Here is a 57,671-nt window from a genome sequence, read left to right on the forward strand (position 1 = left end):
CCCGATCGAGCCGTCGCCGCTCGCGCCGGCGCTCGTCGAGGCCGCGGCCGTGTACCTCCCGAACGAGCCGCTGCCGGTCGCGCCGGCGCTCGTCGAGGCTGGAGCCGTGGACATCCCGGGCGACGTGATCGTCGGTGCGGCGGCGTTCACCGTTCAGCTGGCGCGGATCCACAGGGAGTGGGCAGAGCAGCAGGCCCAGGTCCACCGCCGGTTCCTGCAGATGCGGCAGCGCGCGCTGGACTCGCTCGTCCAGGCCTCGTCGGGCGCGGCCGCGGTGGTGCATGCGACGCCCTCGGCGCAGGTCTCCCGCGTCGCCCCGGTCGGCGCCGAGTCGCCGCGCCCCGTCGAGTCGCCGCGCCCGATCCGGGTCGAGTCGCCGCGGCCGATCGAGGCGCTGCGCCCCGTTGAATCGCCGCGCCCCACCGCTGCGCCGCAACCGCCGCCGCGGCCGGTGGAGACGCCGCGCCCGACCCGCGCCGAGCCGTCGCGCCCCGCCGCCGCGCCGCCGCCTTCGCCGCGCCCCGCCGCCGCGCCGCCGCCTTCGCCGCGCCCCGCCGCCGCGCCGCCGCCTTCGCCGCGCCCCGCCGCGGCTGCCCTCGCGCCGCGGGGCCCCCGGTTCAGCCGCGAGCAGCTCGAGCGCCTCGCCTCGGGCCGGATCTCCGACGTGTTCGGCCCGCTCTTCGCCCGGCAGGACGGCTATCGCCGCCAGGTGCGCATGCCGATGCCGCCGCTGCTCCTCGCCGACCGGGTCACCGGGATCGACGCCGAGCCCGGCTCGATGAAGCTCGGCACGATGTGGACCGAGACCGACGTCCGGTGGGACTCCTGGTACCTGCACGACGGCGCGATGCCGGCCGGCATCATGATCGAGAGCGGCCAGGCCGACCTGCTGCTCATCAGCTGGCTCGGCGCCGACTTCGAGAACAAGGGCGAGCGCGTCTACCGGCTGCTCGGCTGCGAGCTCACCTTCTACGGCGGCCTGCCGCGCCCGGGCGACACGCTCGTCTACGACATCCACGTCGACGGGCACGCGAAGCACGGCGACGTCCGCCTGTTCTTCTTCCACTACGACTGTCGCATCGGCGGCGAGCTGCGGCTGAAGACGCGCAAGGGCCAGGCCGGCTTCTTCACCGACGAGGAGCTCGCGAGCTCCGGCGGCGTCCTCTGGGACGCGGACACCGCCGAGCACGCGGCGACCGCCCGCCTCGATCCGCCGCGGATCGCCTGCCAGAAGTCCGCGTTCGACCGCGCCGACCTCGTCTCGTTCGCGGCCGGCGACGGCGCGGCGGCGTTCGGCCCCGGCTTCGAGCGCCTGCGCACCCACGTCAGGACGCCGCGGATCAGCGCGCCGCCCATGCTGTTCTTCGAGCGCATCGACGTGTTCGATCCCGCGGGCGGCCCGTGGAAGCGCGGTTATCTCAGGGCCACGCTGCCGATCACGAAGGACGGCTGGTACTTCGAGGGCCACTTCAAGGACGACCCGTGCATGCCGGGCACGCTCATGTTCGAGGGCTGCCTGCAGGCGCTCGCGTTCGCCATGGCGGCGATGGGCTTCACGGTAGACGCGGACGGCTTCCGCTTCGAGCCGGTGCCGGAGATCCCCTACCTGCTCCGCTGCCGCGGCCAGGTCGTCCCGACGAGCCGGCAGCTCACGTACGAGGTGTTCATCGAGGAGGTCCACGACGGCCCGCACCCGACGGTGTTCGCCGACTTCCTGTGCACGGTCGACGGCCTCAAGGCGTTCCATGCCCGCCGCGTGGGCCTGCGCCTGAGCCCGGACTGGCCGCTCTCGAGCTCCCCCGAGCTCCTCGACGGCCACGTCGAGCCGAAGCCGGTCGCGCGGGTCCCCGGGTCCAAGCTCGGCGCGCCGCCGCCCGACGGCGCCGGCTCTGACGACGCGCACGCCGGCGGCTTCCCGTTCGACTACCGGAGCCTGCTCTCGTGCGCCTGGGGCAGGCCGTCGGACGCCTTCGGCCCGCTCTACCGCAGGTTCGACGAGGGCCGGCACGTCGCCCGGCTCCCGGGGCCGCCGTACCACTTCATGAGCCGGGTCCTCTCGGTCTCGAGCCCCATGGCCGCGATGAAGGCCGGCGCGAAGGTCGAGGTCGAGTACGACGTCCCGGAGGACGCCTGGTACTTCGACGAGAACGCGAGCCTCACCATGCCGTTCGCGGTGGTGCTCGAGGCCGCGCTCCAGACGTGCGGCTGGCTCGCGAGCTACGCCGGCTGCGCGCTCTCGAGCGAGGGCGCGCTGTACTTCCGCAACCTCGACGGCAAGGGCACGCTGCGCGGCGAGGTCCTGCCGGCCGCGGCCGGCGGCGCGCTGCGCACGACGTCGCGGCTCACGAACCTCTCGCGGTCGGGCGGCATGATCATCCTGGCGTTCCGGGTCGAGTGCAGCCTCGGCGGCGCCCCGGTGTACGACCTCGACACGGTGTTCGGCTTCTTCCCGAAGGCCGCGCTCGCGACGCAGATCGGCATCCCGCCGAAGCCCGAGGAGCTCGCCGCGCTGGAGGCGCCGTCCGATTTCGAGGTCGATCTCCGCGAGCGCCCCGCGCGTTACTGCGGGGACAAGCTCGGGCTCGCGCGGCCGTCGCTGCTGATGATCGACCGCGTCGATGGCCTGTGGCAAACCGGCGGCCGGAAGGGGCTCGGCCGGCTGCGCGCGCAGCGGGACGTCCAGGCCTCGGAGTGGTTCTTCAAGGCCCATTTCCTGGGCGATCCGGTGCAACCCGGCTCGCTCGGCATCGAGGCGATGCTGCAGACGATCCAGTTCTGGATGCTGCACCACGACCTCCACGCGGGCCTCGCCGATCCGCGGTTCGAGCCGGTGATGACGGGGCACGAGCACTCCTGGCGCTACCGCGGCCAGGTGCTGCCGAGCAGCCGGCGGGTGACGGTCGAGACCGACATCCTCGAGGTCGGCCGCGACGACCGCGGGCCCTTCGTCATCGCCGAGTCCTACCTGTGGGTGGACGGCCTCCGCATCTACGGCGCGACGCTCGGCGTGCGGATCGTCGACGGCGCTCCGCCGCCCCGCGCGCGGCGCGACGTCGGCTTCGACGTCCGCGGGAACGCGCGCCACCTCGCCTCGCTCCCCGGCGCCGTGCTCCGGGGCCAGGGCCCTCGCCTCCAGCAGCAGCCCGCGGGGCGGGCCGCCCCGTCGCCGGAGGCCGAGGACGCCGAGGAGGTGCTGGATCCGGCCGGCTGGGTGGCGGACCACTGCCCCACCTGGACGCTCCCGGCGCTCCCCGGCATGAGCATGGTCGACCGGCTGGCCGGCGCCGCTTTGCGGGCGCGCCCGGGGAGCGTGGTCGTGGCCGTGGAGGACGTTGTTGTGCTCCGCTGGCTGCCCGTGCCGGGGCCGGTGCGCGTCAAGGCCGAGGCCACCGGCTCCGGCGATGTCCTCGACGTGCGGCTCCTCGCGTGGCGCGAGGCCTCGAACCCGGCGCTCTCGCGGTTCGAGCCGGTGTGCACCGGCCGCGTGCGGGTGGCCGGCGCGTACCCGCCCGCCCCCGCGCTGGAGCCGGCGCTCGACGCGCCGGAGGCCGACGATCCGTACGCGGTGGGCACGCTGTTCCACGGCCCGGCGTTCCGGTACCTGACCTCGCTGCGGCTCGGCGCGCGCGGCGCCTCGGCGGTGCTCGATCCCGGCAAGGGCTCGGTGCCTCCCGGGGCGCTGCACCAGGGCATGCTCGACGCGCTGACCCACGCCATCCCGCACGACCGGCTGTTCCTGTGGGATCCGGAGAGCCCTCCCGCCCACATCGCGTTCCCGTCGCGCATCCCGTCGCTCCGCCTGTTCGGGCCGTCGCCCGACGCGCCCGTGCGCATCGAGGTGCGCTACGAGGGCCGCGAGGATCGCTTCGTCTCGTTCCGGGTGCAGGCCATCGCGGGGGCCGGCACGGCCGCCGGGGAGCGCGTCTGGCTGGAGCTCCGCCTCGTCGAGGTGCTGATCCCGCAGGGGTCTGTCGGCGGCGCGCCGCCCGGGATCCGCCGGGCGTTCCTGCGCGACCGCGCCCCGGTCGACCTCGGCGTCTCGCGCGTCGACGCGGCGTCGGGCGAGGCGCGCTGCGGTCCGGCCGACGTGCGCACGATGGACTGGATGCCGGGCACGGTGGCGCACCTGTACGCCGCGTCGGGCGATCTCGTCGAGGCGGCGGCCGTGAAGGATCACGTCGCGCGGCGCGCCGGCGTGCACCCGTCGACGGTCTCCCTCGCCGGCGTCTCCTCGGCGCAGCCGCTGACGCGCTGGCCGTTCGATGTGGCGCGCGAGGGCTCCGAGGTCGTTGTCCGCGACGCCGGCCCGCCGGTGATCGACATCGAGCCTGTGCGCCGCTACTGGGGCGCGGCCATGGGCCTCGGCCGGTGGCCCGCGGAGGACCTGTACTTCGGCCTCATCGAGCGGTTCATCCGCCGGGTGCACATCGCCGACCCCGCGGCGTTCCGCGCCGTGAAGGGCCGGAGCCTGCTCTACGTCGGCAACCACCAGGTCGCCGTGGAGTCGCTGCTCTTCGGCATCGCCGTCTCGGGCCTCACGGGGGTCTCCACGGTCACGCTGGCCAAGGCCGAGCACCGGGCGACGTGGCTCGGCACGATGCTCGCGCACTGCTTTGCGTACCCGGGCGCGCGCGATCCGAAGGTGATCACGTACTTCGATCGCGAGGACAAGGCGTCGCTCGGGGGCATCATCGCGGAGCTCGGGGCCGAGATGCAGGGCTCCGGCAAGGGGGTGATGGTGCACGTCGAGGGCACGCGGTCGCTCGAGTGCCGCACGCCGGTGCGCAAGATGAGCGGCGCGTTCATCGACATGGCGCTCGCGGTCGGCGTCCCGGTGGTGCCGGTGCGCTTCTCGGGCGCGCTGCCGCCGGAGCCGCTCGAGACGCGGCTCGAGTTCCCGCTGGGCATGGGCGTGCAGGACATCTGGATCGGCCGCCCGCTGCTCCCCGAGGAGCTCGCGGGGCTGACCTACAAGGACCGCAAGGACCTCGTGATCAGCGGCATCAACGGGCTCGGCCCGAGCAACGAGGTCGAGCAGCCGTTCCCCGGCGACCCGGCGTTCGCGGCCTCGGTGGACGCCTGGGTGGCGGAGGCGGGCGTCGCGCACGAGGACGCGACCGTCTTCCGGGTGCTGGAGGCGTGCGCCGACCCGACGCCCGAGACGGCCGCGATCCTGGAGGCTGGGCGCACGGGGCGGCTCGTTCCCCCCGACGCGCGGCGGGCGGACTGGCTGCGGACGCTCGCGGCGCGGCTCCTCGGCAGGCGGCTCGCGGGGTGAGCCGGGGCGGCTCTCCCCGCGCCCACCCCCTCTCTTCTCCGAACGCCGCCGCGACGGTGGCCGGCGCTGCGCCGGCGGCCGGGATCCCGGCCGCTCCCGGCGTTTCCACGGCTCACGCCTGCTTCCGCAGCGACTCCACGGCTCCGCGGATATCCTTCGCGATCTCCGCTCGGGCCGGTGGGGGCGCCCCGGGAGGCGGCGGCCGCCGCGCGGTGGGCTGCCTTCCCGCTTGATCGCGCCGCGACGCGGGAGATACCCTCCGCGCATGCGCCGCCTGGTCTCGTGCGTCCTTCTCCTCTCGTCTTTCGCCCTCGCGCCGGGTTGCGCGACCTACACGCAGGATCTCGATCGCGCCCGCAGCCACTACGAGGCGAACCGGTTCGAGCAGGCGCTTTCGCTGTTCCGCGTGCTCGAGCACGACATGGATTCGTTCTCGCTCCCGGAGCGGGCGCAGTACGCCTACCTCCGGGGCATGACGGACTACCGCCTGGCCGAGCTTGCGCCGCAGGGCACCGGTGTCGCCGATCCGCGCAAGGGCTACCGCGACAACGCGCGCCACTGGCTCGGGCTCGCCGCGGCGATCGAGAAGCAGACCCCCGGAGGCGTCACGAGCGAGCAGAAGATCCGCCTCACCGAGACGCTCGCGGATCTCAACCGCGACGTGTACGGCGGCGCCGAGGGGCTGCCGGAGACCGGCGCCGCGCACGACGCTGCGCCGCCGCCCGACGCGGCTCCTGGATCGCCGGCCGACGCGCCGGAAGCCCCGGCGCCCACGCTCTGACCTCGGCGCGCCGGCGTCCGCGGTCGTCGTGCCGCGGCGCGCTGGCGGCGCTGCGCCGCGCGCTGGCATCGCGCCGCGTGCGGCCGTCCCACCGTGTGGGTGCGCCGGATCGACTGGACAGCAACAGTGAGGGGGAGATGCGGGGCGGGGCGCCGTTCGTGGCGCTGGAGATCGTCGGTCCGTCGGGCTCCGCTACGAGAGCCGCTGGCGCAGGGACTCGATCTCGTCCTTCGCGGCGAGCTTGTGTTTCTTGAGCTGGGCTGCCTCCATCCTCTCCCCCGGTGTCAAGAACGCCCGCCGACCCAGCTGCCTGAGGCGCGAGTCGAGCTCGCGATGACGCGCTTCCGCCATGCTGAGCCGCTGCTCCGGGCCGACCGACGTCACCGCGCGAGGAGAGATGATCTGATGCTTCATGTACCCACCTCCAAGGCCCCACCACAGGGCCGTGAACCCTTCGAGAGCCCACAACAGGAACCCTCGTTTTGATCGTCGCTGGAGAGGAGACCGCCGCCGACGAGCTACGAGCCCAAACAGCGGCCTGTGGAACGAATGCGAGATTACCGCAACATGGCGGATCAATGCAGGCTTTTTGTCGGGCGGTACCCTCTGCAACGCCACGGAGCAGCAGCCGAAACAGGGGATTGCCCTAGTGCGCACAGCAATCCACCTCCGTTGCGGACGGCCAGACTGAGAGCTCCGTCCATGCACGAAGCGGAACAACCTCGAGCGTGGGGCTATTCTTCCCGGGCCATGTCGAGAACCAGCATCGCCCCGCACGCTCTCCTCACCCTTGCGGCGGTCCTTGTTTTCACAATATTCCAAGTATTCCTCGGTGGATGCACTTCGGAGGCCACGGCGCCGGCCCGGGCGCGTTCGCCGCAAGCGGCCTCGGCGCGCGCGCCTGTCGAGCTCGCACCGGTCGTCATATCGCCCTATTCGGACGCCGAGCTCGCGGCGGAGTTCGAACGGGCGCGCGCGCTGCTCCTGGCCGACGAGGCGCGCGAGGCGGCGCCCCTGTTCGATCGGCTGGTCCGTCTCGCGCCCGACGGCGAGGTCGCGCCGCCGAGCCTGTTCAACGCCGGGCTCGCGCACGAGGCGCTCGGCGACCGCGCGCTCGCGGCCGAGCGCTACCGCGAGGTCGCGCGGCGCTTCCCGGACCACGCGGTCGCGCGCGGCGCCCTCTTCCGGCTCGCGCGCGCGGCGGCCGCCCTCGAGCGGTGGCCCGAGCTCGTCGAGGTCTCGCGCCGCCTGCTCCGCCTCGGCGATCTGAGCGTGCTCGAGGCGATCGAGGCGCGCGGCGCCCTCGCGCTCGGCCTCGTCGAGCAGGATCTCGTGGATGAAGCGGCGCGTCAGGTCGGGCTCGCGCGCGATCTCATCGAGGCGCACCGGCTGGGCGAGTCGGGCAAGCCGCCGATCGAGCTCGCGCAGGTGAGCTTTGCGCTCGGCGAGGTGCGGCGGCGCCGGAGCGAGGCCATCACCTTCGTGCCGGTGCCGGCGAGCTTCGCCGAGGCGCTGGAGCGGCGCTGCCAGGGGCTGCTCGATGCGCAGGGTGCCTACACCGAGGCCATGCGGAGCCTCGACGCCCACTGGTCGGCGATGGCGGGCTACCGCATCGGGCAGCTCTACAAGGAGCTCCACCGCGACGTGATGCGGGTCCCGCCGCCGCCGAGCGCCGACACCCCGCGGAAGAAGCAGCTCTTCGAGGGCGCGATGCGCCTGCGCTACCGCGTGCTCCTGGAGAAGGGGCAGAAGATGCTCGCCGGCACCGTCCACCTCGGCGACCGCACCGGGGAGTCGTCGGGGTGGGTCCTCCGGGCCCGCGACGCGCAGCGCGAGATCGAGCTCGCGCTCGCCGACGAGCAGGCGGCGCTCGCGCGGCTCCCGTTCACCGAGGCCGAGCTCCTGGCCGCGCTCGACGCCTTGAAGACGGCGGCGCCGCGGCGGCCGTGAGCCCCGCGCCGCGCCGATCGTGAGCCCCGCGCCGGCGGCCGGGCGCGAGGCGCTCAGTTCAGCGTCGGCTCGCACCCGAAGAGCACGTCGAGCTTCGCCTGCACCTCGCGCTGCACGACCCCGCAGGAGGCGGCGCAGAGGATGATCTTCTTCGGGAGCAGCTCGTCGTCGTAATACCACCCTGGCCCCCGACCGCAGTCGGCCTCGTCGTCCGCCTTCGGGATCTCCAGCGCGCTGGAGCTCCCCGCCGCGAACCTGACCGCGACCCGGCTCGTGTCGAGGGTCGCGCCCGCGGGCGGCTCGGGGAGGAGGAGCTCGCACGGGAGCGCCGACGCGCGGATCTCGGCCATCTTCGCCGAGAACGCGGCGACGTCCGCGGTGACGTCGAACGCGCGCGCCGTCCCGCCGGCGGCGGCGATCTGGTCCAGGTTGGCCAGGGTCGCGCCTTCCACGGCGATGACGAAGGTCTGAACACCGTTGTAGTTGAGCGCCCGCTGCGCGATCTCCGCGGTGCTCGCGACCGTGTTTCCGGCGCACCCGGAGGGGTCGCCGTCGGTCGCGAGCACGACGATGACCTTGTGGGACGGGTTCGCGTCCTTGTAGGCGGTCGCGTTCGAGAGCACCCCCTGGAGGGCCGGGCGCATGGGCGTCCCGCCGCCCGGCGAGGTGCCCCGGATGGAGCCGGTGATCTCGGGCGTGTGCAGCGGCAGCTCGCCGATGGTGACCGCGAGCTGGTCGTAGGCCGTGTGGTCGCAGTCGTTCATTCCGTTGTTGCCCCGCGGGAAGTAGGTCAGCCCCACGTTCATCCCGGCGGAGGCGGCGTCGTTCACGAAGGTCGAGAGCGCGCTCGTGACGCCGCTCCATTTCGAGCCGAGCATGCTGCCGGAGCGGTCGAGCAAGATGAGCATATCGAGCGGCATGAGCGCGGCCGCTGCGCTCGTCTGTGCGCAGGAGGTCCCCTCGTCGAAGCCGCCCGCGCCGGTCGCGTCGAACCCTCCCGCGCTGAGCGACGCGCCTCCGCCCGTGCCGCTCGCCCCGAAGGCGCCGCCTCCGCCGCTCTCGGCGTCTTCCGGCGGGTCGGCGCGCGGGGGCCTCCTGTCCTCGGTGGCCGCGCAGCCGCCCGATGGAGCGGCCAGCCCGGCGGCGACGAGGAAAGGGGCAAACACGAAATGACGTCGGAAGGACATCTCTGCGCTCCTCTGCAAATGGATGCGACGTGGCTCGCGGCCGCGCGGGCTCCACGCGCGAAGTAGTCTGTCTATCGAGGGGTGGCCGAGCTCCGAGACGATCTCGTCAGCATAGTGCATCTCTCGATCGCGGGGCGATAGGGGCTCTCCGGTTTGTTGGCCTTGCTGGTCTCGTGATGTCTTCGCTCTCGTCGCTGTCTTTGCTTTCGCGGCTTCTCACGGCTCCTTGCAGCTCTCTTGTCCTCGCCCGCGCCGCCGGCGCGGCGCTCCTCGCCGCCGTCGTTCGTCGCCGTTCGTCGCCGTTCGTCGCCGTTCGTCGCCCTTCGTCGTCGCTGACCGTTCCGGGTGCTCGCGCGCCGGAACATCATGTTTCCTTGCGCAGCCGCGAAGGACGCGTAATTCCCACGAGGTGCGTCACGATTGCTGGAAAGAGGCGAACATGACTAGGTGGATTCCCTGGGTAATTGCCGCTGTCGCCCTGACGGATCTTGGCTGTTCGGCCGCGACGTCCGCTGGCAGCTCGGGCGCGGCGGGGGGCGGCGGCGGCGCTGCCGGGCCGGATGTCTCGAGCGGTGGGAGCGGCGGCGGGGCCGGCGCTCCGTGCCAGATAGACTGCTCGCTCGTCCCGACATCGCAGTGCATGACGGCCGTGTGCAACGAGGCGACGCGCGCGTGCGAGCTCGTCCCCAGCGCGGGCGGGGAGCCCTGCGACGACAGGGACGCCTGCACGGTCGGCGAGACGTGCGAGGACGGCGTCTGTCAGGGCGGCGCGCAGGAGGACTGCGGCATCGCGCCGGACGGCTGTCACCTCGTCACGTGCGTCGACGCGGGCGGCGAGCCCCGCTGCGGGGTGGAGGCGAAGGAGAACGGGGCGTCGTGCGCGACGGAAGACCGCTGCGTGCTCAACGCGGCGTGCGTGGACGGCGCCTGCGTCGGGACCCAGCGGGATTGCTTCTTCTTCCAAGTACCGGACTCCTGTCATATCGGCGCGTGCAACCCGGCCACCGGTGCGTGCGAGGCGGTCCCGGGGAACGAGGGGACGCCGTGCGCGGACTCCGGCGACCTGTGCAGGGTCGGCAAGACCTGCCAGAGCGGCCGCTGCGAGGGGGGCGTCCCCAAGGACTGCAGCGCGCTGAGCGTCGGGTGCGACGGTGGCGCCTGTGATCCGGGCTCTGGCAATTGCTATGCTGAGCCGATCGCGCCGGGCGGCGCCTGTATCTCCGGGACCGACGAGTGCAACCGTGGCGTCTGCGACGAGCACGGCGCCTGTATTTCCATCCCTACCCCCGGGGAATCGTGCTCCTCACAGACCGTCGGCTGCACGCGCGGCGTCTGCAGCGACGCCGGGGTGTGCACGCCGCGCCCGGTCCCCGACGGGGGCGTCTGCGTCGACAGCGACTGGTGCACCGTGGGGGAGTCCTGTCTGGCCGGCGTCTGCCAGGGCGGCGGCGCCGCGGCGGCGCCGGTTGTCTACTTCCGGGATACGTTCGAGAGCAACGCGGCCGGGTGGGAGCTCGGTCCGACCTGGCAGATCGGCGCGGCGGCGGCCTCCACCGGGCAGACCTACGGGCACGCCGATCCGGCGCTCGATCACACGGCGACGCCGGACAACGGGCTGGCCGGCGTGGTCATCGGAGGGAACGCCCCCCCCGGCGTCCACCCGTATTTCCACCTGACGAGCCCTGTCATCAACGCCGATGTCACGGGCGGCGTGTACCTGACGTTCTGGCGCTTCCTGAACAGCGATGAGGCGCCCCACATGACGAACCGGGTCGAGGTCTACGACGGCGTCCGGTGGGAGGTGCTCTTCGAGTCGGGGCCCTACCCCGGCGTCCGCGACTCGGCCTGGACGAAGATGCGCTACGACCTGACCCCCCACAAGAACGCGAGCCTGCGGATCCGCTTCGGCTACGAGATCGGGCGGGACTCCTTCGTCGACACCGTGTCGAGCTGGAACATCGACGACGTGGAGATCGCGAACGCGGCCTGTCCGTAGCGCGCGACTCGAGAGCTCGGACGACCGAGGCGCAGAGAGCGCGGAGAGACACGGACGCTCCGCGTCCTCCGCGGCTCCTCTCGGAGGCTCGATGAGCCGCCGCCCCGGCTCACCGCTCCACGAACGGCCCGAGCGCGGCGGTGATCGCGCGGGAGACCTCCTCGACCGGGCCACCCCCGTCGATGTGGATGACGCGGTCGCCCGGCACGAGCTCCTCCGCCCGCCGGTACGCCTCCGCGAGCCGCGCCTGCAGCTCGGTCCTCTCGAACAGCTCCTCTGCCCCCCCGCGGCCGCGGCGCCGCTTCTCGGCGATCTCGGGCGCCACGTCGATCACCACCGTGGCGTCGGGGCGCCGCGCGTGACGGTTAAGTATTCGGATCCATTCCAAAATTTCCTCTGGATCCCCGCCGTCGGCCGCCGTCGTGGACTGGTAGGCCAGGCTCGACAGGTCGTAGCGATCCGAGATCACGACGTACCCGTCGCGGAGGAGCGGCTCGACCTCGGCGCCGAGGTGATCGAGGCGGTCGGCCGAGAAGAGGAGCGCCATCACCTCGGCCTGGCGGGCGCTGGGCAGCGAGATCCGGCGGGTCAGCACCTGCCGGAGCAGCGCGCCCACCGGCCCGGCGCTCGGCTCGCGGGTGACGTGGACGAGGCGCCGCGCGGCCCTGAGGTGCGCCGCGTAGCGCTCGGCCTGCGTGCTCGTGCCGGCGCCGTCGATGCCCTCGAAGACGATGAAGACGCCGCCGCCGGTCTCTCCCGCCGGGCGCGGGGAGGGCGCGGGGCCCTCCTGCTCGGAGCTCCTCTTCGCCATCTAGCTGACCTCCTCGCCCGCTTTCGCGACGGGCGGCGCGTCCTCCCCGAGGACGACGTTGTCGATGAGGCGCGCCGTCCCGAGGCGGATGGCGACCGCGAGCAGGGCCCGGTCGCCGATCGCCGCTTCCTCGCTCCAGATCGTCAGCGACTCCGGATCGGCGAGCTCCACGTAATCGATGCTCGTCGCGACGGCCGCGAGGCGCGCGCGCGCGGGTCCGAGGAGCGCGGCGGGGCGCCGCTCGCCGCGGGCGAAGGCGCGGCACGCCTCGGCGAGGGCGAGCGGGATGGCGCGCGCCGCGCTCCGCTGCTCGGGCGACAGGTAGGCGTTCCGCGACGACATGGCGAGGCCATCGGGCTCGCGCACCGTCGTCGCTCCGACGACCTCGACCGGCAAGAACAGATCGGCGACGACCCGCCGGATCACCTGGAGCTGCTGGTAGTCCTTCCGGCCGAAGACGGCGACGCACGGGCCGGCGAGCGCGAGCAGCTTCGTGACCACGGTGGCGACGCCCTCGAAGTGCACGGGCCGGTGGACGCCGCAGAGCGGGGCCGCGGTCGCGCCGACGCGCACGCGCGTCTCCTCGCCGGGCGGGTACATCGCCGCGGCCTCCGGCGCGAACAGGCCCGAGGCGCCGGCCTCGGCGCAGGCGGCGCGGTCGCGCTCGAGCGTCCGCGGGTAGCGCGCGAGATCCTCGCCGGCGCCGAACTGCGTCGGATTGACGAAGAGGGTCACCGCCACGAAGTCCGCTCTCCGCCGCGCCTCCGCGATCAACGCGAGGTGGCCTGCGTGGAGCGCGCCCATCGTCGGAACGAGACCGACGCGGCGTCCCGCCGCGCGCGCTCGCTCGCAGGCGTGCCTCAGCTCGCCCGGATGTCGCCAGAAATCCATGGGCGGACCCTATCAGACCTGGGCTAAAATCGGAGCTTCGACCATGGTTGACCTGCCCTCCTCCACGGATACAACCCTCGCCTCCGGCTCCGGCGGCGACACGGATGCCGACCAGGCCGACAGGCCCGGAGCGGGCTCCAGCGACCCGGCCGGAGCGATCTCTGGAGGGAGCGCCGCGCCGGCGAGCGGCCCGGTGTCGATCCCTGTCCCCTCGGGGCCGATCCCGATCGAGGGCGACCCGGCGCATTACCTGAACCGGGAGCTCTCGTGGCTCGAGTTCAACGCGCGGGTGCTGGCGGAGGCGAGATCGCACGAGGTGCCGCTGTTCGAGCGCCTCAAGTTCCTGAGCATCTTCTTCTCCAACCTCGACGAGTTCTTCATGGTGCGCGTCGCCGGCCTCCAGGCGCAGACGCAGCGCACGATCGCGGAGGTCCCGCCGGACGGGCTCACGGCCCACGCGCAGCTCGTGGCGATCGGCGCGCGGGTCCACGCGCTCGTCGACGACGCCTACCAGCTGTGGAACTCGGACCTGATCCCGGCGCTCCGGCGCGCCGGCATCGTGATCGTCCGGCCGGACGAGCTCGGCCCGGCCGAGCTCGGCGCGCTCGACGATCGGTTTCGCACGGACATCTTCCCGATCCTCACGCCCATCGCGATCGATCCGGGGCACCCGTTCCCGCACCTGCGCAACAAGATGATCAACCTCGGGATCATGTTCTCCCGGGAGCATGAGGCGCAGGAGCCCGGCTTCGCGGTCATCCAGGTGCCGCCGATGCTGAGCCGGCTGATGAAGGTCCGCCTGGAGGGCGCGACGCGCGCCTTCGTCCTGCTCGAGGACGTGATCGCCCGGCACGTGAAGGACTTCTTCCCCTCGGGCAGGCTGCGCGGGACGTACGCCTTCCGCGTCACCCGGAACTGGGACCTCGAGATCGACGAGGAGGAGGGCGAGGACCTCCTGGAGACGATCCAGGCCGAGCTCCGCCGGCGCGATCGCGGCAACGCCGTGCGCCTGGAGATCGGCATCGGCGAGGGCGCCGGCACCTCGGTCCAGCGGCTCTGCCGCGCCCTCAAGGTCGACGCGTCGCTCGCCGTCTACAGGGTGCGGGGGCCGCTCCACATCGCCGACCTCATGGGCATCGTCGCGGACGACGAGCGCCGCGAGTACCGCGACGAGCCGTTCTCGCCGCAGGTCCCGCCGGTCTTCCGGGACGTGGAGGACATCTTCGCCGTCATCCGGGAGCAGGACGTGCTCCTGCACCATCCGTACGAGTCGTTCGATCCGATCGCCGAGTTCGTCTCCCGCGCGGCGGACGACCCGAACGTCCTCGCGATCAAGCAGACGCTCTACCGGACCGGCGGCGACTCGCCGATCCTGAAGGCGCTCGCCCGCGCGGCCGAGAGCGGCAAGCAGGTGACGGCCATCGTCGAGCTGAAGGCGCGCTTCGACGAGGCGAGCAACATCCAGTGGGCGAGGATGCTCGAGCAGAGCGGCGTGCAGGTGATCTACGGGCTGCTCGGGCTGAAGACGCACGCGAAGGCGCTGCTCGTCGTGCGGCGCGAGAAGGACAGGCTGCGCCGCTACGTGCACCTCTCGACGGGCAACTACAACCCGCAGACGGCGCGGCTCTACACCGACATCGGCCTGTTCACGGCGAACCGGGAGATCGGCGAGGACATGACGTCGCTCTTCAACCTCCTGACGGGCTACAGCGCGCCGCCCAAGTGGAACCGCATCATCGTGGCGCCGCTCGGCCTGCACCAGGCGGTGCTGGGCCTCATCGCGCGCGAGACGGCGCACGCGCGGGCCGGGCGCAAGGCGGAGATCTTGGCGCAGATGAACGCGCTCGTGGACGTCGACGTCATCGACGCGCTCTACGCGGCGTCGCAGGCCGGGGTCGACATCAAGCTCGCGGTGCGCGGCATCTGCTGCCTCCGGCCTGGGATCCCTGGGCTCTCGGAGCGGATCCAGGTGCGCGCGATCATCGATCGCTTCCTCGAGCACAAGCGCCTGTTCCGGTTCGCGAACGGCGGCAACGAGGAGGTCTACATGTCGAGCGCCGACTGGATGCCGCGCAACTTCCATCGCCGCGTCGAGCTGATGGTCCCGATCATCGAGCCTTCCCTCCGCGCACGCGTGGAGGACATGCTGAGCACCTCGACCTCCGACACGGCGAAGACCTGGGAGCTCGCGAGCGACGGCAGCTACCACAAGCTCCAGGTGCCCTCCGGCGCCCCCACGCTGCGGTCGCAGCAGCGCTTCATCGAGGTCGCGCGCGAGCGGGTGAAGCTCAGCGATCCGCTGGCGCGCGGCGGCGGGCGTTTCCACATCCTCCGCATGCCTGCGAACGCGTCGGACGGAGAGTCGCGGCACCGCAAGGGCGGCAAGAAGAAGAAGGGCCTCTCCTGAGCGACGGGCGCCCCGGCGGCCTCGCGCGCGGGCAGCGCAGACGGTGAAGCGGGCAAGGCGAGCCGCTCGGGGCCGCCGCGCGCGCCGGGAGCGGGCGAGGGGGCGCTCTCAGAACCGCGTCTGCAGCGCGGCGGATCCGGGGCCGAGCGAGAGCGTCGTCTGGGCGGGTTTCTCGGGGGCATCGGCGGTGGCCGGCACCTTCTTGCCGCCGATGATCCAGAGCGGGATGCCCACGGCGAGCATGATGCCGCCTCCGATCGAGACGAGCGCGCCGGCGACCTGACGGGGGCCGTCGGTGCGCGTGTCGCAGATGCCGGTGTAGCCCCCGAAATCGCAGTAGATTTCGTAGCGCTCGCTCGCCGAGGCGAGCAGGCCGGTCCCGGCGAAGAACGCGATCGTGCCGCCGGCGGTGAGCGCGATGCCGCCCAGCATCAGGCTCGGGCTCTTTCGACGCAGCGGAGCCGGGGGCGGCGCAGGCGGGATCTCCGCCGCGCTCGACGGATAGCCCGGCGGCAGCGGCGGGTACGCACCGCCATAGGGAGCGTAGCCGCCCTGGTAGCCGGGGGGCGGGTATCCCGGCGGCGGGTAGCCCGGCGATGCTCCCGGCGCGGGCTGAGGGCCCCCCTGCGGCGTCGCGGCGCCCGGAGCCGCGGGGTAGGGCGGCCCGGGGTAGGGCGCCGCGGGGTAGGGCGCCGCGGGGTAGGGCGGCCCGGCGGGAGCTGGCGGAACGGGCTGTGGCGTCGCGGCGCCAGGCGGCCCGGGGGGAGCGCTGCCGGGCTGCGGCGCCGCGGCCGGTTGCGGCGTCGCGGCCGCGCCGGGCTGCCACGGAGTGGCCCCAGGCTGCGCCGGCGACGCCGCAGGGGGTTGTCGTTGCGGCGCCGGTTGCGCGACCGCCGTCGTCGCGGCGAGGAGGCCGGAGAGCGCGACGCCGAGCGGCAGGGCGAACGTCCGCCCGCAGGAGAGCGGCGAGCGGCGCGGCGCTCGGGCGGCGTCGGGCAAGGCATTCAAGCGAAGCATCTCGGGCGTCCTTTCATCGCGGCGTTTTTGATCCTTCGAGGGGAGCCTCGGCGGGCCGTGGTGCCGCGGCCGGCGGCGTCGCCCCCGCTGGCGTCGCCGCTGGCGTCGCGGCGGCTGTCGGCGTCGCGGCGGCTGTCGGCGTCGCGGCGGCTGTCGGCGTTGCCGCGGCTGTCGGCGTCGCGGCGGCTGTCGGCGTTGCCGCGGCTGTCGGCGTTGCCGCGGCTGTCGGCGTCGCATCCGCTGTCGGCGTCGCGGCGGCTGGCGGCGTCGCACCTGTCGGCGTCGCTCCGGACGGCACGGCGGCCGGCTTCGCCGCGCCTGCTCGCTTCTTCGGCGGTGCTGCAGCCGCGGACGCGGCGCCGGTCGCTGCTCCCTGCGGGCCGGCGCTGGCCGCAGCGTGCTGCGAGGCCGCGGCGCTCGCCGGCGCCCCAGCGGCCGCCTCGGCCGTGACGATGGTCGGCGGCGACGAATCGACGGGAGGTCGCGCCGGCAGCTCGCCCGCTTCCGTCGGCGCAGCGGGGGTCGCGCTGGAGGGTTCCGGCGCCTCGCGCTCCTGCGGCGTCCGCGCGGTGCTCGCGGGCTCCTCCCTGGCGCGCTCCGGCGCGCGGGGCGACTGCGCGGCGAACACGATCACCGCGGCGAGCCCGACGAGGCCCAGGAAGACCAGGAGCACGCGATCTCTCCCCGCCTTCGCGCGCGTGCCTCCGCCGCGCGCTCGCGCCGGTTGCTCGCCCTTCGCAGCGGCGGCGCCGCGCGCTGTCGCGCGGGGGGCGTCGTCTCCCTGGCGGCTCGTCGTGGGAGCGAGGCGCGCCGCGACCGGCCCTCTCTCCGTCGCGCTGTCGCCCGGGTCGCTTCGCGACGAGGGCCCCGCGACCCTCGTGTCCAAGCGGGACGCTGCCCCCGACGCGGCGCCGCTCTGAGGCGCCTTCCGCCGGCTTTCTCTACGCTGAGAGCGTGAAAGCTTCTTCGCCACGCAGCGACCGTACCGAACAGCCGCCGGGCCGCCAAGAGCCGCCGGCGCGTGTCGGCGTCCGCCTCGTGCCGCGCGCGGGCGCGACGCGCAGCCCCCCGAGCGCCCTGGAGCGCCGTCGGCGCGCGTCAGCCACCGCTCCCGCGATGCGCCCCGCGACGCGCCCGACCCCCGCGCGCCGCGCCGAAGACCCGGGCGCGGACGCATCCAGCACGAACGGGTCTCGTCCCGCTTGACATGGTTGTGCTCCTGGGTATCCTGCGCGTCCCCATCCCTCAGGTGGAAATCCGCGTCTCTATGCCGACCATCAGCCAGCTCATTCGCCAAGGCCGCGAGGCCGCCCGCTACAAGACGGCCTCTCCTGCGCTCAAGTCCTGCCCGCAGCGCCGAGGCGTGTGCGTACGTGTTTATACCACGACGCCGAAGAAGCCCAACTCGGCGCTCCGCAAGGTCTGCCGTGTCAGGCTGAGCAACCAGATGGAAGTGACGAGCTACATCCCGGGCGAAGGCCACAACCTGCAGGAACACTCGGTCGTCCTCATCCGAGGCGGCCGCGTGAAGGACCTGCCGGGCGTGCGCTACCACGTCGTCCGCGGCACGCTCGACGCGTCCGGTGCCGCCGGGCCCAGCTCCACCAACAAGGCAACCCGCAACCGCAAGCGCTCGAAGTACGGCGTGAAGCGCCCGAAGGCCTGATCTGGCGAAAGCCGAGCAGAGGAACGAAGAATGCCCCGTCGTCGCGAAGTCCCGAAGCGGAAGATCATTCCGGACCCGAAGTACAAGGACAAGCTCGTCGCCAAGTTCACGAACTCCCTGATGCAGTCGGGCAAGAAGGCGACAGCCGAGGGGATCCTCTACGGCGCGTTCGACATCGTGCGCGAGCGCTTCAAGGAGGAGCCGATCGACGTCTTCCGCAAGGCGCTCGACAACGTGAAGCCGAAGCTCGAGGTGAAGAGCCGGCGCGTCGGCGGCGCGACCTACCAGGTCCCCGTCGAGGTCCGCCCGGAGCGCCGCGTCGCGCTGGCGATGCGGTGGCTCGTGACCTACTCCCGCGGGCGTGGCGAGAAGACGATGCGCGAGCGGCTCGCCGCCGAGCTCGTCGACGCGGCGCAGAACCGCGGCAACGCGGTCAAGAAGCGCGACGACACGCACAAGATGGCGGAGGCCAACAAGGCGTTCGCCCACTACCGGTGGTAGGTTCGCGAGGCGGCCAGCGCAGATCCAGGGTCTGCGCTGGTTCGTCCATTTCACGTATGTCACGTCGCATTTCCAGGCGAGGAGACGCGTAGAGCGAGATGGCACAGTCGACATAAGGATCGGGTTACAGAGCCGGTCTTCTCGAGGGAGCGCGACAGCGCTCGCCTTGGCGAGACCTATAAAAGCTGCTGCTGTACCCCGACACCCTCTCCAGGTTCAAGTGCCCGCCACAATGGCGGCGGGCCGGGCTGGAGAGGGTGTTTTGCATCCTGAGTCCGAAACCCTCACCCCACGCATCACACGACGGAGAAGGAATAGTGGCACGCGAGTACAGCCTGGAACGGACGCGCAACATCGGGATCATGGCCCACATCGATGCGGGCAAGACCACGGTCACCGAGCGCATCCTTTATTACTCGGGTGTCAACTACAAGATCGGCGAGGTCCACGAGGGCGCCGCCACGATGGACTGGATGGTCCAGGAGCAGGAGCGCGGCATCACCATCACGTCCGCCGCGACGAACTGTTTCTGGACGCCGGAGCAGGGATCCCAGAAGGGCGTCTCTCACCGGATCAACATCATCGACACCCCCGGTCACGTCGACTTCACCATCGAGGTCGAGCGGAGCCTGCGGGTGCTCGACGGCGCGGTCGCGGTGTTCGACGGCGGCAACGGCGTCGAGCCGCAGAGCGAGACGGTGTGGCGGCAGGCGGACAAGTACGAGGTCCCGCGCATCGCGTTCATCAACAAGATGGACAAGGTCGGCGCCGACTTCGACATGTGCGTCGACTCCATCCGCGAGCGCCTCGGCGCGAATCCGGTGGCGATCCACTACCCGCTCGGCGCGGAGGACTCGTTCCGCGGCGTCATCGACCTCGTGACCCTCCGGGCCGCCGTCTTCGACGACGAGACGAAGGGCCAGCAGTACGAGTGGAAGGACATCCCGGGCGATCTCCTGCCGCGGTGCAAGGAGCTCCGGGAGCGGCTCCTCGAGGCGTGCGCCGACTCGAGCGACAAGGTGATGGAGAAGTTCATCGCCGGCGAGCTCGACAAGATCACCGAGGAGGAGATCCACGCGGCGATCCGCGCGGGCACCCTCGGCTTCAAGATCGTCCCGGTCCTGTGCGGCTCGGCCTTCAAGAACAAGGGGGTCCAGCTCCTGCTCGACAGCGTGGTGAACTACCTGCCTTCGCCGATCGACATCCCGGCCGTCGAGGGGACGCTGCCCGACAAGAAGGACAAGACCGTCCTGCGCAAGGCGAGCGACGACGAGCCGTTCGCGGCCCTGGCGTTCAAGGTCATGAACGACCAGTTCGGCAACCTCACCTTCTTCCGTGTCTACTCCGGCACGACCAAGAGCGGCGTCAGCGTGCTCAACTCGACCCGCGGCAAGCGGGAGCGGTTCGGGCGCATCCTCCGGATGCACGCGAACAAGCGCGAGGAGATCGACGTCTGCTACGCGGGCAACATCTACGCCGCCGTCGGGCTCCGCGACACCCGCACCGGGGACACGCTCTGCGACGAGAAGCAGCCGATCGTGCTGGAGCGGATGGAGTTCCCCGACCCCGTGATCTCGATCGCCATCGAGCCGAAGACCAAGGTCGATCTCGACAAGCTCGGGCTCAGCCTGCAGAAGCTCGCCTACGAGGATCCGTCGTTCCGCACCTTCACGAACGAGGACACCGGGCAGACGATCATCGCCGGGATGGGCGAGCTCCACCTCGAGATCATCGTCGACCGCCTGAAGCGCGAGTTCAAGGTCGACGCCAACGTCGGCAAGCCCGAGGTCGCCTACCGCGAGACGATCTCGAAGAAGGCGACGGACGTCGAGGGGCGCTTCGTCCGGCAGTCGGGCGGGCACGGCCAGTTCGGCCACGTCCGGATCGACATCGAGCCGGCCGAGCGCGGCGCGGGCTTCGTGTTCGAGAACGACATCGTCGGCGGCATCATCCCGAAGGAGTTCATCCCCTCGATCGAGAAGGGCATCCGGGACGCGATGGGCCGCGGCGTGCTCGCGGGCTACCCGGTCGTCGACATCAAGGTGCGGCTCCACTTCGGCAGCTACCACGAGGTCGACTCCTCGGGCCCCGCGTTCGAGGTCGCCGCGTCGATGGCCTTCCAGGAGGGCGCCAAGAGGGCGGGCCTCGTGCTCCTCGAGCCGATGATGTCCGTCGAGGTCGTGTCTCCCGAGAACTACCTCGGGGACGTCATCGGAGATCTCAACTCGCGGCGTGGCCGCATCCTCGATATGGGGCAACGCGCGAACACCCGTGTGATCCGCGCGGAGGTCCCGCTCGCCACCATGTTCGGTTACGCGACCGACGTCCGTTCAAAGACGCAGGGCCGCGCGACTCATTCGATGCAGTTTTCTCATTACGCACCGGTTCCAGCAGCGATCCAGGAAGAGATCGTCGCCAAGCAGCGAGGTTAAAAAGACGCCATGGCCAAGGAGAAATTCACTCGTACGAAGCCGCACGTGAACGTGGGCACCATCGGTCACATCGACCACGGCAAGACCACGCTCACGGCGGCGCTCGTGAAGGTGCAGTCGAAGCGCAACCTGGCGAAGGCGATCTCGTACGCCGACATCGCGAAGGGCGGGACGGTCCGTGACGAGACCAAGACGGTGACCATCGCGGCGGCGCACGTCGAGTACGAGTCGGTGAATCGTCACTACGCGCACGTCGACTGCCCCGGACACGCCGACTACATCAAGAACATGATCACCGGCGCGGCGCAGATGGACGGGGCGATCCTCGTCGTGTCGGCGCTCGACAGCGTGATGCCGCAGACGCGCGAGCACGTGCTGCTCGCCCGGCAGGTCGGCCTGAACCACATCGTCGTGTTCCTCAACAAGTGCGACGCCGTGGACGACCCGGAGATGCTGGACCTGGTCGAGATGGAGGTCCGCGAGCTGCTGTCGAAGTACAAGTTCGACGGCGACAACGCGCCGGTGGTCCGGGGCGCGTCGCTGCCCGCGCTGCAGGGCGACCCCAAGTGGGAGGAGACGATCCAGCAGCTGCTCGCCGCGCTCGACAGCTACATCCCCGAGCCGGTGCGCGACATCGACAAGCCGTTCCTGATGGCGATCGAGGACGTGTTCTCGATCAAGGGCCGCGGCACCGTGGCCACGGGCCGCATCGAGCGCGGCATCATCAAGGTCGGCGACGAGGTGCAGATCATCGGCTTCAAGGACACGAAGAAGTCGATCGTCACCGGCGTCGAGATGTTCCGCAAGCTGCTCGACCAGGGGCAGGCGGGCGACAACGTCGGATGTCTGCTCCGCGGCGTGGAGAAGGAAGAGATCGAGCGCGGCCAGGTGCTCGCGAAGCCCGGGTCGATCACGCCGCACACGAAGTTCACCGGTGAGGTGTACGTCCTCAAGAAGGAGGAGGGCGGGCGCCACACGCCGTTCTTCACCAACTACCGGCCGCAGTTCTACATCCGGACGACGGACGTGACCGGCACGGTGAACCTCCCCGAGGGGGTGAAGATGGTGATGCCGGGCGACAACATCACGATGACGATCGAGCTCATCGCCCCGGTCGCGCTGGAGGAGCAGATGCGCTTCGCCATCCGCGAGGGCGGCAAGACGGTGGGCGCCGGCGTCGTCACCAAGATCCTCGCGTAGGAAGAGCACCATGGCTGATACAACGAAGATCCGGATTCGCCTCAAGGCGTTCGACCACCAGCTGCTCGACAAGTCGACGAGCGATATCGTCGAGACGGCGAAGCGGACCGGCGCGCACGTCGCGGGACCCATCCCGCTGCCCACCGAGATCCGCCGCTACACGGTGCTCCGGGGGCCCCACGTCGACAAGAAGTCGCGCGAGCAGTTCGAGATCCGGACTCACAAGCGGCTTCTCGACATCATCGAGCCGACTCAACAGACCCTCGACGCGCTGATGAAGCTCGACCTTTCGGCCGGCGTCGACGTCGAGATTAAGAGCTAGGAGTCCAGGTACCATGAAGGTTACCGTCTACAACCTCAAGCGGGAGCAGGTCGGCGAGCTCGACCTCTCGGACGAGGTCTTCGGGACCGAGGTCAAAGAGCACCTCTTCTACGAGGTCGTGAAGGCGCAGCTCGCCTCCCGCCGCTCGGGCACCAAGGCCACCAAGGAGCGGAGCGCGGTCTCCGGCTCCTCGAAGAAGCTCTATCGCCAGAAGGGCACCGGTCGCGCTCGCCAGGGCTCGATCCGCGCGCCGCACCACGCGGGCGGCGGTATGGCGCACGCCCTGGAGCCGAAGGACTGGTCGTACCGTCCGCCCCGCAAGGTGCGCATCGGCGCCCTGAAGAGCGCGCTCTCCCTCTTCGCGAAGGAGGGCCGGCTCATCGTGCTCGACAGCCTGGAGGTCCCCGAGATCAAGACCAAGGCGATCGCCGCCACGCTCTTGACCCTGCAAGCGGATCGCAAGTCGCTGGTCGTCGACACGGCCGGGAACGAGAAGCTGGTGAAGAGCCTCCGCAACCTGGAGAATCACCAGTATCTGCCGCCGGAGGGGGTCAACGTCTACGACCTCCTCAGGCACGACCACCTCATCGTCTCGAGGGACGCCGCCAAGGCGCTCGAGGCGCGTTGCCTTCGCTAGTCAGGGGAGCCCGCCATGCAGCCCGAGCAGATCATCCGCCGGCCGATCATCCTCACGGAGAAGTCGAGCCGGCTCCGCGACCAAGGCAACAAGGTCATCTTTGAGGTCCGCCGCGAGGCGAACAAGATCCAGATCAAGGACGCTATCCAGACGCTCTTCAAGGTGGGCGTGGTGGACGTCAACACCATGATCATGCGCGGCAAGGAAAAGCGCATGGGGCGTGGCTATGCGAAGCTGCGCAATTGGAAGAAGGCGATCGTCACCCTCAAGCAGGGTGACGAGATCCAGTTCTTCGACGAGAAGGCGGAGTAGCCATGGGAATCAGATCCTTCAAGCCGACCTCGCCGGCGCGGCGTTACTACTCGGTCAGTGACTTCAAGGAGCTCACGAAGGTCGAGCCCGAGCGGTCGCTGCTCGAGCAGCAGACGTCCAGCGGCGGCCGGAACAACAACGGCCGGATCACGTCGCGGTTCCGCGGCGGCGGTCACAAGCAGCGCTACCGGATCGTCGATTTCCGGCGCGACAAGATCGGCGTCCCGGCGAAGGTCGCCTCGATCGAGTACGACCCGAACCGGACGGCGCGGATCGCGCTCCTGCACTACGTGGACGGCGAGAAGCGCTACATCCTGGCGCCCGACGGCCTCGCGGTCGGGGCGACGCTGCTCGCGAGCCGGAACGCGGACATCAAGCCTGGCAACAGCCTGACGCTCCGCTTCATCCCGCCCGGCACCTCGATCCACAACGTGGAGATCAAGAAGGGCAAGGGCGGCCAGCTCGTGCGCTCGGCCGGCGTCGCCGCGCAGCTCATGGCGAAGGACGGCGACTACGCGCAGGTCCGCCTCCCGAGCGGGGAGATCCGCAAGGTGCACCTCGACTGCCGCGCCACGATCGGGCAGGTGTCGAACTCCGACCACGCGAACATCAGCCTCGGCAAGGCGGGGCGCTCGCGCTGGCTCGGACGCCGACCGCACAACCGCGGTGTTACGATGAACCCCGTCGATCACCCGATGGGCGGCGGTGAGGGCCGGACGAGCGGCGGGCGCCACCCGTGCTCGCCCTGGGGTCAGCTCGCCAAGGGGCTCAAGACGCGGAACAACAAGCGCACCGACGGCATGATTGTCCGGCGGCGCGGGACCAAGGGTTAGTCATGCCGAGGAGCGTTAAGAAAGGGCCCTTCATTGACGGTCACCTGCTGGAGAAGATCCAGGCGGCCCAGGCGACCAATGCCAAGAAGGTGATCAAGACATGGTCGCGCCGCTCGACGATCCTGCCCGAGTCGGTCGGTCTGACCTTCGCCGTGCACAACGGGAGGAAGTTCGTTCCCGTGTTCGTGACGGAGAACATGGTCGGCCACAAGCTGGGTGAGTTCGCCCCGACGCGGACGTTCCACGGTCACTCCGGGGACAAGAAGTCCAAGGTCGGCAAGGGCCCTGGCGGTCGCTGATCGCTCCGCGGCAACGCGAGAGCATTGACGACAGGCGGGCGGGGTCGCAGAAGCGATCCCGCCCGTTCGTTTTTTCGGTTGAGCCCAGGCGGACGGCCCGCGCGACGGCACGGAACGAGCGATCGCCGTGGCTCCAATGGCGCGAAATGGCTCAGGAATTTGTGTTCCTGACGCGCCTCTCGCCCCGGCGGCCCGCCTCCTCCTCGACGGAGCAGCGGTCTAGAACGTGCCGCGCAGGCCGGCGAAGCCGGGACCGACGAGCAGCTGCGTCGAGGCGGTGGTGCGCTGGGGTTCGCCAGCGCTGCCGCCGGTGAAGCTCAGGACGAGCAGCGTCGTGCCGGCGACGAGCCCGATCGCGCCGACCACCACGCCGACGTTCGCGACCGTCTTCTCGGCCTTGCCCGCGTCGACGTCATCCCTGCGATCGACGGGGCAGGGGCCCCGGCAGCTCTCGGCGAGATCGCTGTAGGTGCTGTTTGCCATCAGCCCGGCGACGGTGAACACGGCGAGCCCTGCCACGCCGACGCCGCCGGCGGCATAGGCGTACGGGCGCAGGTGCGCCCTCGCCGAGGGCGCCTCCGACTCGGGCAGGCCCGCGCCCTCGTCGAGGAGCACCGGCTCGCCGACCGGGTCGCTCCGATCGGCGTCGAGCGCGACGGTCTTCGCTTCGCCCGCCGAGAGATCGAGGGTCTGCGGGATCGAGGTGGCCCTCGTGCGCAGGACGACCTCCGTCTTGCCGGGCTTGACCGGGAACGGCTTGCCCCACCGCTCGCGCGGGACGTCCTTGCCGGCGATCGCGAGCGAGGTCGCGGCCTCCGGGTGCGCCACCGTGACCGTCACGAGCGCGATCTTGCGCGCGAGGTCGTCTCGCTCCAGCTGCGCCGTCTGCTCCGTCTGGACGTAGCGCGGCTCGGCCTTGGCCCGGGACGCGGCCTCCGCCGCGACCTGATCGAACTCGAGGTACGCCTCGGTGTGCTCGCCGAGATCCGCGAGGCAGCGCGCGATGTAGAGATGGGAGTTCGGGCTCGCCACCGCGGCGTACGAGGCCCGGAACTGCTCCAGCGCGAGCGCGTAGCGCTTGCTCTCGTAGAGGGCAGCGCCCTTCTTGAAGAGGCTCTGCGCCTTCTCCACCGCGTCCGGCGCCGGCGTGGCCGCGGCGTCGTCCGCGCCCGCTGCGGGCCCGGGGAGCGTGCACAGGCAGAGGCAAGAGACCGCACCGAAGAGCAGCGCACGGAGCCAGGGTCGAGATCGCACGGTGGTCAGATACCCGAAGGGTTGTACTTCTTTTTGGTGGTCGATACCGGCTTGGGCGCGGGCTTCGTCGACGTGGACGTCGTCCGAGGGCGCGCGGTCGAGGCTGGGCGCGCCGTCGACGTCGGGCGCGCAGGCGGCTGCGTCGCAGCGGGAGCCTTGGCCGTCTGGGGAGGCGGCGGCGTCTGGGGAGGCGGCGGCGTCTGGGGAGGCGCCTCCTCGGGGAGCGGGGCCGAAGGCGTCGGCGCCTCCTCGGGAGGCGGCGGCGATGGCGGCTGCGCCGCCTGCGAAGGCTCCGCGGTCGCCGGGGGCACCGCGGGGAGGGCCTCCGCCGCGCCTGTGGCCGTGACCATGGGCGCGGCGGTGTCCGCCGTCGCGGGCGCGGGCAGCGCGTCGACGCGCGCCTTGCCGATCTCCGAGGGAGAGCGCTCGTCGCCGCTGCGCACGACCAGCGCGACGGCGCCGAGCGCCACGCAGAACATCGCCGCGCCGGCCACGATCAGCTGGAGCCGCTTGCGTCGTTCCCCGGTCTCGAACGACCTGTCGACGATGGTGACCTCGCCGGTGTCGTTGGCCATGCTGCGGGAGCCGCCCCTCGCGAAGCGCGCGGCGAGCGCCGCCGCCCTGGAGGCGGGCGGGTCCGCCGCGGCGAGCACCTTCGTGGCAGGGTTGCCGGCCGCGGGGAGGACCCGCGGCACGGACGAGCCGAGCAGCTTGCCGTCGCGGGAGGAGGGCCGCGGGCTCGCCGGCTCGGCCGGCTCGACGGGCGGGATGTTGGCATGCAGCGAGGGCGCGATGATGAGCCGCGGCGCTCCCTCGGGAGGCTTCGCCGGCACGGCGATCTCCTCGAACGAGATCGGCTCCAGGCTGACGGGGGGCTCCTCGTCGTGCGCCGCCGCCGGGGACGCCGCCGCGAGGGCCGCTGCGCCGGCAGCGAATGCGCTCCCGCGGGCGCCCGCGCCCGCGTCGGCCGGCGCGGTGTGGGGCTCCGGGGCGGCGCCGGAGCGCGGCTCCGAGTTCACGGCCGCGCCGGCGTCGACGGCTGCGATCGCATCGCGGAGCTCCTGCGCGCGCTTCGACTGGATCTCGCCGATCGCCTGCCGCACGAAGGCCGCCACGTCCTCGTCGGTCGTGGGCTCGCCGAGCGTCGACGCCACCTGATCGATGGCCCGCTGCATCTCGGCGCACGTCGAGAAGCGGTTCTCGCGATCCTTCTCGAGCGCCTTGAGGATGATCCTGTCGAGCTCGGGGTGGATCGCGCCGTTCAGCTCGCGCGGGGGGAGCGGGTTCTTGATCGTGATGTTCTCCACGGTCGAGAGCTCGGTCTCGGCGCGGAACGGGTGCAGCCCGGTGGTGAGCACGTACAGCAGCGCGCCGAGCGAGAAGATGTCGCTCCGGCGATCGATGGAGAGCCCGCCGAGCTGCTCGGGCGAGAGGTACGGCGTCTTCCCCTTGATGATGCCGCCGGCGCGCGTGACGTGCAGGCGCCCCTTCGACTTCGCCACGCCGAAGTCGACGATCTTCACGAAGCCGGCGGTCGAGATGAGCACGTTCGCCGGCGAGATGTCGCGGTGGACGAGGTCGAGCAGCGCGCCGCTGTCGTCGCAGAGCTCGTGCGCGTTGTGGAGGCCAGCGCAGATCTGGGAGGCGATGCGGAGCACGATCCGCTGCGGGATGCCGCCGAGCCGCTTCGCGGCCTTCTGCAGCGTGCCGGCCGTCTCGCCGTCGACCCACTCCATGACGATGTAGAGGACGTCGTCCTCCTCGCCGAGGTCGAGGATCTCGACCACGTTGGGGTGCCGGATGCGCGCGGCGACCCGCGCCTCGTCGAGGAACATCGACTCGAAGTCGGGGTCGTCGGAGACGTCGGGCAGCATCGTCTTGATGGCGACGATCTTCCTGAAGCCGCGGGTGCCCTGCAGACGCGCGGCCCAGACGGCCGCCATGCCTCCCTTGGCGACCGGCATGAGGATCTCGTACCGGCCGAGGGTGCTCCCCGGCCCGAGCCGGTCCACGGCCGACGCCGCGCGACCCCACAGCTTCATCGGGCCCTGGGCTCCGGTCGGCGTGAGGAGCGCCCTGCCGGAGGTCGATGCCGGACCGCTGCCGAGCGCGATCTCCTGCGTGGCAGCCGCCGCCCCACCGCTCGCGGAGGCGGCCGCCGACGGGAGCGGTGGACCCTTCAGCACGGCGGGGATCGCAGGCGCGGTGGCCGACGCCGGCGCAGGAGGGATCGGCGTCGGACGAGGGCCACGCGCCGCGGCGGGCACCACGGCGACGCGATGCGCGGCCGGGGCCAGCCGCGCCGCGGGCGACACAGGGACACGCGGCGTCACCGGGCTGGACGCGGTCGCAGGCCCCGTCGCCACGGACGCCGCGGCGCCGAGGGCCGTGGACGCCGCAGCGGAGGTCTTGCCGGGGACCTCGGGCGGCGACGGCTGCACCACCCGGGGCGGCGGCGGGCGCGGCGGCCTCGCGTGCGGCCCGGCCGGGATGGGCGTCGGCCGCTTCGGCACCGTGCCGTCGGCCGGCGTCGGCGTTACCCGCGCCGCCACGAGGCTGTCGCCCGGATCCCCCGGCCGCGGCACGGCTGGTCGCGCAGGAGGCTGCTCCTTCCGCAAGGCCGCCGCCGGCGTCGCCGACGCCGCGGGGACCTCGGGTCTCGCCACGGCGGCGCCGCGGCTCTCCCTCCTCTCGCTCGACGGCTCGATCTGCGGCAGCGTGTCCGCAGGAGGGCGCGGCGCGGGCAGGCCGCGCGCGGCGCCGTCATCCGCCGAGCCCCACTCGGCGTCGATGCCGGCGTGCGCCGCCGGCACGGCGCCGTTCGACGCGCCGGCCCCCGTCTTGGCCGCCAGGCCGTTCTTCAGCGCCGCGGCCTCCTTCGGCGCGGTCGCGCCGCTCGATGGGCGGAGCTGGCTCGCGGTGACCGCGGCCGGCGGCGGGCCCGGGGTCCCGCGCGGGCGCGGAGACGGCGCGGTGATCGCGTGACGCGGGCCGTCTCCGTGGGGCGAGAGCGCGCCGTCGGGGAGCGCCAAGCCCACCAGCGTCGCGCCGCGCGCGCGCGGCAGCGGCCGCGAGCTGGCCGCATCGGCCAGGCGCGCCATCGCCGCCGCGACCATGGTCCTGCGCGGCTCGATCGTCTTGCCGGCCAGCCTGCTGAGCGCCGCGGTCACGTCCTCCACGCCGGCGATCCGCCCCGCGCCCGCGGCCTCCAGCGCCGCGAGCATCGCCGACGCGCTCTCGAACCGGCGCGCGGGATCGCGCTCGAGCGCGGTCCGGACCACCTCGCCGACCTCGGCCGGGACGGCGTTGCCGGCGAGCGGCGGGATGGGCGCCGTCAGCACCTTCTGGATGACCGCGGACTCCAGCTTCGACGAGAACAGCCGCTGCCGCGCGAGCAGCTCCCAGAGGAGCACGCCGACCGAGAAGAGATCGGCGGGCGGATCGAGCGGGGCCGCCGTGTGCGTCGCCATCGCCTTGACCCGCTCCGGCGCGGCGTAGGCCAGACGATCGGGGTTCCTCGTCCCCATGGGCGCGAGCCCGGCGATGGCCCGCGCGACGCCGAGCCCGCTCACCCGCGTGACCCCGTCGATGCCGACGGTGACGTGGGTCGGGTTCAGCTCGCCGTGCACGAGCGGCGCCGGCTCCGCCGCGTGCGCGGACGCGAGCGCGCGCAGCACGTCGGCCCCGATCCGGAGGGCAACCGGCAGCGGCAGCCCCTCGGCGCCGGCGGCCGAGACGAGCGCGCCGAGCGGCTCACCCTCCACGTACTCCGAGACGATGAAGACCTCGCCGTCGGCGACGCGGGCATCGAGCACCGAGAGCACGCTGGGGAAGCGGACCTGCTGCGCCATCCCGGCCTCGCGCAGGATGCTGTCCGTGGTCTCCGCCCTCTTCGTGAGATGCCGGTAGATGCGCAGGATCGTGACAGGCGACGCGCTCGTCGCCGCGCCCTCGTCGGACGCCGTCCGCGCGAGCCACGTGGACCCGATCCCGCCGCCGGAGAGCTCTTTCAGCAGCTCATAATTGCCGAGTCGCGAAGCAGAGCCCGCAGCGGGCGGCCTGTCGAGCGCCATGGGACTTGCATGCTATCAGGACGTCAGAAGCTGGATCCAGCGTTCACGCCCGATAAAACGCGAGCTTGGCCGTGTCCGGAGCGCCCTGTCAGGCGAGCTTCCAGCGTGGTCCGGAGCGGACGCCTGGCGCCCTGGCCAGCGCCGCGCTTGCCTCGAAATACCGTCGTTTCGGCGCGATCTCGCCGGCGCGCCGCGGCCGCTCTCGCGGCTTGACACACGTCCGCGACGAGCTCCAGGCCCGAGCTCGCGCCCGAGGCGATCGTGGCCACAGCGCGCCCGCGCTCGCAGCGAGGGGTGTGAGCTCCTCCGCGCGCACACACGTGCTCGGGTGTGGGGGGGCCGACTCAGGGGCGCGGCGCGCCGATCGGGCGCGGCACGCCGATCGAGACGGGGTGAACGGTCAGCGTCACGAACCTCGTGCGGCGCTCGTGGCTCGAGAACGCGCTCGCGGCGACCGGGATCCCGTGCCGGAGCGCCACGGCCACGTGCGGACCCGGATCGACCCGGATCGCCCGCGATGGCTGCGCCACCTCGCCGTCGAGCAGCAGCGTCACGCCCTCGGTCGCGCCGGCGAGGTTCAGCACGATCCTGGGCATGCGCCCCTCGAGGTCCTGGAGGCGCGCGTCGATCTCGGCGAGCACCGCCGGCGCCGCGGCCCGCGCCGTCGCGCGCGCATCCTGGTACGTCCGCTCGGCCGTCCGCAGCCGGCCGAGCCGCTCGTGGCAGAGACCGATGTGGAACGCCACGTTCGCCGTCGGCCGCTGGCGGGCGATCGCCTCGAACCGATCGAGCGCGTCGGCCCAGCGTCCGGCGACCTCAAGGGTCAGCCCCTGCGCGAACTGGAGCCGCAGCGCGCGCGTCGCGCGGTCGTCCTGCGCATGTCCCCAGGACGGCGAGAGCAGCGCCCAGCCGGCGAGCGCGAGCGCGAGCGCAGCGGTGCGCCGGCGAGCGCGCCTGCGCAGGGCGGAGAGCGGTGCGGCGCTGCTCATCAGAACCCGGGGCTCGTGATGCGGGATCTCGAGGGACCGCGCGGCGCCGGCGCGCGCGGGGGCTTGTCCCCCGGGGCCGCGGTGATCTCGGGCGAGCCCGGGTCCGCCGAGGCGAGCTCGGGCGAGCCCGGCGTGCCGTCGCGGCTCGCCGACTTGCCGGCCGGCGCGTGCGGCGCGTGCGGCGCGTGCGGCGCGTCGAAACCCGCCGGATCGGGCGCGCCCGCGCCGCGCCGCCACGCGGCGCCGCTGTCGGCGAAGGCCGCGGCCAGCACGGGGCGGAGGCTCTCGCGCGCCGCGGCCCCGGCCCCGGCGTCCGTCTGCTCCCGCAGCGCGCCCGAGCCGAGCGCCGCCGCGAGCACCGCCGCGCCCGCGAGCTGGAGCGCCGTGATCGCCCGCGCGCGCCGCCGCGCCTCCGGCGGCGACCCGGCGCCCTGCATGCGCCCGAGCGTCGTCGCCTCGCGCCACCGAGGCGCCCGCGTCCCCGCGGTCCAGAGCCGCCCGAGGGCGCGAAGGGCGAGCCGCGGGGGCGCGGCGAGCGCGCCGCGGGGGCGCGTCGTCGCGAGCGACCGCGGGCCCGTGGCGGCCGGCGCGAGGATCACGATCGGCGCGGGCGCGCTCGCGCCGAGATCGCCGAGCGCGGCCTGGAGATCCGCGCGCAGCGAGGCCGCGTCCGGGTAGCGCCGCGCCGGTTCCTTCTCGAGGCAGCGGCCGACGATCTTCCGGAGGCGCTGCGGGATCGAGGGCGGGAGCGGCGCGGGCTCGGTCTCGAGGATGCGCCGGAGGATCGCGTGGTGGTTGCCCCCGCTGAACGGCTGCGCGCCGCTGAGCGCCTCGTAGAGCATCACGCCGACCGCCCAGAGGTCGGCGCGCGCGTCGATGGTGCGCTTGCCCAGGGCCTGCTCCGGGCTCATGTACGAGGGCGTCCCGAGCAGCTGTCCGTCGATGGTGATCGCGTCGCCCGCGTCCGTGACCTGGCTGATGCCGAAGTCGACGATCTTCGGCACGATCCCCTCGCCGGGGACCATGGCCATCACGATGTTCTCGGGCTTGATGTCGCGGTGCACGACGCCCTCGGCGTGGGCGGCGGAGAGCCCGCTGCAGACTTCGATGAGGACGGGCACGACCTCCTCGGGCGGCAGCGGCCGGTTCGGCAGGAGGCGATCCGCGAACGGCGCGCCCCGCAGGAGCTCCAGGGCCAGGAAGAGGTAGCCCTCCTCCGGGAGCTCGCCGGCGTCGACAACGCCGACGATGTTCCGGTGCTGGAACTTGCCGATGATCTTCGCTTCGCGGATGAACCGCCCGACGACCTGCTCGTCCCGGTGCGCCGGGGACAGCTTGAGCGCAACGTCCCGGCCGATGAGCTCGTGGCGCGCCCACCAGACGCTCGCCATCCCGCCCGAGCCGATCGGCTGAATCAGTCGGAAGCGACCTCCTGCGACGTCCCCGGCATGCAGCATGTGCCCCCTTCGCCCATCGCGCGTGAGAAGCCTTCACGCCGATCGAGCATCGAGAGCCGAAAAGCACGAGCAAGGCCACGGGCTCGGCGATCCGCCGTCGCCGTCGAACGGAGCCGCTGGGTCGATCCGCTCGTCAGGGGCGATAGCGCTCGAGGATGTCGCTCGAGAGCTTCACGCCGAGCTCCCGGTAGCCGCGGAACGTCAGGTGGACGCCGTCGCGCGACGCGCGCGGCGGGCGCTCGCGGTACCAGGTCTCGATGGAGCCCCTCCCGCCCATCGCCTCGTACGTGTCCCAGAACGCGCAGCCGCCCTCCCGGGCGGCGTCGCGCAGCACGTCTCGGACGAGGGGCGTGCGCTCCGCCGTGTCCTTCCGGTCCGTGGGCGCGAGGACCAGGCAGTCGGCGTCGGGCTCGACCCTGCGGGTGCGGGCGAGCAGCTCGGCCAGCTGCTTCGCGTAGAGGGATGGATCCGTGGTGACGTCGCCCGCCTCGTTCGTGCCGTACTCCAGCACGACGAGCTCGGGCGAGCGCCGCGCGAGCTCGGCAGCCCAGGCGAGCTCGTTCCACCGCAGCGCCGTCGCCAGGCGGGCGCCGTTGATGCCGAGCGTGTCGAGCACCACCCCGGGCTGGACCTCCGGATCGGTCTCGACGACGAGCCCGCAGAGCTCGGGCGCACCCGACGGCACGACGCCGAGCTTCGCCGCGCCCACGCTCGCGAGCTTCGCGTGCTCGAGCGCGCCGGGGGCGTCGCCCGCGGCCCCGCGGAGGACCTCGCTCGGGCCGCCCTCGATCGTCACCGCGAGCTCGTCGGTCGGCGCGCTCGATCGGAAGCACACGTCCCAGAGCAGCCGCGTGGAAGGCCCCGCCCCGGTGACCGTGATCTCCGCGCGCGCCGGGCCCTTGTGCGCGCTGAAGAGGATCCCCCCGAGCCCGAAGACGCCGTCGTCGATCGGCGTGGAGCCGCCCGGCGTCTTCGGGCGGGTCCGCCACTTGCCGTCGGCCGTGAGCCGCGCGCGCTCGTGGCGGTAGGCGGCATAGCCGAGGTGCACGAAGCCGACGCCGCCGTCGCCGAAGCGCCGCTGCAGCGCCGAGCGGACCGCGCCGCTCCAGAAGTCCGCCGCGGCGTGCGAGTCGCCGAGCCAGGCGATGCGCACGTGGTCCTTGCGGCGCCGCTGCTCGAGGGCGCGGAGCGCCGCGAAGAAGTGCGCGTAGGGCCCGTCCTCCGGGCGCAGCAGCGCGAGCTCCGGCGGGGGCTCAGGGAGGCGCGGCGCGGCCGCGCGCTCGCCGCCGGGCGCGGCGATCTCCGCCGGGCGCGGCGGGGGCGCCCCGGCCGGCGCGGCCGGCGCGGCCCCCACCTCGGGCGACGGGGGCGCGACGTGCTCGCGTGTCGAGCTGCAGCCGAGCGCCGCGGCCACGAGCAGCGCCGCGAGGAGGCGCCGAGGAGGCGCGGAGATGCCGCGCTCCGGGGCCTCCGCGCGAGGCGCGGAGCGGGCTGCGCCGCTCACGAGAGCGGATCCTCGATGTCGAGCTCGGCGTCCGCGCTGGCCTCGATCTCCTGGCGCTCGCGCCGCTCGCGGACACGCTCCTGCACGGCGCCGACGAGCACGTCGACGTACGACTCGAAGGGGGGGCAGGCGAGCCCGGCGCCGGTCAGCACGAGGTCCGCGTTCCGGGCGTCGTAGCGCACGGGGGTCATCAGCTGCTCGACGAACGCGCGCGGGCTGCGGAGGAAGCGCTCGATCCCGGGCGTGCGGAGCAGCGCCTTGGCGAGGTTCGACGGGATGTGACCGCGCGCGGCGCGGCGGCCGCTCGCCCGCGCGATGAGGTCGAAGACCCGCCGCGCCGACAGCGGGTGCGGGTCGGCGATGTGGAACGTGCGGCGCGGCGCGAGCCGGTGCAGGCCGATCGCATGCGTCGCGCGGACCACGAAGTCGATGGGGACGATGTTGAGCGGGACGTCGCCGCGGCCGGGCATCGGGATCGCCATGTCGGCCGGCGCCGCCATGATGAGCAGCACGAGGAGGTACAGGCCGTCGAGCCGGTCGATCTCCCCGGTCACCGAGTCGCCCACCACCGTGGTCGGCCGGACGACCGCCACCGGCACGTGGCGCATCGCCCGCCGCACGAGCACCTCCGCGCGCATCCGCGTCTCCTCCACAGGGTTGCGGAACGCCTGACCCGCCTCGAGATCCTCCTCGTACACCGTCCCTGTACGATCGCCGGCCACGAACGCGGTCGATTGATGCACCAGGCACTGGAGCGAGGTGCAGGCGCGGGCGAGCTCGAGCACCTCGGCGGTCCCGACGACGTTCAGGGCGTGGGCGGCGCTCCGGTCGGCGCCGGCTTTGCTCACGTACGCGAGGTGATGGATCCGGTCGACCTCGCCGGCGAGCTGCCGGAACTCGGCGCCGGACAGGCCGAGATCCATCGCCGCGACGTCCCCCTCAAGCAGCACGACGCGCTCGCGGTCCGCCGCCGGGAGCGCGTCGCGCTCCGCGGCCGCCTGCGCCGACGAATTCGCGACCACCACGGCATACACGAGCGTGCGCGGCTCCGACGCGAGGATGTGCTGCAGCATCCTCCGCGCGATGAACGAGGGGAAGCCGGTGATGAGCACCACGCTGTCGTGGCCGGGGCGAGGCATCGATCGAAGCTTACCGCAGCAGTGTGCCTGCTCCGCAGCTTTCCGTTGACGCCGCCTCGGACGAGCGCGGAGCGATGGGGGCATATGCGGCAGCGCGGGCCGCCCTCCGGCGGGGGCGCGCGGCCGAGGGCTGCCCCTATCCGCGACCGCGGCCCCACGTATAATCGCCCGGTTGATGCGCCCGGGAGTCACGGTCGCGGACCGGTTCAGGATCGAGGGCCTGGCGGGATCGGGCGGGATGGGCTCGGTGTACCGGGCCACCGACCTGACCGACGACAGCCCGGTCGCGCTGAAGATCCTGCACCGCGGGGCCGAGCATCAGGAGAGGCGGCTCGAGCGTGAGGCGCAGCTCCTCTCCGGGCTGCGCCACCCGGGGATCGTCCGCTACGTCGCGCACGGGGTCACCGCGGATCAGCAGCGGTACCTCGCGCTCGAGTGGCTCGACGGCGAGGACCTCGCCGCGCACGTGGCGCGCGCGCGGCTCAGCGTGGACGGCGCGGTGACGTTGCTGCAGCGCCTCGCGGGCGCGCTCGGCGCGGCGCACGAGCGGGGCATCGTCCACCGCGACGTCACGCCCGGGAACATCTTCCTGCCGGGCGGCGCGCTGGAGGGCGCCAAGATCGTCGATTTCGGGATCGCTCGCGCCGGCGCGGACGCCGGGGCTCCCGTGGGCCTGCCCGCGCGCGCGCACGACGCCGGCGTCCTCCGGGCGGGCGAGCTCGCGCGCGACGGGGTGACGCTCGGGACGCCGGGGTACATGGCGCCCGAGCAGGCGCGCGGCGACCCGCATGTCGACGCCCGCGCCGACGTGTTCTCGCTCGGGTGCGTGATCTGGAACTGCCTCACCGGACGGCCTCCCTTCGCCGGCGATCAGGTGATGGCGATCCTCGCGAAGGCCGCGCTCGTGGGCCCGCGCCGGCTCTCGGAGCTGCGACCCGACGTGCCCGCCGCGCTCGACGATCTGGTCGCGTGGATGCTCGAGAAGGATCCGGACGGCCGGCCGCGGGACGGGAACGAGGTCCTCGCGAGCGCGGCGCAGCTCCGCGTCGCCCGGGAACAGGCCAGGGACACCGGCGAGAGCGGGACGCCGAGCACGCGGCTCGCCCGGGCGCTGGCCGAGAGCGCCGCGGGCGAGCCGCGGCTCATCAGCGTGGTGCTCATCCACGGCGCGCTCCCGGGCGACGCCGCGGCGGCGGCGCCCGCCGCGAGCGCCGGGCCCGCCGCGCCGGGCGCCGCTCTGCCGCCGGCGCACCCCCAGGAGCCCGCGCCGAGGGCCGCGATGGAGGCGGCGGTCCGGGCCGCGGTCGCGCCCTTCGGCGGGCGCGTCGACCGGCTCGCTGCCAGGTGGCTCCTCGTCACGATCGCCGGCGGCGGCGAGGCCAACCTGCAGGCGGAGCCGCCGCGCCCCGCCGGAGCGCAGGCGAGGACGCCGACGGACCAGGCCGCCCACGCGGCGCGCTGCGCGCTCGCGCTGCGCTCGCTGCTGCCCGCGGACGTCTCCGTCGCGCTCGCGACCGGCCAGGACGTCGCCTCCGGCCGCTGGCCTGCGCGGCAGGTGATCGATCGCGCCGCGGCGCTGCTCGGCGCGCGGTCGCGCGCGGAGTCGCGCGCGGAGGAGGAGCGCCCCGCCGGCGCCGGGAGCGACGGCGCGCCGCCGCACGGCGGTGTCCTGATCGACGACGTGACGGCCGGCCTGCTCGCGCTCGGCCGTCACGAGATGGAGCGCCTCTTCCCCGAGCTCTGGGCCGCCGGCGCCCCCCTCGATCCTCGGCCCGGCGAGCGCGCTCCCCGTGCCCCGGGGCAGCTCGCCCGCGAGGTGATGGGGCAGGGCGCCGCCGCGGAGGCGCGCGCCGACGGCAGCGCGGCGGCGCGCGCGTTCTACCTCGAGGAGCTGATCCGGTCGGTCGCCCGCGGCGACGCCGAGGGCTCGCCCGAGACGGTGCTCGCGATGGCGCACGCCCGCCTCGACGACCTGCACCCGGCGGTGCGCCGCATCCTCCGCGCGGCGAGCATCTTCGGCGAGGCGTTCTGGCGCGGCGGCGTGGCCTCCCTGCTCGGCGGGGCGCAGGGCGCGCCGGACCTGGACAGGTGGCTCCTCGAGCTCGTCGCGCGCGCGCTCGTCGAGCGGCGCCCCGCGTGCAGGTTCGCCGGCGAGGAGGAGTACGCGTTCCGGCACGCGCGCCTCCGCGAGGCCGCGTACGCGACGCTCACCCGGGGCGACCGGCTCCTCGGCCACCGGCTCGCGGGCGCGTGGCTCGAGCAGTCCGGTGAGATCGACGCGATCGTGCTCGCGGAGCACTTCGACCACGGCGGAGAGCACGGCCGGGCGATGCAGTGGTTCCTGCGCGGCGCCGAGCAGGCGCTCGAGCGCGGCGATCTCGCCGCGGCGATCGCGCACGCGGAGCGGGGCGCGCGGCACGGAGACCTCTGCGATCGGCTCGCGGACGAGGACCTCGCCGGGGAGCGCGGCGCCTCGGCCGACCCGTACGGCCCGCGCGAGGGCGAGACGCTGAGCGCGCTGCGCCTGGTCCAGGCGGAGGCGCACCGCTGGCGCGGCGAGTTCGAGCAGGCCCAGCGCTGCGCCGCCCAGGCGGCGCGGCGCCTGCCTCGCGGCACGCCGCCCTGGTTCCGCGCCGCCGACGAGCTGATGAGCGCGAGCGGCCGGAGGGGCGACTACATGCTCACGACCGCCTGGGCGAAGGAGGTCGCCGCGTGCGGCGATGCCGGAGCCACGGCGGGCGGTCCAGGCGACGCGGGCGCGCCCCGGAGCGAGCCGTCCGGGGCCCGGGCCGCGGCCGACATCCGCTCGGCGCGCGTCATCGCCCTGTGCTCGGCGGCGCGCCAGCTCTTCCCCGCGGGGCGTTACGCCGAGGCGGACGCGCTGATCGCGCGGGTGCGCGCCCTCGCGGGGGATCTCGCGTCCCTCGCGCCGCGCGCCGCCGCCGAGGTGCACCGGCTGCGCGGCGCGCGGGCGCGGCACCTCGGCGATCCCGCGGGCGACATGGCGGGCTACGCCGCCGCGGTCGACGCGTTCGAGCGGGCCGGCGACGTCCGCGACGCGTGCAACGCCCGCGTCAGCCTCGGCTGCGCGCTCCTCGAGCTCGGCGATCCAGAGCGGGCCGGCGAGGAGCTCACCGCCGCGCTCGCGGCGGCCGAGCGCATGGGGTTGCGCACCGTCGCCACGCGCGCCCGGCAGAACCTCGGCCGCGTGCTCGCGGCCAGCGGTCGGCTCGACGACGCGCTCGCGCTCTCGCGGCAGGCCATCCTGGAGGCCCGCGCGCAGGGCAACCTGCGCCTCGAGGGCGGCACCCGCATTTACGCCGCCCTCATCGCCCACGCCGCCGGGGACTTCGCCGCGGCGGAGTCCGACGCCCGCGACGCCGCGGAGCTCCTCCAGGTGGTGCCGCCCTCCCGCGCCGGGGCGCTCGCCGCGCTCGCGCGCGCCCTGTCCGCCCAGGGGCGCGCCGACGACGCGCTCTCGGCGGCGCGCGAGGCCGAAGGCCTCCTCGCGCGCCACGGCGGCCTCGAGGCGTTCGAGTCGCTGGTCCTCGTCGCCGCCGTCGAGGCGGCGCGCGCCGCGGGGGACCTCGAGGGCGCCCGCGCCGCCGCTGCCCGAGGCCGCGATCGGCTCCTCGTCCGGGCCGCGGCGATCCCGGAGCCCGCCCTGCGCGAGAGCTTCCTGCACCGCGTCCGCGAGAACGCGATGCTGCTCTCGCTCGCGCGCATCTGCCTCGGCGAGTCCGCCGTGATCGTCGCCGCCCGCCGCTCCCCGAGGTCCTGACGCGCCGCTGCGCCGCGGCGCGGCGGCGCCTCGGGGACCCAGCGCGCGGCGGTTCTGCAGGTTCGTGGTCGATCGCGGCAGGAAGGCGCTACCGTGCGGTCGTGATCGTACGACCGACCTCCGCCGTGCGCCGCCGCGCCGCCGCGCTCCTGGCCCTCGTCCTCGGCCTGAGCGCGGGCGCCCTCGGCTGCAAATCGCCGGGCGCGCCGGCCGACGCCGGCGTCGCGGGCCTGAGCCCGGTGCCCGCGCCGGCGGGGCTCATCGCCGAGGCGTACCTCCCGACGCCCGACGCCACGTGGGCCAAGGCGCGCGCCCTCCTCGGCGGCCCGGCGGCGCTCCTCCCGGGCAGCGCCGGCGCCCTCGCCGCGTCGCTGCTCGGCCTGCCCATCGCCGTCGCCTCCGAGATCGACGGCAACGTGCCGTTGCTCGGCGCGGCCGTGGAGTCCCCCGACCTGCCGCGCCCCCGGGCCGCGCTCGGCATCCATGTGAAGGACGGCGGGCGTCTGATCGACCAGCTCACGCGGGGCGAGGGGGCGCGCTTCCGCGCGAAGCCCGACGCGGCGACCTCGATCGCGCTGCTCGAGCCGCTGCAGGGAGCGAGCCCGGTGGCCCTCGGCGTCCTCGGCAACTACCTGCTCGTCGCGGAGAGCCCGAGCGACCTGACCACCCTGGGCCCGTACGTCGCGCGGACGATGCCGCAGGCGCAGGTGCCGAAGGAGGATCTCGCGATCGAGATCCCGCGGCCCGCGATCGACGGCCCGGTGCTCAGGGCGGCGCGGAGCGCCTGGGACAAGGCGCGCGGGCCGGACGGCGCGCCGGCCGCCACCGCGGTCCCGCTCGCCCCGATGATCGAGGGCGGGCTCGCGGTGCTCGGCGATCTCGAGCGGGCGCGCCTCACGCTGGTGCTCGACGAGAGCGCGCACCTGCGCGTCTCCGGAACGCCGAAGGCCGGGGGTGGCCCGGCGTCGAAGGCGTCGACCGAGCTCGCGGTCGGCGACGTGAGGCCGCTGCTCGATCTGCCCGCCGACGCGCTCGCCGGGATCCTGGTCCGCGACCGGGCCGCGTCGCGCGCCGAGAACGTCCCCAAGCTCGTCGACGCCCTCGCGGGGCTCATCGAGGGCGGCCTCCCGCCCGCCGAGCGCGAGCGGCTCGGCGCCGCGATCCGCGCGGCGTCCGACGCGCGCGGCGACTGGTTCGCCGGCGGGCTCCGCTTCGACGGCCGGGGCCCCACGGCGTTCGTGCGCGCCGCCGTGGGCGACCGGGCCAAGCTCGAGGCCGCGATCCAGGACCTCCTCGGCGCCGCGGAGCTCCCGCCGATCAAGGCCGCGCTGCAGCGGGAGGGGATCCGGGCCTCCACGGGCAAGGCCGAGCTCCCGCAGCTCGAAGGCGAGGTGCGGCGCGTGCGCTTCGAGCAGACCGCCGCGGCGAGCCGGCCCGGCGGCGCGGGCGCGTCGCCGGCGGCGCCGGCGCGGAAGGGAGCGCCGGCGCCGCCGGCGCGGAAGGGAGCGCCGGCGGCGCCGGCGCCGGCCGCGATCGAGCTACTCTACCAGATCCGCGACGACGGCCTCTTCGCGTCGGTCGGCAACGATCCGGGCGCGGGGCTCCGCAGCGCCGTCGCCGCGGTCCAGGGGGAGAGCCTCGGCGACGTGCCGGCCATGAAGGCCGCGCTGGCCCCGCTCGGCGCGGACATCGCGTTCGCGCTGGTGGTCGAGCCGCTGCGGCTCGTCGCGAGCCGCCTCGGCCAGCCGGGCGCGGGCGATCCGGCGCCCGTGGTGATCGCCGCCGGCGCCGCGCCGGCCGGCGCCGGCGCCCCCGCCGCGATCTGGGCGCGCGCCGACATCGCCGCCGCGGCGATCCGGGAGCTCGCCCGCCTCGGAGGCGCCTTTTGACGAGCGTGGCGCGCGCGGGGGCGCCCGTCGTCCGCGGGCTCCGTGCGTTGCTGCTCGCGCTCGCCGCGGGGTGCGCGGCGAAGGGGGGCGCGGACTGGGTCGAGGACGGCTCGAGCGATCCGCGGCTCGCGCGCGGGGGCGCCGGCTGGCTCAATGCGCGACCGCCGGACAGCGGCGATCGCGACCCGACGGCCGGCGCCGCCAGCGGTCCCGGGGGCCGCGCCCTCGGCGGGCCCGACGCGGCGCCCGACGCGGCGCAGGCCGATCTGGGCGGCGCCGCGGGCGCGGCCTCTGCGCAGGACGAGCCCGCGATCCTCGTGCGCGAGCACGGCAGGCCCGCCCGCGCGGCGCCGGCGCCGCCCGTGGCGCCGGGGCTCGCGCCCGGGCTGTTCCGGAACACCTACTACGACTTCCCGAGCGAGGGCGGCGGGCCGAAGGACGCGGTCCTCTACGACGCTGCCTGCGCGCCGCTCGCGAGCGTCCCGCGCGCGTTCCACGACCAGGTCTGCGTCCAGGGGAGCGGCCGGCTCGCTTCGGGCGACACGGTGAGCTTCGCGCGGCGCGGCTGCGCGTGCGCCGACGCCTGCCCGCGCACCGGTCAGCAGATCTGCTTCGAGCGGCTCGACCCGCGGCGCTTCCCGTACGGCCGCGGCGCCACCGGGCGCGCCATCACGCCGCTGCGCACGGTCGCGGTCGACTCGAGCGTCATTCCGCTCGGCACGGCCCTTTACGTGCCCGAGCTCGTCGGGCTGCCGCTCCCGGACGGGGGCCGCCACGACGGCTGCTTCGTCGCCGAGGACCGCGGCATCAAGGTCGTCGGCCGCCAGATCGACGTCTTCACCGGCGATCCCGCGGTCACCGCGCGCCTCAACGCGCTCTTCCCGTCGAACCGCGGCGTGCGCCCCGTGCTCGATGACGCGCGCTGTCGCGCGCTCGGGGGCCCTGCCGGGCCGTCCTAGCTCCGCGCACCAGCGGTCCCGCCAGGGATCTCCGGAAGCGGATTCGAGCACGCCGTGGACCTCGCGCATCGAGCCGCCCTCCGCCCATCGGTGTTCTGAGCCCCAGCGGGGATGGCCATCACGTGCCGGGCATGCGGCTCGGCGGCTCTGGCGGCGGCGGTGCGCCGGCGGGCTTCCGCTGGAGCGTCAGCCCGTTCTCGATCTGGCCACCGGCGCCGAGCTGCACCGTCATCTGCGTCGTCTCGTGCTCCTCGTGCTCCACGGAGATCCTGTGCACCCCGGGCTCCACGAACAGCGGATCTGGAAGCGGCGTCAGCCCTCGCAGGGTGCCGTCCACGAACACCAGCGCCCCCTCCACGTCGGTGCGCACCACCAGGGTGCCCACCTTCGCCCGTGCCTCTTCGTACATCGCGGCGCCCCGCTCACGCTCCGCCGCCGTGCTCGTCGTGTCCTCCGCCATCTCTGGGGGACGGGACGAGCTCCCGTACCAGCGATCGTCCTGCACCCGCCGGGCGCCAGGAAACGGTAAGGAGCATTGCCTGCCCCTCGAAATCCGGAACCTGGCGAGGGCGCGGAGGTGATACGATTTCCCGCCTTCCGGTGGCCGAATGACCTCACGTGGCGTCATCCCCGAGTCCGTCCTCCCTCCTCCCTCGGAGGTCTCGGACGCCCCGGACGAGAAGCAGCGGGCGCGCGCCCGCGTCGGGATGACCCTCAACAACAAGTGGCGGATCGACGCCCTCCTCGGCGTGGGGGGCATGGCGTCCGTATACGCCGCCACTCACCGGAACGGCTCGCGCGCCGCGCTGAAGATCCTCCACGCCGAGTTCGCGCGGGACGTCGGCATCCGCGACCGGTTCCTGCGCGAGGGGTACGTCGCCAACAAGATCGATCACCCTGGCCGGGTCGCGATCCTCGACGACGACAGCACCGAGCAGGACGAGCCGTTCCTCGTGATGGAGCTGCTCGACGGCGAGACCGTGCAGCAGCTCTGGAAGCGCAAGAGCCGGAAGCTCCCCGTCGCCGAGGCGCTCTGGATCGCCGGGGACGTGCTCCAGACGCTGGAGAGCTTCCACGGGGAAGGCATCGTCCACCGCGACCTGAAGCCCGCGAACATCTTCGTCACGAAGGACAACGTGGTGAAGCTGCTCGACTTCGGCGTGGCGAGGCTGCGCGGCGCGCCCGGCGACAAGACCAAGGCGGGCACCGCGCTCGGCACCCCCTCGTTCATGGCGCCGGAGCAGGCGATGGGGCTGACCGAGGGGGTCGACGGGCGGGCGGATCTCTTCTCGATCGGCGCGACCCTGTACGCCGTGCTCAGCGGCCAGCGCCTCCACCAGGGGCGCTCGGACAACGAGGCGTTCATCCTCGCCGCGACGACGCCGGCGCCGTCGCTCGCGCGGATCGCGCCCGAGCTGCCCGCCTCGGTCATCGGCCTCGTCGACAAGGCGCTCGCCTGGGACCGGCGCAACCGCTACGACTCGGCCGCGCAGATGCGGCAGGAGGTGCTGCGCATCCTCGAGGAGACCGGCGCGACGGTCCCGCGCCGCCCGGAGCCGCAGAGCACGCGGCGCCCCCCGCCGGACGACTCGCCCACGGCCGTCGGGGGGCGGCCGCCGGAGGAGCCCGCGCCCCAGGAGGAGCCGGGGGACGCGGAGCCGGACGATCCCGCGGTCACGCGGCTCACCGAGGTGTTCCGCCGCGTGGAGCGGCTGCTCCCGGCGGTGCGCCACTACGGCTTTCGCCATCCGGACGCGGACAACAAGCTCCGCGCGACCTTCCAGGCCATCGTGGAGGCGCTGCGCGCGGACGGGAGCCTCGTCCACTGGGCGCTGACGCCGTACGCCTTCGAGCACCGCCGGCGGACGGTGTGGGAGCCGCCGCACCCGCTCGACCTGGTCCCGTACAACCTCTTCGCGGCCGGCGTGCGGCGCGTCCAGCTGCTGCCGGGCATCACGGAGGAAGAGCTGCGCTCGTTCTGCGAGGTGCTGCTGCTCGACCCGCTGCGCGACCTCGCCCCCGAGGACGACGTCGCGGCCGCGCTGTGGGAGCGCCGCCTCGAGCACGTGCGCTACGACGTGGTGAGCATCTTCGCCGAGGGCGACGCGGCCGATCGCGAGCAGTTCTGGCACGAGGCCGACGACCTCGAGGGCATGGCCCGGCGCGCCGCCGAGGAGAAGGCGAACCGCGCCGAGGCGGCCGCGATGGTGATCGACACCGACGCGGCCGCGCTGCGCGCGGCGCGCCGCGCCGCGAGCGCGCTCGCCCTCGACCCGGTCGCGCAGCGCGCGCTCGGCACGCAGCTCGTGCTCAGCCCGGACCGCTGGAGCGAGCGCTTCGTCGAGATCGTGGCGGACGCCTTCCTGAACGCGAAGCGCTACCAGGACGTCGCGCTCGTGACCGAGCCGATGGCCGCCTCGGCGCGCGATCTCATCCTCGCGCGCCGCTTCGACATGCTCTTCGGCATGCACGACGCGGTCGAGAAGGCGCTCGACGCGCTCGCGCCCAGGCAGCAGGGCGGCGCGCTCGCGACGGAGCTCGCCCGGGGCATGTTCCCGCCCGACACGATGCGCCTGCTCCTCCGCGAGGCGACGCGCGTCGTCATGCCGGGCACCCCCGGCGCCGCGGCGCAGCCCGCCCCCGTGGATCTCGATCTCGTCGCGCAGCGCCTCGCGCCCATCCTGCACAAGCTCGGCAGCGACACCCTGCCCGTCGCCATGGAGGTCGTCGGGCACATCGGCCACGAGCCCCTGCGCCGCGCGCTCTTCGGCTACTTCGAGCGGACGCTGCCCGGGCACGAGGAGGGGGTCGTCGACGCGCTCATGACGCTGGATCTCGACGTCGCCCGTCCGATCCTCAAGATGTTCGCCGCGTCGCGGACGCAGGGCGCCCTCGGCGCGCTGAAGCGGCTCGCCGGGTGCGCGAACGCGGCGCTCCGCTGCGAGGCGATCGCCCACCTCGCGGCGAGCCCCGAGCAGATCCGGGACGAGCTGCTCTCGCTCGCCGAGGCGGCGCCGCCCGAGGTGCGCGTCGCGGCGCTCCGCACGCTGGCGCACCACCAGGTCCGCGCGGCCGGCCCGCTGCTCGTCCGCCGCGTGCAGGACGGCTCGTTCCACCAGCTCGCCCTCGACGAGCGGCGCGAGTTCCTCGGCGCGCTCTACACGCTGAACCCGGCGCGCGGCGAGTCGGTCGCCGTCGAGCTGCTCCAGCGGCACGGCCTGCTCGCCGACGAGGCCACGGAGCAGACCCGCTGCCTCTCGGCGGAGCTGCTCGGCCGCGAGGCGCGCTCGCAGGAGGCGCTCGACGCCGCGCTCGCGGCCTCGAAGCGGCGGCCCTGGAACAGCCAGGCGCTGCGCGACGCCGCGAGCGCCGCCGCCGAGGCGATCGCCGCGCGCCTCGGCAAGGGGATCTCGACGGCCGGAGATCTCCCGTGACCGCTCCCCAGGTCGACGTCATCAGCCAGAACGTGTCCGAGAACATCCGGCGCGAGCAGGCGCGCGATCTCGCCGCCAGCGTCGTGCAGGCCCTCTTCCGGCTGGTGAAGCTCTCGACGCTGCACGCCATCGACAACCAGGCGATGGTGCGGCAGGTCGAGGAGACGGTCTCGCTGATCCAGGACTTCGGCCAGCGCTCCGGCCACAACGTCTCCATCCTGTTCACCCGCGGCTCGGTCTTCGTCTCCGGGCAGCTCCTCAAGGCGAACCGCGCCGTCTACGAGGGCGCGCTCGAGCTCGGCGACGTCCTGAGCCGCTGCGGCTACTCCGAGATCGGGGTCGCGAAGGACGTCCGCGCGAGCGATCTCTACGCGCTCGCCTCCGCGCTCGCCGAGGCCCTCCGGAGCAGCAAGCCGGCGCTCGCGGACCGCCCGGCGCCGCGCGTCCGCCTGCGCGCCGTGGACGAGGCGGTCCTCCGCCGCGAGGTGGCGGCCGATCGCGAGGGCGACGAGACCTCGGCGATCGTGCGGACCTACGCGACGGCGATCGTGATCCTCCGCCGGTTCTACGACGACCTCCGGCACGGCCGCTACACCCTGCGGCAGGGCGTCAAGCGCATCACGCAGCGCCTCGTCGACCTCTCCGCGAACGAGACGCCGGCCTTCCTGGGCGTCACCGCGCTCCGCAACCAGAACCACGACGACGCCGGGCGCGCGGTGAACACCGCGATCCTGAGCCTCGCGATGGCCCGGCAGATCACGGGCGACGTCGTCCTCCTGCAGCGGCTCTCGATGGCGGCGCTGCTCTTCGACATCGCGCGGCCGCGGCTCACCGGCGCCGCGGGGAGCGGCGCGGGCGGGCTCGTCCCGCAGCTGAGCGAGCAGCAGGAGGCGGACGTCCCGGCGGGTACGGCGGTCGTGCTGACCGCGCTCGGCCTCGTCAACGAGCCCAGCGTCATGCGCACCGTGGTGGCCTACGAGGCGCACTGGGTGCGCCGCCAGGCGGCGCTCGGCCCGGTGTACCGCGGCCTCCGCCAGCCGACGCTGCAGGCGCGCATCCTCGCGACCGCCCGCGCCTTCAACGATCTCCTGACGCCCGCGCCGGCCGAGGCGCCGCTCTCCGCCGACGAGGCGATCGCCAAGCTCGAGCAGGAGGTGACCGATCCGGCGGACCGCGCGGTGCTGCGGCTGCTCGTTGGCGCGCTCGGGATCTTCCCGACCGGCACGCTCGTGGAGCTCTCGACCGGCGAGGTCGCGCTGGTGGTGCAGACGCCGGCGCACCCGGCCCGCTACTCGCAGCCGCGCGTCCGCCTGATCCTCGACGCGTCGGGCGGTCCTATCGCCGCGCGCGCGCTCGAGGTCGATCTCGCCGAGCGGCCTCGCCAGGGCGAGCCGACGCGGCACATCCGCCGGATCGTCGCGACCAGCGACGACCCCGCCGCCGCGTCGATGCGCGCCCACGCGGCCGTCCAGGAGGCGCCGCAGGCGTCGCTCCGGTCGCCGGCGATCGCGGCGGAGCCGCCGCTCCGCGCCGCGCCGGCGTCGCCGCTCGCCAGCCTGCGCATGCCGCCGCAGCAGATCACGCGGCCCTCGTCGCCCACGCTGCCGATGACCAGCTCGCCGGGGAGCCGGAGGACGCAGCCGTGGTCCAGCGACGCCGGCCGCGGCGCAGCCTCGCCGGCCGAGGCTGCGCCGGCGGCGCTGGCCGACGACGGCGGCGAAGAGGCCAGGATGCTCGCGGACCTGCCGCCGGCGCCGTCCGGCAAGTGCTCGCCGACCTTGCGGCCCGGGCGCACCACGGCGCGCTGGCCGGATCGACCGCAGCAGCAGGAGCCCGCCGCGGCGGCGGACCGGTACTCGCCCCCGCCGGGCGCTCACGGAGAGGAGTCGTGGTCGGTGCAGACAGACAGCGATCCAGATGAGGTTCCCGAGGAGAGCGCGCGGCCGCTCGCGCTGCGCGCCCGCGGCTGGGGAGAGCAGTCCCCGCGGCGCGAGCGCACCCCGGTGTCGGACCCGCCTCCCCCGGCCATGCAGTCCCCGCGGCGCGAGCGCACCCCGGTGTCGGACCCGCCTCCCCCGGCCATGCAGTCACCGCGGCGCGAGCGCACCCCGGTGTCGGACCCGCCTCCCCCGGCCATGCAGTCACCGCGGCGCGAGCGCACCCCGGTGTCGGACCTGCCTCCCTCGGCCATGGCGGGCCCCATCGCGGTGCTGTCGCTGCCGGGCGAGGCGCCGACCGCGGAGGGCACGCTCGCGCGCACGCCGCTCGTCCACCTGCTCGTGTACATGCTCGATCGGCGCCTCACCGGCACCACGTGCTTCATCGACCCCGCGGGCGTGCGTCACGGCATCTTCTTCAGCGACGGCGTGCCGGCCAAGATCTGGACCGGGACGATCATCGCCCCGCTCGACCGGGTGATCCTCGATCTCGGCCTCCTCGACGAGCCGACGCTCCGGGAGACGCTCCGGGACATCACGAAGCGGAGGGTGCTGCACGGCCGGCTGCTCGTCTCCTGGGGCCTGCTCGACAGGGAGACGGTCTACGCCGTGCTGCGCGAGCAGCTCGTGCGCAAGCTGGTCGCGCTCTACGACCTCTCGCCCGAGACGCGGTACGCCTACTACGATGGCCAGAACCTGCTGTCGTCCTACGGCGGTCCGGAGCTCATCGGATGCGAGCCGCTCGCGGTGATCGTGGCGGGCGTCCGGCTCCACGCCGACGATCCGCTGATCGACGCGACCCTCGACCGGATCCAGAGCCGGCAGTTCGGCCTCCACGTCGAGGCCGAGATGAAGCGGTTCCAGCTCCACCGCGACGAGGCGGCCGTCGTCGACCTGCTGCGGACGCGGCGCATGACGCTCGCCGAGCTCCTCCGGGCCGGCGTCGCGCAGGAGCGCGTCGTGCGGCTGACGATCTACGCGCTCGCGATCACGCGGCACCTCGATCTCGGCGCGGTGGGCCGTCGCCCTGTGGGGCTCGGCGGGTCCGGTGGATCTGGGCGGGAGCGGGCCGCCGGCGCCGTCCCTGCCGACGCGGGCCAGGCCCTCCAGCGCGAGCCGGCCGGCGCGGCGGCGCGCTCGCCGCGCCCCACCTCGGGCTCGACGATGCCCGGGCCGCGCCCGGCGCGCGGCGAGGCCGACGGCCGCGCCTCGCCGCGGCAGACCGAGGCCCCCCCGGCGCCGTCCAGCAGGCGCTCGGGGTTCCCGTTCGCCGAGCCGCTCGCCCCGCGCCGCTCGACCATGCCGCCCCCGTCCGGGGCGCTGGACGGCCGCGGCGCGGATCCGAAGGGGCCGAAGCCGCCGCCTGTGCCGTCCTTCGTCGGCACCCGCGCGCAGCCGCCGCAGCCGCAGGCGCCCACCGTCAAGATGGCGGCCGTCGGCCAGGAGGGCAGGGCCGCGCGGGGGGCGGGGCGCGCCGGGTCCACGTCGCCTCCGCCGGCGCGCGCCACGGCGCCCGCGCCCGCTCTCCCGCCGTTGCCGCGCGCCGCACCGAGCCCCGAGCTCACCGCGCGCCGCGCCGAGATCGAGGCGCGCGCCGCCGCGATCGACGGCGAGAGCTTCTTCCAGATGCTCGGCGTCGCGGAGGACGTCCCTCCTGAGCGCGTGCAGGCCGTCTATTTCGCGCTCGCCAAGCAGTGGCACCCCGACCGGACGCCGGCGGAGCTCCAGGACGTCAAGCCGCTCGTCGCGCGCGTGTTCGCCCGCATCAGCGAGGCCTACCAGACGCTGAGCGATCCGAAGCGGCGCGCCGAGTACATGCAGGCGCCGAAGGAGGCCGCGGCCCCCGCGGAGGACGACGAGAAGATCGCCCGCGTCGTCGACGCCGCGCTCGATTTCCAGAAGGCCGAGATCCTGCTCAAGAAGAACGACCTCATGGGCGCCGAGATCCGCGCGCGGCGCGCGTTGAACGCCGACCCGGAGCAGCCCGAGTACATGACGCTGCTCGTCTGGATCCAGGCGCAGCGGCGCGGCGAGCCGCCCGCGTTCGCGGAGGGGGCCACGAGCGCGCACTACGACGACCTGATCGAGACGCTGGACGTCGTCCTGGGGAAGGAGCCCCGCTACGAGCGGGCGCTCTTCTTCCGCGGCATGCTCCTCAAGCGCACGGGGCGGGTCGACCGGGCGAGCCGCGATTTCCGCCTGGCGGCCGAGATCAACCCGAAGAACCTCGACGCCATCCGCGAGGTGCGCGTGCAGGAGATGCGCAGCCGCACGAACAACGACCCGACGCCCGCGGGCGGCCTCCTCGGCAAATTCTGGAAGCGCTGACGCGCGTCAGCGCGCCGCCGCCCGGACCGCGCCGAGCGACCGCAGCGCGCGGCAGACCGTCTCGTCGCGGCAGGGCCCCACCCGCCCCGCGTGCGCCGACCACGGCACCTCGCGCACGCGGTGCAGATCGCGCACGTCGGGGCCGCGCCACGGGCCGAGCGCCCGGTCCACGCGCGCCTCCCGCTCGTTCGTCGCTGGCAGCGCGAGCTGCACCTGCGGCACGATGCCGACCTTCTGCACCGGCGCGCCGTCGGGGAGCGCGTAGAGCAGCGTGGTGAGGCGCAGGACGCCGACGTGGGCGTCGTCGTCGAGGTACTCCTGGGCGCACCCCTTGCCGTAGGTGCGATCGCCGATGACCACGCCGCGCCGGTAGCTGCCGATCGCGCCGGCGATCATCTCCGCCGCGCTCGCGGAGTCGCCGTCGACGAGCACCGCGAGCGGCCCGCTCCACCCGCGCCCCTCGGGCACGTCGGGCGAGCGCTCCACCTCGACGCCGCCGTCGCGGCGCCGCATCGGGAACAGCGGCACGCCCGGCAGGAACAGCCCCAGCGCGGCGATCGCCCCGTCGGTCGAGCCGCCGCCGTTCGCGCGCACGTCGAGCATCACGCCCCGCGTGTCGCTCTCCGCGCGTGCGCGGAGGAGCGCCGCCGCGACCCGATCGCCGAGGTCATCGGGGACGTCGGGGACGGTGATCACCGCGACCTTGCCGTCGCCGAACCGCACCAGATCGAGCTGCAGCGAGGCCGGCGCGGGCTCCGCCGGCTGCGGTCCGATCGGGTGCGGCGCCACGGCCAGCTCGACGGGCGCCGCGGCGCCGCGCCGGAGCAGCGCGACGCGCGCGGTCGTCCCGGGGCGCACGTCGGCCAGCACGGCGAGCTGCTCGGCTTGCTCGACGCTCATGCCCGAGATCGGCAGATCCTGGATCCGGATCACCACGTCGCCGTCCGCGAGCGGCGCGAGCGCGCCGCGGTCGATGCGCACCCCGATCGCGGTGCGCGTCATCTCCTGCCAGAGCCGGGCCGGCGGGCGCGCCTCGAGGTCGAGGTCGTAGATGGAGACCTCCTCCTCGAGCGGCGCCCAGGCGCCGTGGGCGTCCAGCTGGGGCACGTAGGCGCGCACCGCGGCCGCGATCACCGTGCGCGCCCAGCCGTCCCCGCTCAGCGAGGGCGCCGCGCGCTCGCGCACGGCGTCGGCGTAGCGGGCGAGCGGCTCTCCGAAGCGCGCGTGCAGCCCGCCGACCTCCCGACCGAGCTCGCGCGCGAGATCCCGGGCGCTCCGCGTCACCTCGCCGTCCTCGAACGGCGCCGCGGAGATCAGCTCCCACGCCTGGGCCAGGGTCGCGGGCGGGCTGGCCAGCCCGCGCCGGTAGCCCTCGTCGAAGAGCCCATCGAGCTCGCGCGACCACCGGGAGAGCTCCTCGCCCACGCGCAGCGCCGCCGAGCACGGCCCGCTGCCCACGGGCGCCTGCAGCTCGGCGAGGAGCGCAGCAGCTTCCCGCCCCAGCGATGCCCCCACGGGCGCGTCGGGCGCGACCGACCAGAGCCCGTGCGGATCGAGCCAGTCGGAGGTCGCCTCGGCAAACTTTGCGGGATCGACGCGGAGCGGCGGAGCGGCCAGCGTGGTGCGGGCCTGGGCGACGATGGCGCGCGCCTGCTCGCAGCCGAGCGAGGTCGGCGCCCCGGTCGGCACCGCGATGCCGCGGTCGAGGGCGTTCGGATCGCAGCCGGCGCCGTCGATCTCCTCGTCGTCGGGCGCGATGGCGTGGAGGAGGGGCCGAGCCAGCCCGCGCCGCGCCTTCGCGAGGGGCGTCTCCGCCTCGCGCGACAGCAAGGCGAGCGCCGCAAGGCATGCGGCGATGCACGCGACGGAGCTCGCGACGCGTGTCCTCACGGCTCTCCGAATATCACGACGCGGGTGGCGGGGGCAGAGGCGACGGCGGAGACCGGGGCGCGCGCTCGCGGGGCGCGGAGGGCGCCGCGGGCGCTGCCGACGCCCGAAACCTGGAAGACACGCCCTGTTCTCATTCGCCGCTCGCGCGCTATGGATCTGGGCTCAGCGCCGCGCATCCGTGCTCCTCCGCTCCCCGCAAAGCTTTCGCGTCCCTCGGGAGATCCGAACACGTTGCGCATTCCAGCGCAAAAAAAGGCGATTTTGTAGGGTTTGTCCCGGCATCGCGCCTGCATCTGGCCCGGTGCCGCCCACCGGCTTGCAGGGGTCTCCCAACCCAAGGCCTCCTTGAACAGTGCGCGCGGCGGAGAGCGAAGAGACCATGAGCATCACCTGGGATCGTGCGGCATTCTCGGCTTATCGTACAGAGCTCGCGAACTACGCCACCCTGAGCCCAGAGGCCGAGCGGGAGCTCGCGTTCCGCTGGCGAGCTGGTGACCGGGATGCTGGCCGGCGCCTCATCGAGGCGTGCCTGCCCTTCGTCATGACGATCGCGCTCGAGTACCGCCGGTGGGGGCTCCCGATGGAGGACATCGTGCAGGAGGGGAACATCGGCCTCCTGAAGGCCGCGGAGCGCTTCGATCCGGACCGCGGCTGCCGCCTGGCGACCTACGCGGCCTACTGGATCCGGGCGGAGATCCGCGAGCACGTGGCGCGGGGGTACCGGATCGTGCGCCTCGGCTCGTCGAAGAGCGAGCGCCGCGCGCTGCGCATCTACCGCAAGACGCACGAGAAGGATCCGGCGGTGCTGGCGGAGCTGAGCGGCCTGTCGGAGGAGCGGGCGACCGAGCTGCTGCCGCTGCTCATGGCGCGCGACGTCAGCCTGGAGCGCTCGCCGAGCGAGGACGGCGTGGCTCCGGTGGAGCGGCTCGCGTCGAGCTCGCACACGCCGGAGGAGGAGGCCTGCGCCGCCGACGAGCGCGAGCAGCTCTCGCGCGCGCTGCTCCAGGTCGTGAACGAGCTGTCGCCCCGCGAGCGCCGCATCATGAACCAGCGCTGGCTGACCGACAGCCCCGTGACGCTCGAGCAGCTCGGCGCCGACTTCGGCGTCAGCAAGGAGCGGGTGCGTCAGATCGAGGAGCGCGCGAAGAAGCGGATGCGCGCGCGCATCGAGGAGATCACCCGGGAGCCCGTTTCGCCGCTGGCGAGGAGCGCCTGAGGCGGCGCAGCGCCCCGCCGCTCGGACGGCGCGCCCCCGGGTAGGCGAGCCGTCGCCGACCGCGGCGTGCCGATGGGTGCGCGCCTCGAGCCCGGCGGGGCGGGGCGCTAGATCTCGATGACCGTGCCTTCGCGGGCGGCGATGGTGTTCGGGAAGAGCTCGCGGGCGCGCATCTCTTTCTCGCGCACCATGGCGTCGGTCTGGTTGGGGTCGTGGTGGTGCAGGACGAGCTGCTTGGCGCCCGCCTCCTTCGCGAGCTGGCAGCCCGCGACGAACGTGGCGTGGCCCCAGCCCGTCTTCGGACCGCCGCCGACCTCGCCCGCGTACTCCTCGGGCGTGTACATGGCGTCGAAGATCAGCACGTCGGCGCCCATCGCGAGCTTCTTCAGCTTCGGATCCACGATGGCGTAGTGCTCGGAGTCGGTGATGTACACGACGACCTTCCCCTCGTGCTCGACGCGGTACGCGTACACGCCGTTCGGATGGTTGCCGCGCGCGTTGGTCACGCGCACGTCGTCGTTCGGGCCGATCGTGACGACCTCGCCCTCGTAGAGATCGCGGAAGGTCATCGCCGCGCCCATCTCGGTGAGGTGCACCGGGAAGCTCGGGTAGTCCATCTGCCCGGCGAGCGTCTCCTCGAGCGTCCGAGAGACGTTGAGGCCGCCGTACAGATGGATCTTGTTCCCGCGCACGAACGCGGGGGTGAAGAAGGGGAAGCCCTGGATGTGATCCCAGTGCACGTGACTGAAGAACATCCAGGCTTCGAAGGGCATCTCCTTGACCAGATCCTGGCCGAGGAGACGGAGCCCCGTCCCGCCATCGAGGATGACCAGCGTCTCGCCGGCACGAATCTCATAGCAGCTCGTGTTGCCGCCTACTTCGACCGTGCCTGCACCGGGCGTGGGGATGCTTCCGCGAACCCCCCACATCTTGATCCGCATCCTGCCTCGCTCGCTGAACCCCGCCCGTTTCAAGGTAGAGCTATTAGATTCCGCGCGCGGGCAGCGTCAAGCTGCCTGGTGCACCGGGAGCAAGGAAGGTCGCAGACGTGGAGACCTGGCCGGGGGAGCAGGGCCACGGCGCCGATGTAGTTGCGGGGTAGGTTGCAGGCCAGCGGCAGGCTGCGGCAGCGGCGGGAAGGGCGGCGGGGGCGCCGGGGGGCGCCGGGGGGCGCCGGCGGGGCGCGGGCTGCGCTGGCCGCGGCAGCCCCTGGGGCAGACGGCCACGGCTCGGCCCGGAGACGGCGGCGCGGAGGGGTCGCGGAGGCGCGGCGGCGGCGCGGGGGGGGCGCGGAGGCGCGGCGGTGGCGGCGCGGCGGCGGCGGCGCGGCGTGGCGGCGACCTGGCGTCCGGCGGGAAGGACGCCACCGCGCAGCAGATGCGCGACGCCCACGGCCGATGGGCTATGGTCGGGCGCATGCCGCTCCACGCGGACGCCATCGTCGTCCTCGGCTGCAGGATGCTCCCGTCCGGGCGCCCGGCGGCCCCCGGCGCGCGCCGCGCGGCGCGCGCGGCGCAGGCCTACCGCGACGGGGTCGCGCCGTGGGTGATCGCCAGCGGCGGGCGCCGCTGGGGCGCGCAGATCGAGGCGCGCGTGCTCTCCGCCGAGCTGCGGCGCGCCGGCGTCCCGGCGCGCGCGATCCTGCAGGACCTCTGGTCGCTGACGACGCACGAGAACGCGATCTTCAGCGCGGCCCTCCTGCGCCGCATGGGCGCGCGGCGGGCCGCGATCGTCACCTGCCCCTGGCACATGACGAGGGCTCTCCAGAACTTCCGCGAGGTCGGGATCGACGCCTGCGCGCTGCCGGCGCCGCACGTGCGCGCGTCGGTGGTTGCGCGCGCGTGGCAGCGCGGTCACGAGGTGGTCTCGATGTGGCTCGACGCGCGCGCGATGCGCCGCCGGCGGATCCTCTGCGAGAGCGCCGCCTGGCTGCTCGACGGCGCGCGCCGGGGTGAAACGTGATCATGCCGGGAAGGCGCTCCTCCTTTCTCCTCGCTCTGCCCCTGTCTCTCGCGGCCTGCACCGAGCAACCGGCGCCCGGCCCCGCGCCGGACGCGGGGAGCTCCGCGGCGGCTCCGGCCACGAGCGCCGGAGCGCAGGCGCGGTTCGACGCCCTCCTCGCCGCCGAGCAGCGCCGCGCCGCCCTGGAGGTGAGCCCCGCAGGCCAGCAGAGCCGCGACGTCGACGTGCGGCGCGCCGCCGCGCGGGCGCTCGCGCGCATCGGCGGCGACGCGGCGCGGCCCGGGCTCGTGCGCGCGCTCGCCGACGAGGACGACGAGGTGGTCGCGTGGGCCGCCTACGGGCTCGGGTTCTCGTGCAAGGGCCACGAGGGCGAGACGGCCTCGGCGCTCGTCGCGCGCGCCCTCGCCCGCGACGCCCGCCCGGGCACGACGGCCGCGTCGAGCGCCGCCGCGGGAGCGCCGCGGCTCGACGCGGGCGGCGCGCTCGCCCGCGCCATCGGGCGGTGCGGCGCCGAGGCGTCGGAGCCGACGATGGTCGCGTGGCTCGATGGGCCGCGCGAGCGCGCGATCCACGCGGCGTACGCGCTCGGCGACCTCGCCGCGATCAAGCTCAAGCTGCGCGAGGAGACGCTCGTCGCGCTGCTCAACCTCGCCTCGGGCAGCGCGGCCAGCCCGCCGGTCCCGGAGGCGCTCTACCCGGTCGGGCGGCTCGAGCACGTCCCGCTCACGGTCATCCCCCGCATCCGCGACGTCGCGACCGCGCGGCTCGCGGAGGCGGGCGACGCGCGGCTCTTCGCGGTGCGCGCGCTCGGCCGGGCAGGGGACGCGGCCGCCTCCGAGCTCGCGCGCGTGCTCGGCACGAAGGGCGTGTTCACCGCGAGCGAGCGCGCCGAGGCCGCGCGCGCGCTCAAGCGGCTCGGCGCGCCCGGCCAGCGCGCGCTCGCCGACGCGCTCACCGCGCTCGTCCCGAGCGCGGATCCGATCGCGCTCACGGGCCTCGTGAGCGAGGACTTCGGCGTCCTGCTCACCGCCCTCGACGCGCTCGGATCTGCAGGCGCCGCGCGCAAGCCGCTCCGCGAGCTCGCCGCCCTGCCGCCGCCGCCGGGCGCGCCCGCGGCGATCCTCCGTCGCGTCGCGTGGCTCCGCTGCGGAGCGGCCAGGCTCCTCGCGGGCGCGAACCATCGCGAACCGTTGCTCCTCGGCTGCGACGTCACGGCGCCGGCGGATCCGGGGAGCAAGCCGGACGCCGCCGCGCCGGTGCGCGGCTCGATCGGCGCCCGGGCGGTCGTCGAGGTGATCGGCCGCGGAGCGATCACGGGCGCGCGGCTCGCCGCGCTCCGCGCCTACGCCGAGTCCGGCGATCTGCGCGCGCGGGAGGCGGCGATCGAGCTCATCGCCTCGCACGAGGAGATCGCCGGTGCGCCCGACCTGCTCGCGAAGGCGCTCGCCGCGGAGGAGCCGGGCCTCGTCGCCGCCGCGGCGGGGGTCATCGCGCGGCAGCCCCAGCGCGCGTCGGAGGCGCCGGGGCAGGGGAAGCGGAAGCGCAAGCGGCGGCGCGACGATAAGGACGCGCTCGCCGCGGTCACGTCGCCGGCGATCGAGGGCGCGCTGCTCTCGCTCCTCGATCGCCCTGGCGTGCGCGACGATCCGGAGCTCATCGGCGCGGTCATCGACGCGGTGGGGGCGCTCGCGCTCAAGCCGGCCGAGGCGCGCCTGGAGGAGCTCTGCCGCTCGAGCTACCCCACGACCCGGGCGCGCGCGGGGACGGCGCTCGGCGTGCTCCGGGGCCGCAAGATCGGGTGCGACGCCGGGCTGCCGGGCGACGCGGGGCGGCCGGCCATCGCGCCGCCGGCCGGCGAGCTGCCGGCCGAGGCCTCCGCGCTCGTGCGCGCGCCGGCGGTGCTGACCTTCGACACGGACGCCGGCGAGCTCACGATGACGCTCGACCCCGCGCTCGCGCCGGTCGCGGTGACCCGCTTCGTCGATCTCGCGCGCTCCGGCTACTACGACGGCAAGATCGTCCACCGTGTGGTGCCCGGCTTCGTCACCCAGCTCGGCGCTCCGTTCGGCGACGGCGCCGGAGGTCCGCCCGGCAGGCCGGCGCTCCGCTGCGAGACGTCGCCCGTCCCGTTCGAGCCGCTGCGCGTCGGCGTGGCCCTCGCCGGCCGCGACACCGGATCGAGTCAGCTCTTCGTCATGCACGCTCGCGCGCCGCACCTCGACGGCCAGTATGCGGCGGTCGGCGTCGCCGCCGGGCCGTGGGCTGCGCTCGTGGATGGGGACGTCGTCCGGAGCGTGAAGGTGCGGGACTGATCGCGGCGTGCGCCGCGCGACGCTCGTGCGCCGCGCGCGAGACGCGAACCGCTGGGTCGCGGCGGCGCTCAGCCATGTCGATTGACAACCGCCCCCGACCGGCGCTTTACAGTTTAGCGTGGTCATTGCCTCCTTTCTGGCCGTCGCGGTGCTCGTGTACACGTACTTCGGGTACCCGATCGTTATCGGCATCCTGGCGCGCCTCTGGCCTGCGCAGCGGATGGAGGATCCGAGCTACGTCCCCACCGTGACGGCGTGTATCCCCGTCTACAATGCGGCGTCGTATCTCCAGGCGAAGGTCGAGAGCCTCTTCGCGCTCGACTATCCCAGGGACAAGCTGGAGGTCCTGCTCTACTCCGACGGCTCGACCGACGACACGGTGCTCGTGGCCCGGCAGCTGGCGGAGCGCGACCCCCGGGTGAAGGTGATCGTCAACGAGGCGCGGCGCGGCAAGCCGATCGGCGTGAACACGATGCTCGGGGTCGCGACGGGCGAGGTGCTGCTGATGACGGACATCCGCCAGCCGCTCGTGCCCGGGGCGCTGCGCGCGCTCATGCGGCTCCTGGCCGATCCGAACGCGGGCTGCGTCTCCGGCAACCTGGTCCTGAAGGGCTCGGCGGGCTCGGGGGCGTACTGGCGTTACGAGAACTGGATCCGCCTCCAGGAGGGGAGGTTCAGGAGCATGGTGGGGGTGACCGGTCCCATCTACGCCATCCGGCGCGCCGACATGAGCCAGCTCCCGGAGGGCGTCATCCTCGACGACATGTGGGTGCCGATGCGGCTCCGGCTCGAGGGCCGCTCGATCCTCTTTGCGCAGGACGCGATCGCGTACGACGACGCCTTCGGCGACGAGCGCGAGTTCGGCCGCAAGGTGCGCACGCTGGCGGGCAACTACCAGCTCTTCTCGCTGCTCCCGGCGCTGCTCGTCCCGTTCAAGAACCCGTCGTGGTTCGAGATCTTCTCTCACAAGCTGCTTCGCCTCGTGTGCCCCTGGGCGCTCGTCGCGCTGCTGATCGCGTCGACCGCC

37 protein-coding genes (2 of these 37 only partly in view) are annotated in these 57,671 nt (G+C 73.9%); 23 read left to right on the plus strand and 14 right to left on the minus strand.

The window, feature by feature from the left end:
* Both WMF17_RS05040 and WMF17_RS05045 read left to right on the plus strand, forming a co-directional pair.
* Nucleotides 1–5,278 carry the 3' portion of a beta-ketoacyl synthase N-terminal-like domain-containing protein gene (locus tag WMF17_RS05040; protein WP_437648435.1) on the plus strand. It extends 2,615 nt beyond the left edge of the window, so only the last 5,278 of its 7,893 coding nucleotides appear in the window; the start codon falls outside the window, past its left edge; the stop codon is at nt 5,276–5,278.
* Nucleotides 5,279–5,543: 265 nt separating this feature from the next.
* The gene (locus tag WMF17_RS05045; protein WP_437600801.1) at nt 5,544–6,059 is read left to right on the plus strand and encodes a hypothetical protein; all 516 of its coding nucleotides are present in this window, start codon (nt 5,544–5,546) and stop codon (nt 6,057–6,059) included.
* Between the two features lie 192 nt (nt 6,060–6,251).
* Here the strand turns inward: WMF17_RS05045 and WMF17_RS05050 are convergent, their stop codons facing one another.
* Nucleotides 6,252–6,473 carry a YdcH family protein gene (locus WMF17_RS05050; RefSeq protein WP_437600802.1) on the minus strand — a complete coding sequence of 74 codons (222 nt, stop codon included), beginning with the start codon at nt 6,471–6,473 and terminating at the stop codon, nt 6,252–6,254.
* A gap of 336 nt (nt 6,474–6,809) precedes the next feature.
* On the opposite strand from WMF17_RS05050, the gene WMF17_RS05055 reads away from it, so the two are divergent.
* Nucleotides 6,810–8,009: a tetratricopeptide repeat protein gene (locus WMF17_RS05055; RefSeq protein WP_437648437.1), complete on the plus strand. Its 1,200-nt coding sequence runs from the start codon at nt 6,810–6,812 to the stop codon at nt 8,007–8,009.
* Nucleotides 8,010–8,062: 53 nt separating this feature from the next.
* Here WMF17_RS05055 and WMF17_RS05060 read toward each other — a convergent pair whose 3' ends face one another.
* Nucleotides 8,063–9,196: a vWA domain-containing protein gene (locus tag WMF17_RS05060; RefSeq protein ID WP_437648439.1), complete on the minus strand. Its 1,134-nt coding sequence runs from the start codon at nt 9,194–9,196 to the stop codon at nt 8,063–8,065.
* 439 nt (nt 9,197–9,635) lie between these two features.
* On the opposite strand from WMF17_RS05060, the gene WMF17_RS05065 reads away from it, so the two are divergent.
* The gene (locus WMF17_RS05065) at nt 9,636–11,192 is read left to right on the plus strand and encodes a hypothetical protein (protein ID WP_437648441.1); all 1,557 of its coding nucleotides are present in this window, start codon (nt 9,636–9,638) and stop codon (nt 11,190–11,192) included.
* A 109-nt stretch (nt 11,193–11,301) separates the two neighbouring features.
* On the opposite strand, the gene tmk is transcribed toward WMF17_RS05065, so the two are convergent.
* Nucleotides 11,302–12,003 (minus strand): dTMP kinase, encoded by a 702-nt coding sequence (gene tmk, locus WMF17_RS05070; RefSeq protein WP_437600806.1) that lies wholly within the window; start codon nt 12,001–12,003, stop codon nt 11,302–11,304.
* On the minus strand, nt 12,004–12,894 hold the full coding sequence (panC, locus tag WMF17_RS05075) for a pantoate--beta-alanine ligase (RefSeq protein WP_437648443.1): 891 nt from the start codon (nt 12,892–12,894) through the stop codon (nt 12,004–12,006).
* Between the two features lie 43 nt (nt 12,895–12,937).
* Between panC and ppk1 the strand changes: the two genes are divergently transcribed.
* Complete coding sequence (gene ppk1, locus WMF17_RS05080) at nt 12,938–15,301, plus strand: polyphosphate kinase 1 (protein WP_437600808.1); 2,364 nt, start codon at nt 12,938–12,940, stop codon at nt 15,299–15,301.
* A gap of 108 nt (nt 15,302–15,409) precedes the next feature.
* Here ppk1 and WMF17_RS05085 read toward each other — a convergent pair whose 3' ends face one another.
* Nucleotides 15,410–16,318: a hypothetical protein gene (locus tag WMF17_RS05085; RefSeq protein ID WP_437648445.1), complete on the minus strand. Its 909-nt coding sequence runs from the start codon at nt 16,316–16,318 to the stop codon at nt 15,410–15,412.
* A 1,267-nt stretch (nt 16,319–17,585) separates the two neighbouring features.
* Here WMF17_RS05085 and rpsL point away from each other — a divergent pair.
* The 9 genes from rpsL (at nt 17,586) to rpsS (ending at nt 24,520) form a co-directional block, all read left to right on the plus strand.
* Nucleotides 17,586–17,984, plus strand: coding sequence for a 30S ribosomal protein S12 (gene rpsL, locus WMF17_RS05090; protein WP_012233473.1), 399 nt, complete (start codon nt 17,586–17,588; stop codon nt 17,982–17,984).
* Between the two features lie 30 nt (nt 17,985–18,014).
* Nucleotides 18,015–18,485 (plus strand): 30S ribosomal protein S7, encoded by a 471-nt coding sequence (gene rpsG, locus WMF17_RS05095; RefSeq protein WP_437486970.1) that lies wholly within the window; start codon nt 18,015–18,017, stop codon nt 18,483–18,485.
* A 317-nt stretch (nt 18,486–18,802) separates the two neighbouring features.
* The gene (gene fusA / locus WMF17_RS05100) at nt 18,803–20,917 is read left to right on the plus strand and encodes an elongation factor G (protein ID WP_437600810.1); all 2,115 of its coding nucleotides are present in this window, start codon (nt 18,803–18,805) and stop codon (nt 20,915–20,917) included.
* Between the two features lie 9 nt (nt 20,918–20,926).
* Entirely contained in the window at nt 20,927–22,117 is a 1,191-nt protein-coding gene (gene tuf / locus WMF17_RS05105; protein ID WP_437600811.1) for an elongation factor Tu, read from the plus strand.
* A 10-nt stretch (nt 22,118–22,127) separates the two neighbouring features.
* Nucleotides 22,128–22,439 (plus strand): 30S ribosomal protein S10, encoded by a 312-nt coding sequence (gene rpsJ / locus WMF17_RS05110; protein WP_012233476.1) that lies wholly within the window; start codon nt 22,128–22,130, stop codon nt 22,437–22,439.
* Nucleotides 22,440–22,452: 13 nt separating this feature from the next.
* The gene (gene rplD, locus WMF17_RS05115) at nt 22,453–23,076 is read left to right on the plus strand and encodes a 50S ribosomal protein L4 (protein WP_437600812.1); all 624 of its coding nucleotides are present in this window, start codon (nt 22,453–22,455) and stop codon (nt 23,074–23,076) included.
* A 15-nt stretch (nt 23,077–23,091) separates the two neighbouring features.
* A complete protein-coding gene (locus WMF17_RS05120; RefSeq protein ID WP_436612695.1) occupies nt 23,092–23,388 on the plus strand; it encodes a 50S ribosomal protein L23 in 297 nt (98 codons plus the stop codon).
* A 2-nt stretch (nt 23,389–23,390) separates the two neighbouring features.
* Entirely contained in the window at nt 23,391–24,221 is an 831-nt protein-coding gene (gene rplB, locus WMF17_RS05125) for a 50S ribosomal protein L2 (RefSeq protein ID WP_437600813.1), read from the plus strand.
* Between the two features lie 2 nt (nt 24,222–24,223).
* Entirely contained in the window at nt 24,224–24,520 is a 297-nt protein-coding gene (rpsS, locus tag WMF17_RS05130) for a 30S ribosomal protein S19 (RefSeq protein ID WP_437486975.1), read from the plus strand.
* A gap of 219 nt (nt 24,521–24,739) precedes the next feature.
* On the opposite strand, the gene WMF17_RS05135 is transcribed toward rpsS, so the two are convergent.
* From WMF17_RS05135 to WMF17_RS05160, 6 genes are all read right to left on the minus strand, one after another.
* Nucleotides 24,740–25,774, minus strand: a complete 1,035-nt coding sequence (locus WMF17_RS05135) for a tetratricopeptide repeat protein (protein ID WP_437600814.1) — start codon at nt 25,772–25,774, stop codon at nt 24,740–24,742.
* A gap of 5 nt (nt 25,775–25,779) precedes the next feature.
* Entirely contained in the window at nt 25,780–29,847 is a 4,068-nt protein-coding gene (locus WMF17_RS05140) for a protein kinase domain-containing protein (RefSeq protein ID WP_437648447.1), read from the minus strand.
* A 344-nt stretch (nt 29,848–30,191) separates the two neighbouring features.
* On the minus strand, nt 30,192–30,836 hold the full coding sequence (locus WMF17_RS05145; protein WP_437648448.1) for a tetratricopeptide repeat protein: 645 nt from the start codon (nt 30,834–30,836) through the stop codon (nt 30,192–30,194).
* A complete protein-coding gene (locus WMF17_RS05150) occupies nt 30,836–32,293 on the minus strand; it encodes a protein kinase domain-containing protein (RefSeq protein ID WP_437600817.1) in 1,458 nt (485 codons plus the stop codon). The genes WMF17_RS05145 and WMF17_RS05150 overlap by 1 nt, the downstream gene beginning before the upstream one ends.
* A gap of 133 nt (nt 32,294–32,426) precedes the next feature.
* The gene (locus tag WMF17_RS05155; protein ID WP_437648450.1) at nt 32,427–33,797 is read right to left on the minus strand and encodes a GDSL-type esterase/lipase family protein; all 1,371 of its coding nucleotides are present in this window, start codon (nt 33,795–33,797) and stop codon (nt 32,427–32,429) included.
* Complete coding sequence (locus WMF17_RS05160; RefSeq protein ID WP_437600819.1) at nt 33,794–34,936, minus strand: SDR family oxidoreductase; 1,143 nt, start codon at nt 34,934–34,936, stop codon at nt 33,794–33,796. The genes WMF17_RS05155 and WMF17_RS05160 overlap by 4 nt, the downstream gene beginning before the upstream one ends.
* A gap of 175 nt (nt 34,937–35,111) precedes the next feature.
* Between WMF17_RS05160 and WMF17_RS05165 the strand changes: the two genes are divergently transcribed.
* The 3 genes from WMF17_RS05165 (at nt 35,112) to WMF17_RS05175 (ending at nt 41,565) form a co-directional block, all read left to right on the plus strand.
* Nucleotides 35,112–38,717 carry a protein kinase domain-containing protein gene (locus WMF17_RS05165; RefSeq protein ID WP_437651291.1) on the plus strand — a complete coding sequence of 1,202 codons (3,606 nt, stop codon included), beginning with the start codon at nt 35,112–35,114 and terminating at the stop codon, nt 38,715–38,717.
* A gap of 101 nt (nt 38,718–38,818) precedes the next feature.
* Nucleotides 38,819–40,606: a hypothetical protein gene (locus WMF17_RS05170; protein ID WP_437648451.1), complete on the plus strand. Its 1,788-nt coding sequence runs from the start codon at nt 38,819–38,821 to the stop codon at nt 40,604–40,606.
* 5 nt (nt 40,607–40,611) lie between these two features.
* A complete protein-coding gene (locus WMF17_RS05175) occupies nt 40,612–41,565 on the plus strand; it encodes a 3D domain-containing protein (RefSeq protein WP_437604214.1) in 954 nt (317 codons plus the stop codon).
* A 118-nt stretch (nt 41,566–41,683) separates the two neighbouring features.
* Here the strand turns inward: WMF17_RS05175 and WMF17_RS05180 are convergent, their stop codons facing one another.
* Nucleotides 41,684–41,974 carry a PEGA domain-containing protein gene (locus WMF17_RS05180; protein WP_437600822.1) on the minus strand — a complete coding sequence of 97 codons (291 nt, stop codon included), beginning with the start codon at nt 41,972–41,974 and terminating at the stop codon, nt 41,684–41,686.
* 199 nt (nt 41,975–42,173) lie between these two features.
* Here WMF17_RS05180 and WMF17_RS05185 point away from each other — a divergent pair, with 199 nt between their 5' ends.
* Both WMF17_RS05185 and WMF17_RS05190 read left to right on the plus strand, forming a co-directional pair.
* Nucleotides 42,174–44,999 (plus strand): protein kinase domain-containing protein, encoded by a 2,826-nt coding sequence (locus tag WMF17_RS05185; protein ID WP_437648453.1) that lies wholly within the window; start codon nt 42,174–42,176, stop codon nt 44,997–44,999.
* Nucleotides 44,996–49,264, plus strand: coding sequence for a DnaJ domain-containing protein (locus tag WMF17_RS05190; protein WP_437648455.1), 4,269 nt, complete (start codon nt 44,996–44,998; stop codon nt 49,262–49,264). The genes WMF17_RS05185 and WMF17_RS05190 overlap by 4 nt, the downstream gene beginning before the upstream one ends.
* Before the next feature lie 6 nt (nt 49,265–49,270).
* Here the strand turns inward: WMF17_RS05190 and WMF17_RS05195 are convergent, their stop codons facing one another.
* Complete coding sequence (locus tag WMF17_RS05195) at nt 49,271–51,154, minus strand: S41 family peptidase (RefSeq protein ID WP_437600825.1); 1,884 nt, start codon at nt 51,152–51,154, stop codon at nt 49,271–49,273.
* 379 nt (nt 51,155–51,533) lie between these two features.
* Here WMF17_RS05195 and WMF17_RS05200 point away from each other — a divergent pair, with 379 nt between their 5' ends.
* A complete protein-coding gene (locus WMF17_RS05200; protein ID WP_437600826.1) occupies nt 51,534–52,370 on the plus strand; it encodes a sigma-70 family RNA polymerase sigma factor in 837 nt (278 codons plus the stop codon).
* Nucleotides 52,371–52,477: 107 nt separating this feature from the next.
* Here WMF17_RS05200 and WMF17_RS05205 read toward each other — a convergent pair whose 3' ends face one another.
* Nucleotides 52,478–53,311, minus strand: coding sequence for an MBL fold metallo-hydrolase (locus WMF17_RS05205; RefSeq protein ID WP_437486994.1), 834 nt, complete (start codon nt 53,309–53,311; stop codon nt 52,478–52,480).
* Between the two features lie 475 nt (nt 53,312–53,786).
* Between WMF17_RS05205 and WMF17_RS05210 the strand changes: the two genes are divergently transcribed.
* From WMF17_RS05210 to WMF17_RS05220, 3 genes are all read left to right on the plus strand, one after another.
* Entirely contained in the window at nt 53,787–54,332 is a 546-nt protein-coding gene (locus WMF17_RS05210) for a YdcF family protein (RefSeq protein ID WP_437648457.1), read from the plus strand.
* Nucleotides 54,333–54,334: 2 nt separating this feature from the next.
* Entirely contained in the window at nt 54,335–56,644 is a 2,310-nt protein-coding gene (locus tag WMF17_RS05215) for a peptidylprolyl isomerase (protein WP_437648459.1), read from the plus strand.
* A 118-nt stretch (nt 56,645–56,762) separates the two neighbouring features.
* Nucleotides 56,763–57,671, plus strand: partial view of a glycosyltransferase family 2 protein gene (locus WMF17_RS05220; RefSeq protein ID WP_437600830.1) — the 5' portion only. 216 nt of this gene lie beyond the right edge of the window; only the first 909 of its 1,125 coding nucleotides appear in the window; the start codon lies at nt 56,763–56,765; its stop codon lies off the right edge, out of view.

The sequence above is a fragment of the Sorangium sp. So ce362 genome (assembly GCF_051519845.1).
GTDB lineage: Bacteria > Myxococcota_A > Polyangia > Polyangiales > Polyangiaceae > Sorangium.

Bases quoted from the DNA above. Each gene is read 5' to 3' on its own strand.
- rpsS (WP_437486975.1), top strand. From the start codon at position 24,224: ATGCCGAGGAGCGTTAAGAAAGGGCCCTTCATTGACGGTCACCTGCTG.
- tmk (WP_437600806.1), bottom strand. From the start codon at position 12,003: ATGGCGAAGAGGAGCTCCGAGCAGGAGGGCCCCGCGCCCTCCCCGCGC.
- ppk1 (WP_437600808.1), top strand. From the start codon at position 12,938: ATGGTTGACCTGCCCTCCTCCACGGATACAACCCTCGCCTCCGGCTCC.
- WMF17_RS05085 (WP_437648445.1), bottom strand. From the start codon at position 16,318: ATGCTTCGCTTGAATGCCTTGCCCGACGCCGCCCGAGCGCCGCGCCGC.
- WMF17_RS05145 (WP_437648448.1), bottom strand. From the start codon at position 30,836: ATGAGCAGCGCCGCACCGCTCTCCGCCCTGCGCAGGCGCGCTCGCCGG.
- WMF17_RS05050 (WP_437600802.1), bottom strand. From the start codon at position 6,473: ATGAAGCATCAGATCATCTCTCCTCGCGCGGTGACGTCGGTCGGCCCG.
- WMF17_RS05160 (WP_437600819.1), bottom strand. From the start codon at position 34,936: ATGCCTCGCCCCGGCCACGACAGCGTGGTGCTCATCACCGGCTTCCCC.
- WMF17_RS05065 (WP_437648441.1), top strand. From the start codon at position 9,636: ATGACTAGGTGGATTCCCTGGGTAATTGCCGCTGTCGCCCTGACGGAT.
- tuf (WP_437600811.1), top strand. From the start codon at position 20,927: ATGGCCAAGGAGAAATTCACTCGTACGAAGCCGCACGTGAACGTGGGC.
- WMF17_RS05165 (WP_437651291.1), top strand. From the start codon at position 35,112: ATGCGCCCGGGAGTCACGGTCGCGGACCGGTTCAGGATCGAGGGCCTG.
- WMF17_RS05210 (WP_437648457.1), top strand. From the start codon at position 53,787: ATGCCGCTCCACGCGGACGCCATCGTCGTCCTCGGCTGCAGGATGCTC.
- panC (WP_437648443.1), bottom strand. From the start codon at position 12,894: ATGGATTTCTGGCGACATCCGGGCGAGCTGAGGCACGCCTGCGAGCGA.
- rplB (WP_437600813.1), top strand. From the start codon at position 23,391: ATGGGAATCAGATCCTTCAAGCCGACCTCGCCGGCGCGGCGTTACTAC.
- WMF17_RS05060 (WP_437648439.1), bottom strand. From the start codon at position 9,196: ATGTCCTTCCGACGTCATTTCGTGTTTGCCCCTTTCCTCGTCGCCGCC.
- WMF17_RS05200 (WP_437600826.1), top strand. From the start codon at position 51,534: ATGAGCATCACCTGGGATCGTGCGGCATTCTCGGCTTATCGTACAGAG.
- rpsJ (WP_012233476.1), top strand. From the start codon at position 22,128: ATGGCTGATACAACGAAGATCCGGATTCGCCTCAAGGCGTTCGACCAC.
- WMF17_RS05185 (WP_437648453.1), top strand. From the start codon at position 42,174: ATGACCTCACGTGGCGTCATCCCCGAGTCCGTCCTCCCTCCTCCCTCG.
- WMF17_RS05205 (WP_437486994.1), bottom strand. From the start codon at position 53,311: ATGCGGATCAAGATGTGGGGGGTTCGCGGAAGCATCCCCACGCCCGGT.
- WMF17_RS05215 (WP_437648459.1), top strand. From the start codon at position 54,335: ATGCCGGGAAGGCGCTCCTCCTTTCTCCTCGCTCTGCCCCTGTCTCTC.
- rpsG (WP_437486970.1), top strand. From the start codon at position 18,015: ATGCCCCGTCGTCGCGAAGTCCCGAAGCGGAAGATCATTCCGGACCCG.
- rplD (WP_437600812.1), top strand. From the start codon at position 22,453: ATGAAGGTTACCGTCTACAACCTCAAGCGGGAGCAGGTCGGCGAGCTC.
- WMF17_RS05150 (WP_437600817.1), bottom strand. From the start codon at position 32,293: ATGCTGCATGCCGGGGACGTCGCAGGAGGTCGCTTCCGACTGATTCAG.
- WMF17_RS05180 (WP_437600822.1), bottom strand. From the start codon at position 41,974: ATGTACGAAGAGGCACGGGCGAAGGTGGGCACCCTGGTGGTGCGCACC.
- rpsL (WP_012233473.1), top strand. From the start codon at position 17,586: ATGCCGACCATCAGCCAGCTCATTCGCCAAGGCCGCGAGGCCGCCCGC.
- WMF17_RS05140 (WP_437648447.1), bottom strand. From the start codon at position 29,847: ATGGCGCTCGACAGGCCGCCCGCTGCGGGCTCTGCTTCGCGACTCGGC.
- WMF17_RS05055 (WP_437648437.1), top strand. From the start codon at position 6,810: ATGTCGAGAACCAGCATCGCCCCGCACGCTCTCCTCACCCTTGCGGCG.
- WMF17_RS05045 (WP_437600801.1), top strand. From the start codon at position 5,544: ATGCGCCGCCTGGTCTCGTGCGTCCTTCTCCTCTCGTCTTTCGCCCTC.
- WMF17_RS05120 (WP_436612695.1), top strand. From the start codon at position 23,092: ATGCAGCCCGAGCAGATCATCCGCCGGCCGATCATCCTCACGGAGAAG.